Annotated in this window: 33 protein-coding genes, 1 tRNA gene and 13 pseudogenes (2 of these 47 cut by a window edge); 35 read left to right on the top strand and 12 right to left on the bottom strand. The window is 68.6% G+C overall.

What is annotated here, in order from left to right:
* From hflX to OJJOAM_RS15455, 6 genes and pseudogenes are all read left to right on the top strand, one after another.
* Positions 1–340: pseudogene (hflX, locus tag OJJOAM_RS15430) on the top strand (GTPase HflX); its annotated part reaches 894 nt to the left of the window's first position; the annotation flags it as partial.
* A gap of 295 nt (positions 341–635) precedes the next feature.
* On the top strand, positions 636–1,994 hold the full coding sequence (gene hflK, locus OJJOAM_RS15435) for an FtsH protease activity modulator HflK (RefSeq protein WP_422649617.1): 1,359 nt from the start codon (positions 636–638) through the stop codon (positions 1,992–1,994).
* Between the two features lie 13 nt (positions 1,995–2,007).
* Entirely contained in the window at positions 2,008–2,898 is an 891-nt protein-coding gene (hflC, locus tag OJJOAM_RS15440; protein ID WP_422648448.1) for a protease modulator HflC, read from the top strand.
* A 202-nt stretch (positions 2,899–3,100) separates the two neighbouring features.
* Positions 3,101–4,252 carry an ATP phosphoribosyltransferase regulatory subunit gene (locus OJJOAM_RS15445; RefSeq protein ID WP_422648449.1) on the top strand — a complete coding sequence of 384 codons (1,152 nt, stop codon included), beginning with the start codon at positions 3,101–3,103 and terminating at the stop codon, positions 4,250–4,252.
* A 96-nt stretch (positions 4,253–4,348) separates the two neighbouring features.
* Positions 4,349–5,690: pseudogene (locus tag OJJOAM_RS15450) on the top strand (adenylosuccinate synthase).
* Between the two features lie 133 nt (positions 5,691–5,823).
* The gene (locus tag OJJOAM_RS15455; protein ID WP_422648450.1) at positions 5,824–6,387 is read left to right on the top strand and encodes a phosphoribosyltransferase; all 564 of its coding nucleotides are present in this window, start codon (positions 5,824–5,826) and stop codon (positions 6,385–6,387) included.
* Between the two features lie 173 nt (positions 6,388–6,560).
* On the opposite strand, the gene OJJOAM_RS15460 is transcribed toward OJJOAM_RS15455, so the two are convergent.
* From OJJOAM_RS15460 to OJJOAM_RS15475, 4 genes are all read right to left on the bottom strand, one after another.
* On the bottom strand, positions 6,561–7,181 hold the full coding sequence (locus OJJOAM_RS15460) for an NAD(P)-dependent oxidoreductase (protein WP_422648451.1): 621 nt from the start codon (positions 7,179–7,181) through the stop codon (positions 6,561–6,563).
* Positions 7,182–7,289: 108 nt separating this feature from the next.
* Positions 7,290–7,724, bottom strand: a complete 435-nt coding sequence (locus tag OJJOAM_RS15465) for an Rrf2 family transcriptional regulator (RefSeq protein ID WP_422648452.1) — start codon at positions 7,722–7,724, stop codon at positions 7,290–7,292.
* Positions 7,725–7,872: 148 nt separating this feature from the next.
* Positions 7,873–8,304 carry a hypothetical protein gene (locus OJJOAM_RS15470; RefSeq protein ID WP_422648453.1) on the bottom strand — a complete coding sequence of 144 codons (432 nt, stop codon included), beginning with the start codon at positions 8,302–8,304 and terminating at the stop codon, positions 7,873–7,875.
* Positions 8,264–8,350, bottom strand: a tRNA-Leu gene (locus OJJOAM_RS15475). The genes OJJOAM_RS15470 and OJJOAM_RS15475 overlap by 41 nt, the downstream gene beginning before the upstream one ends.
* A 70-nt stretch (positions 8,351–8,420) precedes the next feature.
* Between OJJOAM_RS15475 and rnr the strand changes: the two genes are divergently transcribed.
* The 3 genes from rnr to OJJOAM_RS15490 all read left to right on the top strand — a co-directional run bounded on the left by rnr (position 8,421) and on the right by OJJOAM_RS15490 (position 12,693).
* A complete protein-coding gene (rnr, locus tag OJJOAM_RS15480) occupies positions 8,421–11,066 on the top strand; it encodes a ribonuclease R (RefSeq protein ID WP_422648454.1) in 2,646 nt (881 codons plus the stop codon).
* Between the two features lie 110 nt (positions 11,067–11,176).
* Positions 11,177–11,923 carry a 23S rRNA (guanosine(2251)-2'-O)-methyltransferase RlmB gene (rlmB, locus tag OJJOAM_RS15485; RefSeq protein ID WP_149319151.1) on the top strand — a complete coding sequence of 249 codons (747 nt, stop codon included), beginning with the start codon at positions 11,177–11,179 and terminating at the stop codon, positions 11,921–11,923.
* A gap of 26 nt (positions 11,924–11,949) precedes the next feature.
* Positions 11,950–12,693, top strand: coding sequence for an SIR2 family NAD-dependent protein deacylase (locus OJJOAM_RS15490; protein WP_422648455.1), 744 nt, complete (start codon positions 11,950–11,952; stop codon positions 12,691–12,693).
* A gap of 120 nt (positions 12,694–12,813) precedes the next feature.
* Here the strand turns inward: OJJOAM_RS15490 and tal are convergent.
* Positions 12,814–13,768: pseudogene (gene tal / locus OJJOAM_RS15495) on the bottom strand (transaldolase).
* A 281-nt stretch (positions 13,769–14,049) separates the two neighbouring features.
* On the opposite strand from tal, the gene rpiA reads away from it, so the two are divergent.
* On the top strand, positions 14,050–14,736 hold the full coding sequence (rpiA, locus tag OJJOAM_RS15500) for a ribose-5-phosphate isomerase RpiA (RefSeq protein WP_149319149.1): 687 nt from the start codon (positions 14,050–14,052) through the stop codon (positions 14,734–14,736).
* 124 nt (positions 14,737–14,860) lie between these two features.
* On the opposite strand, the gene OJJOAM_RS15505 is transcribed toward rpiA, so the two are convergent.
* Complete coding sequence (locus OJJOAM_RS15505) at positions 14,861–15,133, bottom strand: oxidative damage protection protein (RefSeq protein WP_174109191.1); 273 nt, start codon at positions 15,131–15,133, stop codon at positions 14,861–14,863.
* Between the two features lie 185 nt (positions 15,134–15,318).
* A pseudogene (gene argA, locus OJJOAM_RS15510) lies at positions 15,319–16,667 on the bottom strand (amino-acid N-acetyltransferase).
* A gap of 192 nt (positions 16,668–16,859) precedes the next feature.
* On the opposite strand from argA, the pseudogene hrpA reads away from it, so the two are divergent.
* From hrpA to OJJOAM_RS15540, 6 genes and pseudogenes are all read left to right on the top strand, one after another.
* Positions 16,860–21,178 (top strand): annotated as a pseudogene (gene hrpA, locus OJJOAM_RS15515) (ATP-dependent RNA helicase HrpA).
* Positions 21,179–21,434: 256 nt separating this feature from the next.
* A pseudogene (locus OJJOAM_RS15520) lies at positions 21,435–22,416 on the top strand (cytochrome D1 domain-containing protein).
* Between the two features lie 118 nt (positions 22,417–22,534).
* Positions 22,535–23,339 (top strand): annotated as a pseudogene (locus tag OJJOAM_RS15525) (polysaccharide deacetylase family protein).
* Positions 23,339–24,313, top strand: coding sequence for a sterol desaturase family protein (locus tag OJJOAM_RS15530; protein WP_422648456.1), 975 nt, complete (start codon positions 23,339–23,341; stop codon positions 24,311–24,313). Before OJJOAM_RS15525 ends, OJJOAM_RS15530 begins: the two are co-directional and overlap by 1 nt.
* Positions 24,314–24,600: 287 nt before the next feature.
* On the top strand, positions 24,601–25,473 hold the full coding sequence (locus tag OJJOAM_RS15535; RefSeq protein ID WP_422648457.1) for an EI24 domain-containing protein: 873 nt from the start codon (positions 24,601–24,603) through the stop codon (positions 25,471–25,473).
* A gap of 14 nt (positions 25,474–25,487) precedes the next feature.
* On the top strand, positions 25,488–26,312 hold the full coding sequence (locus tag OJJOAM_RS15540; RefSeq protein ID WP_422648458.1) for a competence/damage-inducible protein A: 825 nt from the start codon (positions 25,488–25,490) through the stop codon (positions 26,310–26,312).
* A 121-nt stretch (positions 26,313–26,433) separates the two neighbouring features.
* Here the strand turns inward: OJJOAM_RS15540 and OJJOAM_RS15545 are convergent, their stop codons facing one another.
* Entirely contained in the window at positions 26,434–26,898 is a 465-nt protein-coding gene (locus OJJOAM_RS15545; RefSeq protein ID WP_422648459.1) for a rhodanese-like domain-containing protein, read from the bottom strand.
* Positions 26,899–27,431: 533 nt separating this feature from the next.
* Here OJJOAM_RS15545 and OJJOAM_RS15550 point away from each other — a divergent pair.
* The 4 genes and pseudogenes from OJJOAM_RS15550 (at position 27,432) to ntrC (ending at position 32,612) form a co-directional block, all read left to right on the top strand.
* Entirely contained in the window at positions 27,432–28,847 is a 1,416-nt protein-coding gene (locus tag OJJOAM_RS15550) for a 3-hydroxylaminophenol mutase (RefSeq protein WP_422648460.1), read from the top strand.
* 138 nt (positions 28,848–28,985) lie between these two features.
* Positions 28,986–29,621, top strand: a complete 636-nt coding sequence (locus OJJOAM_RS15555; protein WP_422648461.1) for a DUF4124 domain-containing protein — start codon at positions 28,986–28,988, stop codon at positions 29,619–29,621.
* A gap of 10 nt (positions 29,622–29,631) precedes the next feature.
* Positions 29,632–30,809 (top strand): annotated as a pseudogene (gene glnL, locus OJJOAM_RS15560) (nitrogen regulation protein NR(II)).
* A gap of 117 nt (positions 30,810–30,926) precedes the next feature.
* A complete protein-coding gene (ntrC, locus tag OJJOAM_RS15565; protein WP_422648462.1) occupies positions 30,927–32,612 on the top strand; it encodes a nitrogen regulation protein NR(I) in 1,686 nt (561 codons plus the stop codon).
* A 150-nt stretch (positions 32,613–32,762) separates the two neighbouring features.
* Here ntrC and OJJOAM_RS15570 read toward each other — a convergent pair whose 3' ends face one another.
* Both OJJOAM_RS15570 and OJJOAM_RS15575 read right to left on the bottom strand, forming a co-directional pair.
* Positions 32,763–33,464, bottom strand: coding sequence for a fumarylacetoacetate hydrolase family protein (locus tag OJJOAM_RS15570; RefSeq protein ID WP_422648463.1), 702 nt, complete (start codon positions 33,462–33,464; stop codon positions 32,763–32,765).
* Entirely contained in the window at positions 33,457–33,801 is a 345-nt protein-coding gene (locus OJJOAM_RS15575; RefSeq protein ID WP_422648464.1) for a hypothetical protein, read from the bottom strand. The genes OJJOAM_RS15570 and OJJOAM_RS15575 overlap by 8 nt, the downstream gene beginning before the upstream one ends.
* Before the next feature lie 45 nt (positions 33,802–33,846).
* On the opposite strand from OJJOAM_RS15575, the gene OJJOAM_RS15580 reads away from it, so the two are divergent.
* Both OJJOAM_RS15580 and OJJOAM_RS15585 read left to right on the top strand, forming a co-directional pair.
* A complete protein-coding gene (locus OJJOAM_RS15580; protein WP_422648465.1) occupies positions 33,847–34,968 on the top strand; it encodes a Bug family tripartite tricarboxylate transporter substrate binding protein in 1,122 nt (373 codons plus the stop codon).
* Positions 34,969–35,066: 98 nt separating this feature from the next.
* Positions 35,067–36,903 (top strand): annotated as a pseudogene (locus tag OJJOAM_RS15585) (IlvD/Edd family dehydratase).
* A gap of 151 nt (positions 36,904–37,054) precedes the next feature.
* Here OJJOAM_RS15585 and OJJOAM_RS15590 read toward each other — a convergent pair.
* The gene (locus OJJOAM_RS15590) at positions 37,055–37,930 is read right to left on the bottom strand and encodes a LysR family transcriptional regulator (protein WP_422648466.1); all 876 of its coding nucleotides are present in this window, start codon (positions 37,928–37,930) and stop codon (positions 37,055–37,057) included.
* 298 nt (positions 37,931–38,228) lie between these two features.
* Between OJJOAM_RS15590 and OJJOAM_RS15595 the strand changes: the two genes are divergently transcribed.
* The 3 genes and pseudogenes from OJJOAM_RS15595 (at position 38,229) to OJJOAM_RS15605 (ending at position 42,038) form a co-directional block, all read left to right on the top strand.
* Positions 38,229–39,197, top strand: a complete 969-nt coding sequence (locus tag OJJOAM_RS15595; RefSeq protein ID WP_422648467.1) for a dihydrodipicolinate synthase family protein — start codon at positions 38,229–38,231, stop codon at positions 39,195–39,197.
* 295 nt (positions 39,198–39,492) lie between these two features.
* Entirely contained in the window at positions 39,493–40,365 is an 873-nt protein-coding gene (locus OJJOAM_RS15600; protein WP_422648468.1) for a tripartite tricarboxylate transporter substrate binding protein, read from the top strand.
* 128 nt (positions 40,366–40,493) lie between these two features.
* A pseudogene (locus tag OJJOAM_RS15605) lies at positions 40,494–42,038 on the top strand (UxaA family hydrolase).
* 233 nt (positions 42,039–42,271) lie between these two features.
* Here OJJOAM_RS15605 and OJJOAM_RS15610 read toward each other — a convergent pair.
* A complete protein-coding gene (locus OJJOAM_RS15610) occupies positions 42,272–43,099 on the bottom strand; it encodes an HAD-IIB family hydrolase (RefSeq protein WP_422648469.1) in 828 nt (275 codons plus the stop codon).
* 239 nt (positions 43,100–43,338) lie between these two features.
* On the opposite strand from OJJOAM_RS15610, the gene ugpB reads away from it, so the two are divergent.
* From ugpB to OJJOAM_RS15660, 10 genes and pseudogenes are all read left to right on the top strand, one after another.
* Complete coding sequence (gene ugpB, locus OJJOAM_RS15615; protein ID WP_422649618.1) at positions 43,339–44,652, top strand: sn-glycerol-3-phosphate ABC transporter substrate-binding protein UgpB; 1,314 nt, start codon at positions 43,339–43,341, stop codon at positions 44,650–44,652.
* 164 nt (positions 44,653–44,816) lie between these two features.
* Positions 44,817–45,699, top strand: a pseudogene (ugpA, locus tag OJJOAM_RS15620) (sn-glycerol-3-phosphate ABC transporter permease UgpA).
* A gap of 36 nt (positions 45,700–45,735) precedes the next feature.
* A pseudogene (gene ugpE, locus OJJOAM_RS15625) lies at positions 45,736–46,585 on the top strand (sn-glycerol-3-phosphate ABC transporter permease UgpE).
* Between the two features lie 99 nt (positions 46,586–46,684).
* Positions 46,685–47,809, top strand: a complete 1,125-nt coding sequence (locus OJJOAM_RS15630) for a sn-glycerol-3-phosphate import ATP-binding protein UgpC (protein WP_422648470.1) — start codon at positions 46,685–46,687, stop codon at positions 47,807–47,809.
* Positions 47,810–47,936: 127 nt separating this feature from the next.
* Positions 47,937–48,680: a glycerophosphodiester phosphodiesterase gene (gene ugpQ / locus OJJOAM_RS15635; RefSeq protein WP_422649619.1), complete on the top strand. Its 744-nt coding sequence runs from the start codon at positions 47,937–47,939 to the stop codon at positions 48,678–48,680.
* Between the two features lie 402 nt (positions 48,681–49,082).
* Positions 49,083–51,935, top strand: a complete 2,853-nt coding sequence (locus OJJOAM_RS15640) for a 2-oxoglutarate dehydrogenase E1 component (protein ID WP_422648471.1) — start codon at positions 49,083–49,085, stop codon at positions 51,933–51,935.
* Positions 51,936–52,135: 200 nt separating this feature from the next.
* Complete coding sequence (odhB, locus tag OJJOAM_RS15645; RefSeq protein WP_422648472.1) at positions 52,136–53,392, top strand: 2-oxoglutarate dehydrogenase complex dihydrolipoyllysine-residue succinyltransferase; 1,257 nt, start codon at positions 52,136–52,138, stop codon at positions 53,390–53,392.
* Between the two features lie 19 nt (positions 53,393–53,411).
* Positions 53,412–54,848: a dihydrolipoyl dehydrogenase gene (lpdA, locus tag OJJOAM_RS15650; protein WP_422648473.1), complete on the top strand. Its 1,437-nt coding sequence runs from the start codon at positions 53,412–53,414 to the stop codon at positions 54,846–54,848.
* A 210-nt stretch (positions 54,849–55,058) separates the two neighbouring features.
* A complete protein-coding gene (zapE, locus tag OJJOAM_RS15655) occupies positions 55,059–56,156 on the top strand; it encodes a cell division protein ZapE (RefSeq protein ID WP_149319123.1) in 1,098 nt (365 codons plus the stop codon).
* A gap of 228 nt (positions 56,157–56,384) precedes the next feature.
* Positions 56,385–57,671, top strand: a pseudogene (locus OJJOAM_RS15660) (heavy metal translocating P-type ATPase); it runs 1,405 nt beyond the window's last position.

A 57,671-nucleotide genomic window follows, 5' to 3' on the forward strand; every position in this document is an offset into this window, starting at 1 on the left:
GATCGAACAGGTCAATCGGGTGCTGGCCGAGATCGATGCGGCCGACATTCCCCAGATCGTCGTGATGAACAAGATCGACGCGGCGCCCGAACTGCTCGAGCATGGCCCGCGCATCGAGCGCAATGAGGACGGCGTGCCGGTGCGGGTCTTCATCAGCGCGCGCGACGGCATCGGGCTGGACAGCCTGCGCGATGCGATCGTCGAGGCCGCGCGCTGGCTGGCCGAGCGGCCCGCCGTGCCGGAAGCCGCCGATCCGCGGCTGCAGGATCTGCACGAACGCCGCCAGTGGGAGGGCGATGGTGCCGATGGTGCCGACGGTGCCGATGGCGCGGACGGAGGCGACGGCGTCGGGTTTGCCGATCGCAACGCCGAGGCGGATACCGTTGCGCGGGACGCCGATCGCGCTTCGGACGCCGATTCCGGTCCGGCGTCCGACCCGGCTTCCGCTGTCGATTCCGACCCCGATTCCGACCCCGATTCGACCCCCGAAGCACCGGCCCCTCGCCGGCTTCCCGATCGCGGCGCCGACTGATGCGGGCGGCGCCATGCGCCGCCTCCGGCATCAAATGAGCAAAAGTGGCGTCGATGGCTGCTAGAATCCCCCTCGTTACAACTTTCCCGGAACCGTGCCCTACATGCCCCAGTTCTCCCGGACCTCTGATACAAGCCTTGCCCGAGGCGCCCGTCGGCCGAGCAGCTGGCAGCGTCTGCGCGCGATTCTCTCGCTGAACGATCCCCGCTGGGGCCGTGGCGACAAGGACGACGAGGACAAGGATGGGCGCGACGGCAACCGCGACAACGGCCGTCAGAACCAGCGCCCGCAGGACGGTCCGCCGGACCTGGACGAGCTGTGGCGCGACTTCAATCGCCGCCTGAACAGCCTGCTGGGCCGCAAGGACAACGGCGGCGGCAACAACAACCAGAACTTCGGCGGCGGCACCCGTACGCCGGGCAAGGGTTCGGGCATCGGCGCAGGCGTGATCGCGGTCGCGGTGATCGCGATCTGGCTGGCCAGCGGCTTCTTCATGGTGCAGGAAGGCCAGACCGCGGTGGTGCTGCAGTTCGGCAAGTTCAAGTACACCACTGGCCCCGGTATCAACTGGCGCATGCCGTGGCCGATCCAGTCGGCCGAGATCGTCAACCTGTCGGCGGTGCGTTCGGTCGAGGTCGGCCGTTCGACCTCGATCAAGGACAGCAACCTGAAGGACTCGTCGATGCTGACGCAGGACGAGAACATCATCGACGTCCGCTTCACGGTGCAGTACGACATCCAGGACGCGACCGAATTCCTGTTCTTCAACAAGACCGACCGCGGCGGCGACGAGGAGCTGGTGACGCAGGCCGCCGAGACCTCGGTGCGCGAGATCGTCGGCCGCAACAAGATGGATTCGGTGCTGTACGAGAACCGCGAGCAGATCGCGCAGGGCCTGGCCAAGTCGATCCAGGCGATCCTGTCGGCGTACAAGACCGGCATCCGCGTGATCTCGGTGAACGTGCAGAGCGTGCAGCCGCCCGAGCAGGTGCAGGCCGCCTTCGACGACGTCAACAAGGCCAGCCAGGACCGCGAGCGCGCCATCAGCGAAGGCCAGGCCTACGCCAACGACGTGATTCCGCGCGCCCAGGGTACCGCCGCGCGCCTGGCCGAAGAGGCGCAGGCCTACAAGGCCCGCGCGATCGCGCAGGCCGAGGGCGATGCCTCGCGCTTCCGCCAGGTGCAATCCGAGTACGCCAAGGCGCCGCAGGTCACGCGCGACCGCATCTATCTGGAAACGATGCAGCAGATCTACGCCAATACCAGCAAGGTCCTGGTCGATACGAGCCAGGGCAACAATCTCCTCTACCTGCCGCTCGACAAGCTGATGGCGCAGTCGCAGGCCGATCCCCGCGGGGCGGGCGCGGTGCCGCCGCCGGCCACGCCGGCGCCGGTGCCGGACGCCAGCGCCGACACGCGTTCGCGCGAAGCGCTGCGCAATCGCGATCGCGATTCCCGTTGAGGAGAGAACCCAGATGAACCGACTGATTTCCTACGCCATCGGCCTCTTCATCGTGTTGGCGATTGCCTCCTCGATGGTGTTCGTGGTCGACCAGCGGCAATATGCCGTGGTGTTCGCCTTCGGCGAGATCAAGCAGGTGGTGCGCGACCCCGGCCTGCATTTCAAGCTGCCGCCCCCGCTGCAGAACGTGGTCTTCATGGACCGCCGCCTGCAGACCATCGACGTGGCCGCCGGCGAGCGTTTCCTGACCGCCGAGAAGAAAAGCATGATGGTGGACTGGTTCGTCAAATGGCGAATCACCGATCCGCGCAATTTCTTCGTCGCCTTCGGCGGCAACCTGCGCGGCGCGCAGGACCGCATGACGCAGCGGATCGACGCCGCCGCGCGCGAGGAGTTCGGCCGCCGCACCGTCGCCGAAGTGGTGGCGGGCGAGCGCGAGCAGGTCATGCAGAACATCCGCAACAGCATGACCGAGTACGGCAAGACGGTCGGCGTCGAGATCCTCGACGTGCGCCTCAAGCGCGTCGACCTGCTGCCGGCGATCAGCGAATCGGTCTACCGCCGGATGGAAGCCGAGCGCAAGCGCGTCGCCAACGAACTGCGCTCGACCGGCGCGGCCGAGGGCGAGAAGATCCGCGCCGACGCCGACCGCCAGCGCGAGGTGGTGCTGGCCGAGGCCTATCGCGAGGCGCAGAAGATCAAGGGCGAGGGCGATGCCCGCGCTTCGCAGATCTACGCCGAGGCGTTCGGCCGCGATCCGCAGTTCGCGCAGTTCTGGCGCAGCATGGAAGCCTATCGCAACACCTTCCGCGACAAGCGCGACGTGCTGGTGCTGGAGCCGGACTCCGAATTCTTCCGCTACATGCGCTCGTCGGGCGGCGCGCAGACGGCGACCCGGCGCTAGCGAGCGTGCCGGCCTCCGCAGGTGCGATGGCGCGATAGCGCGATCGCGCGACAGTGCGGCAGTCCGCTTTGCCCGAACCCCGGCTTGCCGGGGTTTTGTTCGCCCGCGGGACGGTGCACCATCGATGCCGTCCGCTGACCGATCCTTTTTTGTGCGAGCCGCCCGCGCCCGGCCCGCGACCCACACGAATCAGAGAAGCACCATGTCCAACCACTGGCTCCTGCCCGAGAACATCGCCGACGTGCTGCCGTCGGAGGCCCGCAAGATCGAGGAGCTGCGCCGCCGCATGCTCGATCTGTTCCGCACCTACGGCTACGAGCTGGTGATGCCGCCGCTGCTGGAATACATCGAGTCGCTGCTGACCGGCACCGGCCACGACCTGGACCTGCGCACCTTCAAGCTGGTCGACCAGCTGTCGGGCCGCACCATGGGCCTGCGCGCCGATATCACGCCGCAGGTGGCCCGCATCGACGCCCACTTGCTGAACCGGCCCGGCGTGACGCGGCTGTGCTACGCCGGCAATGTGCTGCACGCCCGCCCGGCGGGCTTTCATGCGACGCGCGAGCCGATCCAGGTCGGCGCCGAGATCTACGGCCATGCCGGCCTGGAGGCCGACGTCGAGATCCAGAACCTGATGCTGGCCGCGCTGCAGTCGGCGGGGCTGGGCGAGGTGCGGCTGGACCTGTGCCATGCCGGCATCGTCGCGGCGCTGCTCGACGGCCTGCCGCCGGCGCGCAGCAACGAGCAGGCCCTGTTCGATGCGCTCGAGAACAAGGACGTGCCGGCCCTGCGCGAACTGACCGCCGGTTTCCCCGAGGTCGAGCGCGACGCGCTGCTGGCGCTGCCCACGCTGTACGGCGGCCCCGAGGTGATCGAGCGGGCCCGGGCGGTGCTGCCCGCCAGCCCGGCCATCGGCCGCGCGCTGGACGAGCTGGCCTTCCTGGCCGCCGAGGTGCGCGGCGCCACGGTCAACATCGACCTTGCCGATCTGCGCGGTTACCACTATCACAGTGGAGTCATGTTCGCGGCCTACGTCGCGGGCCTGCCCAACCACGTTGCCCGCGGCGGCCGCTACGACAAGGTGGGCGAAGCGTTCGGGCGCGCGCGTCCGGCCACCGGCTTTTCGCTGGACTTGCGCGAGGTGGCGGCGCTGTCGCCGGTCGAGGTCCGCGCGCTGGCGATCTTCGCGCCGTGGGACCCGGATCCCGCGCTGCGCACCGCGATCGCGGCGCTGCGCGAGGGCGGCGAGATCGTGATCCAGTCGTTGCCGGGCCACACGCACGAGCTCGACGAGTTCAATTGCGACCGCCAGCTGGTGCGCGACGGCGGCCGCTGGGTGGTGGTGCCGCGCTGAGCGCCGGTTCGCCGGACTGAGCGGTTCTCCCTGCAAAATCGGGGATCGGCCCGCAACAAGAGTAGAATACGTTTTTAACCTTCTGACCAGTTCAACATGTCCGCTTCAGCAGTAAGCCAGGGACGCAACGTCGTCGTGATCGGCACCCAGTGGGGTGACGAAGGCAAAGGAAAAATCGTCGATTGGCTTACCGATCATGCAAAGGGCGTGGTGCGGTTTCAGGGTGGCCACAACGCCGGCCACACCCTGATCATCGGCGGCAAGAAAACGATCCTGCGGCTGATCCCGTCGGGCATCATGCGCGAAGGCACCGTCTGCTACATCGGCAACGGCGTGGTGCTGTCGCCCGAGGCGCTGTTCCGCGAGATCGAGGAACTGGAAGGGGCCGGCCTGCAGGTGCAGAACCGCCTGCGCATCTCCGAAGCGGCCACGCTGATCCTGCCGTACCACGTCGCGATCGATCGCGCGCGCGAGACGCGCCGCGGCGCCGGCAAGATCGGCACCACCGGCCGCGGCATCGGCCCGGCTTACGAGGACAAGGTGGCCCGCCGCGCGCTGCGCGTGCAGGACCTGTTCGATCCGCAGCAATTCGCCGAGCGCCTGCGCGAGAACCTCGACTTCCACAACTTCATGCTGACCCAGTACCTGGGCGCCGAGGCCGTGGACTTCCAGCAGACGCTGGACGAGGCGCTGGCCTATGCGCCGCGCCTGGCGCCGATGGTCGCCGACGTGTCGGCCGAGCTGTACGCGGTCAACGCCGCCGGCCAGAACCTGATGTTCGAGGGCGCGCAGGGCACGCTGCTCGACGTCGATCACGGCACCTATCCGTTCGTGACCTCGAGCAACTGCGTGGCGGGCGCCGCCACGGCAGGCGCCGGCGTCGGTCCGGGCCGCCTGCACTACATCCTCGGCATCACCAAGGCGTATTGCACCCGCGTCGGTTCGGGCCCGTTCCCCAGCGAGCTGTACGACAACGACAATCCGCGCCGCCAGGATCCGGTCGGCGTGCGCCTGGCCAATGTCGGCAAGGAGTTCGGTTCGGTGACCGGCCGTCCGCGCCGCACCGGCTGGCTCGATGCCGCCGCGCTGAAGCGCTCGGTGCAGATCAACGGCGTGTCGGGCCTGTGCATGACCAAGCTGGACGTGCTCGACGGTCTCGACACGATCCGCCTGTGCGTCGGCTACATGCTGGACGGCAAGCAGATCGACATGCTGCCGCGCGGCTCCGACGCCGTGGCGCGCTGCGAGCCGATCTACGAGGACTTCCCCCGGCTGGAACGAATCGACCTTCGGCATCAAGAGCTGGGATGCGCTGCCCGAGGCCGCGCGCCAGTACCTGAAGCGCATCGAGGAAGTGGTCGGCATCCCGATCGACATGATCTCGACCGGTCCGGACCGCGACGAAACCATTCTGCTGCGCCATCCGTATCTGATCTGATTTCGGTGATCTGATCGACCCGAGCCGTGGGATACACCGCGGCCATCGAGTGAAATCCGGCCCGCGCAAGCGGGCCTTACTGTATCCCCCCGCACGGGAAGACCCATAACAAAGCAGCAACGAAGAGCAAGCGATGACCCTGCCTCAGAACGATGACGAGAACCTGTGGATCTCGTGGGACGAATACCACCAGCTGATTGCCCGCCTGTCACTGAACGTGCACGAGTCGGGCTGGCGTTTCGACAAGATCCTGTGCCTGGCGCGCGGCGGCCTGCGCGTCGGCGACCAGATGTCGCGCATCTTCGACGTGCCGCTGGCCATCCTGGCCACCAGCAGCTACCGCGAGGCGGCCGGCACGGTGCAGGGCGATCTCGATATCGCGCAATACATCACGATGACGCGCGGCGAACTGAGCGGCCGCATCCTGCTGGTCGACGATCTGGTCGACTCGGGCCTGACGCTGGAACGCGTCGGCCGCCATCTGCAGGAGCGCTATCCCGCGGTGACCGAGGTCCGTTCGGCGGTGCTGTGGTACAAGGCCTGCTCGAAGGTCAAGCCCGACTACCACGTCAGCTTCCTGCCGACCAATCCGTGGATCCATCAGCCGTTCGAGGAATACGACACGCTGCGTCCGCACAATCTCGCCGCCTGGCTCAAGCGCGGCAAGCGGGCAGCGGGCGAGGGCGGTCAGGGCTGATCGGCGTTCGGACTGCTCCCTGTCCCCGGTCCTCTCCCGCGAGCGGGAGAGGGAGAACACCATAGGCAGAGTCCAGCGTCCCGCCGGTTTTCTCCCCTCTCCCGCGCTCGCGGGAGAGGGGCCGGGGGAGCGGGCAGCGCACCACCTGCGCCCACCCTCCATCCCCCGTCCTCTCAGTACCCCACCGTAAAGCGCTCGCGCGAATGCGCGTGCCGTTCCAGTTCGTCGACCAGCGCGACGGCGAAGTCCTCCATCGAGATCCAGCTCTTGCCGTTGGCGTCGGTCAGCAATTCGTCCTTGCCGACGCGATAGCTGCCGGTGCGCTCGCCCGGTTCGAGCAGCGCGGACGGCGACAGGAAGGTCCAGTCCAGTTCCTGCTCCGCCCGCAGCGCGTTCAGGAAGTCGCGGCCGGCGAGGGCTTCGGCCTTGTAGGCCTCGGGAAACGTCGGCGTGTCGACCAGTTGCACGCCGGGTGCGACATACAGGCTGCCGGCACCGCCGACCACCACCACACGCTTGACGCCCGCCTGGCGGGCCAGCTGCAGCAGCGGCTCGGGACCGGCCTGCGCGAAACGCACCGCGCTGACCAGCGCGTCATGTCCGGCCAGCGCCGGCGCCAGCTTCGCGGTGTTGGCGAGATCGGTGATGTCGGCGTCCAGCCGTTTCAGGCCGGGGCGATCGGCCAGCGTGCCGGCGTGGCGCGCGATGGCGGTCACGGTATGGCCGCGGCGCAGCGCTTCGTCGGCGATGCGGCTGCCGACGCGTCCGGTGGCACCCAGGATGGCGATTTGCATGGTGGAACTCCTTCACAGGTTGGCTTCGCGAGGAAGCAATAAGAAAGACGAAGCGATGCGAGGCCTCCGCATATGAAACCAACGTAGTTACATATACCGGCAAAAAATTCAGCGCCGCCGCGCGCGCGCCGACCGCTCGACGTCGGCCAGCATGCCGGCGATCGTGGTCTGCGCCAGGTTTTCCTCCATCGCGGCCTGCGCCTTGTCGGTGATGCGGGTCAGCGCGCCGGTGATCTCGCGTCCGACCATGCAAGCCGGATTGGGCGCGCCGGCATGCAAGGCGATCAGGCTGTCCGACTCCACCGCGCGAAATACGTCGCGCAGCGTGATGGTGTTTGCGGGCCGCGCCAGCGAGGCGCCGCCGGCGGCGCCCATCGCGGTCGAGACCAGTCCGGCCTGCGCCAGCACGCCGATCAGCCGGCGGATCAGCGCCGGATTGGTGCCGACGCTGCCGGCGATCAGCGAGGACGGCAGCGGCGCGTCGGCGCTGGCCAGCAAGGTCAGGATATGGACGGCAACGGCGAATCGGCTGCTGGTCGACATGGCGGGAAGCGTTGAAGTGAAACTATCGTAGTTACATATGCGCACGCTGTCAACCATGGCGCGGATACGAGGGCCGGGAGTCGGTCGGGTAGGCTGGGAGCACGGCGCGGAAGAAGGCGCGGAAGAAGGTGGGGCAATCAGCATGGGTTCATGCCGCCGCCATGTCAAAGGAATGCCGGAAGCGCCACTGAAGCTGATACACTGCGCCTTGATGTCGAGGTGCGGCGATGACGGTCGCGCCCGGCGCAAGGGGCGGTGCAGTCGCGATCGGTTCGAGCGGTGGTTCGACCGCTGGTTCGACCGGCAGCAGGCGCGCCGCAAGCAGTGAAAGATGGTCGTCGGCCGCGCAAGGTCGGCACATGGTCGGAATTTTTCGGGACGCGATCCCGGGGATCCGGGGCAACCGGCGCACACGGCGCCGAACTGGAGCGCCAATGGCCCGATCAAAGCAGAACGCGCAAGCGATCCGGATGGAAATGCAGATGCAGGCGGGAAAGAAAAAACCCGCAGCGCCGGAAAGCGATGCGGGTTTTTTGATCTGGTGCCCAGGAGAGGACTCGAACCTCCACAGTGTTGCCACCGCTAGGACCTGAACCTAGTGCGTCTACCAATTCCGCCACCTGGGCAGGTGTCGAAACAACCGAAGCGCTCATTATAGCGACGACAATCGATTTGTCAAATCCTCTTTAGAAGAAATTGAATCAGAACAACTATCCGATCCCGAGTCGGGAAGAAATCCTCGGCGTCCTGCGTACCTCCGGTTCGCCGCTGTCGGCCGGCGATATCGCCAAGGCCCTCGCCGTCACGCGCAAGGAGCATGACGGCTTCCAGAAACGGCTGGCCGCGATGGAACGCGACGGCCAGATCGAACTGAACCGCAAGGGCCGCTACGAGCTGGCGCACCAGCCCAACTTCGTGGTCGGCCGCGTGCAGGGACACCGCGACGGCTTCGGCTTCCTGATCCGCGACGACGGCGAGGACGATATCTTCCTGCCCGAGCGCGAGCTGCAGAAGGCGATGCACAACGACCGCGCCCAGGTGCGCGTGATCGGCTACGACCGCCGCGGCCGTCCCGAAGGGCAGATCGTCGAGATCGTCGAGCGCGCCAACCGTTTCGTCATCGGCCGCCTGCTCAGCGAGGGCGGGGTGCTGGTGGTGGCGCCCGAGGACAAGCGCATCAGCCAGGACATCCTGATCCCGCCGCGCGCGCAGGGCAAGGCCAAGGTCGGCCAGGTCGTCAGCGTCGAGATCGTCGAATATCCGGACCGCTATGTGCAGCCGGTCGGCCGCGTGGTCGAGGTGCTGGGCGAGATCGACGACCCCGGCATGGAGATCGAGATCGCGGTGCGCAAGTACGGCGTGCCGCATGCGTTCTCGCCGACCGCGCTGAGCGAGGCCGCCGCGCTGCCCGACGAGGTGCGCGATGCCGACCTCGAGCACCGCATCGACCTGCGCGACGTGCCGCTGGTGACGATCGACGGCGAGGACGCGCGCGACTTCGACGACGCGGTCTACTGCGAGCCGGTCAAGATCGGCCGCGCCAAGGGCTGGCGACTGATCGTCGCGATCGCCGACGTCTCGCACTACGTGCGCCCCGGCACGCCGCTGGACGCCGATGCGCTGGACCGCGCCACCTCGGTCTACTTCCCGCGCCGCGTGATTCCGATGCTGCCGGAGAAGCTGTCGAACGGGCTCTGCTCGCTGAACCCGCTGGTGGACCGTCTGTGCATGGTCTGCGACGCGGTGGTCACCGCCAAGGGCGAGCTGAAGGCCTACCAGTTCTATCCCGCCGTGATGCATTCGGCCGCGCGCCTGACCTACAACGAGGTCTGGGCGGTGCTGTCCAACACGAAGGGTCCGGAGGCCCACAAGCGCGCCGAGCTGGTGCCGCATCTGCAGAACCTGTACGAGCTGTACCAGGTCCTGCTGAAGGCGCGCCGCGAGCGCGGGGCGATCGACTTCGACACCACCGAGACCTATATCGTCTGCAATGCGCAGGGCAAGATCGAGCAGATCCTGCCTCGCACGCGCAACGACGCGCACCGCCTGATCGAGGAATGCATGCTGACCGCCAACGTCTGCGCGGCCGACTTCCTCGAGCGCTTCAAGCACCCGGCGCTGTATCGCGTCCATGCCGGGCCCAGCGAGGAAAAGCTCAAGGCGCTGCGCGAGTTCCTGAAGACCTCGGGCCTGTCGCTGGGCGGCGGCGACAAGCCGCAGGCCTCGGACTATGCCGAGGTCATGGACAAGATCAAGGCGCGTCCCGACGCGCCGCTGCTGCAGACCATGCTGCTGCGCTCGATGCAGCAGGCGGTCTACAGTCCCGACAACATCGGCCACTTCGGCCTGGCCTACGAGGCCTACGCCCACTTCACCAGCCCGATCCGGCGTTACCCGGACCTGCTGGTGCACCGGGCGATCAAGGCGGTGCTGGCCCATACCAAGTACCAGCCCGCCTTCGCGCCGGGCACCGCGCTCAATACCGCGATCTCGCCGAAGGCGCGCCGCATGCAGGCCAAGGACGAGGCCGCGCGCGCCGAGAAGATGGCCGGCCGCGCGCGCCGCAACGAAGCGGTGTGGGACGAGCTGGGGCTGCACTGCTCGGCCAACGAGCGGCGCGCCGACGAGGCCTCGCGCGACGTCGAGGCTTGGCTCAAGTGCTATTTCATGCGCGACAAGCTGGGCAACGAGTTTGCCGGCACGGTCAGCGCGGTGACCTCGTTCGGCATCTTCGTCCAGCTTGACGAGCTGTATGTCGAAGGGCTGGTCCACGTGACCGAACTGGGCAGCGACTACTTCGAGTATGACGAGGCGCGCAACGAGCTGCGCGGGCAGCGCACGGGCATCCGCTACCGGCTGACCGACCGCGTGCGCGTGCAGGTCTCGCGCGTCGACCTCGACGCCCGCAAGATCGACTTCCGCCTGGTGCAGGAGCCGTCGGCCAAGAGCCTGCGCGCGCGCCCGACCACCGAGCCGGCGCCGCATGTGCCTGCCGCGCACGCGCTGCCGGCGCGCAAGAAGGGCCGCCAGCTGGCGGCGCTGCTTGGCGGCACCTCGAAACCGGAGGAGTCGTTCGACGAGACGCTCGACCGCGTGTTCGAGGAGCAGCCGGTGTTCGAGGCGGTGATCACGCCGGTCAAGGCGCGGCCCGAAGGGGGCACCGGCGGTACCGGCAAGCCGTCCAAGCGCGCGGCCAAGCCCAAGCCGGCGGGCGTGGGGCGCAAGGCAAGCGGCAAGACCGCGGCCAAGTCGACCGCCAGGTCGACCACCAAGCGGACCGCCAAGGCCGCCGGCAAGACGGCCCACAAGACCGCGTCGAAGAAGTCCACGCGGACGCGCTGAGGCGGGCCGTGAGCCGGCAATAAGCCGGCGGCAGGCCGATGGCAGGCCTGCGGCAAGCCGGCGCCAGGGCCGCGCCGGCCGGCGGGCCATGGGCGGGTACAATCCCGCCCATGGCCAAACAAAAACTTCTGATCGGCTTTCACGCCGTCACCGCGCGCCTGCGCCAGGACGCGGCCGGCGTCTCCGACGTCTATATCGAGTCCGCCCGGCGCGATCGCCGCATGCAGGACTTCATCCGCCTCGCCGAGGGTCTCGGCGTGCGCCTCCATCCGGTCGATGCCGAGCGCCTGCGCGGCATGGCGGGCACCGACCGCCACCAGGGCGTGGTCGCCCGCGCCGAGGACGTGTCGCTGGCGCTCAATCTCGACGAACTGCTTGACGGCATCGAAGGCACGCCGCTGCTGCTGGTGCTCGACGGCGTCACCGACCCGCACAATCTCGGCGCCTGCCTGCGCGTGGCGGATGGCGCCGGCGCCCATGCGGTGATCGCGCCCAAGGACCGCAGCGTCGGCCTGAACGCGACGGTCGCCAAGGTCGCCAGCGGCGCGGCCGAGACCGTGCCGTATATCACTGTCACCAATCTGGCGCGCACGCTGCGGGAACTGCAGGAGCGCGGCATCTGGGTGGTCGGCACCGCCGACGGCGCCGAGCGCACCGTCTACGACATCGAGCTCAAGGGCCCCACCGCGCTGGTGATGGGCGCCGAAGGCGAGGGCATGCGGCGCCTGACGCGCGAGACCTGCGACGAGCTGGTGTCGATCCCGATGGCCGGCGGCGTCGAAAGCCTGAACGTGTCGGTCGCCAGCGGCGTCTGCCTCTATGAAGCGGTGCGCCAGCGCCGCGCGGCGGCGCGTTGAGCGGACGGTCCGATGAAGGGGGTGCGATGCTGATCGATGCCGCCGGCCTGGCCGACGCGCGGCGGCGCATCGCGGCGGCCAGCGACATCCTGGTGCTGACCGGCGCCGGCATTTCCGCCGAGTCCGGCGTGCCGACCTTCCGCGATGCGCTGACGGGCCTGTGGGCCCGTTTCGATCCCGAGGAACTGGCCACCGAGGACGCCTACCGGCGCCAGCCCGGCCTGGTGTGGGACTGGTACCAGCATCGCCGCACGCTGGTCGCGGCGGCGCAGCCCAATCCCGCCCACCATGCGATCGTCGCGCTGGCCGCGCAGAAGAAGGTCACCCTGGTCACGCAGAACGTCGACGGGCTGCACCAGCGCGCCGGCAGTACCGACGTGATCGAGCTGCACGGCAACCTGTTCGCCAACAAATGGCTCGACGGCTGCGGCCGCTGCGAGGCCGGGCCGGACGACGGCCGCAGCCCGCCGCGCTGCATCCATTGCGGCGCGCTGATGCGGCCCGGTGTGGTGTGGTTCGGCGAGGACCTGCCGCGCGTGGCGCGCTATCGCGCCGAGCATGCGGCGCAGACCTGCGACCTGTGCCTGGTGGTCGGCACCTCGGGGATGGTCTATCCGGCGGCGGGGTTGCCAGGCCTGGCCAAGGACCATGGCGCCGGCGTGATCGTCGTCAATCCGCAGCCATCGGCGCTGGATGCCACCGCGGACCTGGTGCTGTCGGCGCCGGCGGGGCAATGCCTGCCGATGCTGTGGGACCGGGCGGACGGCTGACGCGAGCCCCGGCAAGTCCAGGCCCGCCTGGGGCAAGGCAAAGCGCGCCTGGGGCAAGCCCGGACGCGCGTGGTCAGGTCAAAGGGCGCCGGGGCGAGGCGGCGCCTCGCCCGTCATGCTTCAGGAGAAGGTCTCGGCGATCAGCCGTTCCAGCTTGATCGCATCCGCCGCGAAGGCGCGGATGCCCTCGGCCAGCTTCTCGGTCGCCATCGCATCCTCGTTCAGCTGCCAGCGGAAGGCCGGCTCGTCGCAATGCACGCGCGCGATATGGCCGGCCTGCGCGTCGTCGACCGACAGCTTGCGCTCGACCGGCGCGGTGCTGGCCGCCAGCTGCTCCAGCAGTTCGGGGCTGATGGTCAGCAGGTCGCAGCCGGCCAGCGAGAGGATCTGGTCGGTATTGCGGAAGCTCGCGCCCATCACCTCGGTCTTGTAGCCGAAGCGCTTGTAGTAGTCGTAGATCTGCCGCACCGAATGCACGCCCGGATCCGAGTCGCCGCTGTTGGCATCCGGATTCCACTTGTCGCCGGCCTGCTTGCGGTACCAGTCGAGGATGCGGCCGACGAAGGGCGAGATCAGCTGCGCGCCGGCCTCGGCGCAGGCCACCGCCTGCACCAGCGAGAACAGCAGCGTCATGTTGCAGCGGATGCCCTCGCGCTGCAGCACCTCGGCGGCGCGAATGCCCTCCCAAGTCGAGGCGATCTTGATCAGCACGCGCTCGCGCGGCACGCCGGCGCCCTCGTACAGCGCGATCAGGTGGCGCGCCTTTTCCACGGTCGCCGCGGTATCGAAGGACAGCCGCGCATCGACCTCGGTCGACACCCGGCCCGGCACGATCTTCAGGGATCTCGCCGCCGAAGGCGATCAACAGCGCGTCCATCACGGCATCGACGCCGGCGTCGTGATGATCGCGCACGGCCTTCTCGAGCAGCGGCCGGTACTCCGGCTTCTGCACGGCCTTCAGGATCAGCGACGGATTGGTGGTGGCGTCCTGCGGCGTGTACTGCTTCATCGCCTGGAAGTCGCCGGTATCGGCCACCACGGTGGTGAACTGCTTCAGTTGCGCTAGCTGGTTCATGATGGATTGCGTCGGACGGGAAAGGAATCGGAACGGGGGGCACCGCGTACGGGCCGGGTCATTGCTGCATCGGTGCAGTGCCATATCGGTGCACTGCCATATCGGCGTAGCGTGTCGTATGGGTCCACCTCGGGGACCACGTCGGGTCATTGTACCGGCCCATTGTGCGACCCCTGGCGGCCCGGGCGCAATCCGTTACACTACGCGGTTTCCGCAACCGACTTTTCCGGCTCCGCACCGTACCGCAACGCGGTCCACGGGGGAGCCCAAGGCAGCAGGCAATGACTCAGGATGAACTGAAGGCGCAGGTGGCGCAGGCCGCCGCGGACTATGTCGAGAAGGAAGTCCCCGAAGGGGCGGTGCTCGGTGTCGGCACCGGTTCGACCGCCAACCTGTTCATCGATGCGGTGGCGCGCTTCAAGGACCGCTTCGCCGGCGCGGTGTCGAGCTCGGAGGCTTCGACGCGCCGCCTGCAGCAGCACGGCTTCAAGGTGCTGGACCTGAACGAGGTCGACGAGATTCCGGTCTATGTCGACGGCGCCGACGAGATCGATGCCAGCGGCGCGATGATCAAGGGCGGCGGCGGCGCGCTGACGCGCGAGAAGATCGTCGCCTCGGTGGCGCGCACCTTCGTCTGCATCGCCGACGCCAGCAAGCTGGTCGGCGTGATGGGCCAGTTCCCGCTGCCGGTCGAGGTGATTCCGATGGCGCGCGCCGCGGTCGCGCGCCAGCTGGCGGCGCTGGGCGGCCAGCCGCGCCTGCGCATGACCAAGGAAGGCGGCATCTACAAGACCGACAACGGCAATGTGATCCTGGACGTCAGCGGCCTGGCCATCGGCGATCCGAAGGGCATGGAGCAGGCGATCAACCAGTTGCCGGGTGTGGTGACGGTGGGACTGTTCGCGCTGCGCGGCGCGGATGTGCTGCTGCTGGGCACGGCCGACGGCGTGCGGCGCACGGACTTCTGAGCCGGCGGCGGCGCGAAAGCGCCCGCCCAAACGACAAAGGCGCCGCAAGGCGCCTTTTGTTCTTCCCGCCCCTCTTTCCCGATCGGCGGGGAAAAAGGGGCAGGGGACAGGCCAAGCAGCCGACTCAGCCCTGCGGCGGCACATACCCCGCCGCCTGGTCCGCGCCCTCGCCGAAGAAGTACTTTTCGGTCTGCTTCAGCAGATACTGGCGCGCACGCGTGTCGGCCATGTTCAGGCGGTTCTCGTTGATCAGCATGGTCTGGTGCTTGAGCCAGCCGGCCCAGGCCTCCTTCGACACGTTCTGCCAGATCTTCTTGCCCAGTTCGCCGGGCAGCGGCGGGAAATCGAGGCCCTCGGCCTCCTTGTTCAGCTTGACGCAATGGACCATGCGGGCCATGGGGGACTCCTTCTGTCTTCTGTTCGTGGGATCGCGGCGAGCCGCGCTGTGGGGCGCGCTATGGTGGGCGATGCCGTGGGCGCTCTCGTGCGCAATGCCGTGGGCTTGCCGGCGGCGTTCGTACGGCGGCTATTGTAACGAAGCGGCCGCGTCCGCCGCGGGCCGCCCCTACCGCGCTTGCAGTTTTACAGTTTCTTCATCAGCACCATCGACTTGCGCTGCCAGTTGTACAGCTTGCGCTTGTCCTCGGGCAGGTCGTCGACGCTGGCGCGCACGAAGCCGCGCTTCAGGAACCAGTGCTCGGTGCGGGTCGTCAGCACGAACAGCCGATCGAGGCCGAGGCGCGCGCGCGCCGCTCGATGCGCTTGAGCAGCCGTTCGCCGTCGCCTGTGCCCTGGGCGTCGGGCGAGACCGTCAGGCAGGCCATCTCCGCCATGCCTTCGCGCGGATAGGGATAGAGCGCGGCGCAGCCGAACAGCACGCCATCGTGCTCGATCACCGAGAAATTGCCGATGTCGCGCTCGATCAGGTGGCGCCCGCGCGGCACCAGCGTGCCGTCCTGCTCGAGCGGGGCGATCAGCTGCACGATCGCGCCGACATCGTCCAGCGTGGCCTCGCGCAGGCTCTCCAGGTCGGTGTCCGAAATCATCGTGCCGACGCCGTCGTGCAGGAACAGCTCCAGCAGCACCGAGCCGTCCATGTCGAACGGGATCAGGTGCGCGCGCGGCACGCCGCCCTTGAGCGCCTTGACCAGATGCTGCAGGTAGTAGGCCACGTCGGGCGGCAGGTGGTTGTTCTGCAGACGCTCGACCGCGGTGCGCAGCGACATCTCGGGCATCAGCTTGCCGACCGGGTCGAGCACGCCCGGCACCTCGGTGATGAAGATCAGCTTGTCGGCCTTCAGCGCGGTGGCGGTCGCGCTGGCGACATCCTCCATCGACAGGTTGAAGGCCTGGCCCGTGGGCGAGAAGCCCAGCGGCGACAGCAGCACGATCTTGCCGTGCTGCAGCGACATGCGCACCGAGTCGCCGTCGATCTTGCGAACGAGGCCGGTGTGCTGGTAGTCGGTGCCCTCGACGATGCCGACCGGCCGCGCGGTGACGAAGTTGCCGGACACCACCGACAGCTGCGCCCCGGCCATCGGCGTATTGGGCAGGCCCTGGCTGAAGGCGGCCTCGATATCGAGGCGCAGCTCGCCCGAGGCTTCCTTCGCGCATTCGAGCGCGGCGTTGTCGGTGATGCGCAGGCCGTCGACGAAGCGCGACTCGACCTGGCGCAGCGCCAGCTGTTCCTCGACCTGCGGGCGCGAGCCGTGGACCAGCACGATCTGCATGCCCATCGCGTGCAGCAGCGCGACGTCGTTGACCAGCGCGTTCAGCATGCCGGCCTTGACCAGTTCGCCGCCGAAGGCGATCACGAAGGTCTTGCCGCGGAAGGTATGGATATACGGCGCGACCGCGCGCAGCCAGTCGACGAACTGCTGCCGGTCCGGTCCGGGCGCGGCGCGCTCGGGCGTGGCCGGGGCCTTCGGCAGGCTAGGCACAGCGGGCGTGGTGGCGGGAACGGCCACGGTCGCGGCCGGCGGATCGGCAGAGTGGGCTGCGGAGTCGGCGGCAGGGGCCACGGCGGGGTCGGGCAGGGGGATCGCCGGCCGCGTCGTTGTGCGCGCCGGGCGTTGGGGTCGTGGCGGTTCTGGCGTTCATGGCGCGGATTATAATCCCCGCCAATGTCCGAACAACGCCCCGTCCCACCCGCAGCCCCGCGCCGCAGGCCGTCCCGACCGCAGTCCGCACGCCAGTCCCAGGGTCCATCCCAGGGCTCGTCCCAGGGCCCGACCGAAGACAAGTCCGAACGCTCGCCCGAACGCTCGTCCGAACGCCCGTCCGAACGCCAGCCCGAGCGTCGCTCCGGACGCCAGCCCGAGCGTCGCGCCGACGGCCAGCCCGAGCGTCGCGCCGACGGCCAGCCCGAACGTCGCGCCGACGGTCAGCCCGAGCGTCGCGCCGAAGGCCAGCCCGAACGCCGCTCCGAAAGCCAGCCCGGTCAAGCCGGCCGCCGGCCGCCGCGCCGCGTCGCGCCGGCCAATCCGCTGCCGCCGATCACCTTCCCCGAGGCGCTGCCCGTGTCGGCGCGGCGCGACGAGATCGCGCGCGCGATCGAGCAGCACCAGGTGGTGATCGTCTCGGGCGAGACCGGTTCGGGCAAGACCACCCAGCTGCCGAAGATCTGCCTGTCGATCGGCCGCGGACCGGCACGCGCCGATGCCGCCGAGGCTGCAGATGCCGCAGCGGGCAACGACGCTACCGAGGCCGCCGATGCCCCGGAGGGCGGACGTACCGCCGGCGGCAAGGACGGCCAGGCCAGGCGCGAGGGCGGCCTGATCGGCCACACCCAGCCGCGCCGCATCGCCGCGACCTCGACCGCCAAGCGCATCGCGCAGGAGCTCGGCTCGCCGGTGGGCGAGCACGTCGGCTACCAGGTGCGCTTCAACGACACCATGTCGCCGGGCGCGTCGATCAAGCTGATGACCGACGGCATCCTGCTGGCCGAGACGCAGACCGATCCGCTGCTGCGCGCCTACGACACCATCATCATCGACGAGGCCCACGAGCGCAGCCTCAACATCGATTTCCTGCTGGGCTACCTGAAGGAGATCCTGCCGCGCCGCCCGGACCTGAAGGTGATCATCACCTCGGCGACGATCGACGCGCAGCGTTTCGCCGAACATTTCGGCAGCGGCGGCAAGCCGGCGCCGGTGATCGAAGTCAGCGGGCGGCTGTATCCGGTCGAGATCCGCTATCGGCCGATCGCCGAGGACGGCGGCCGCGGCGACAGGGGTCCGACAAGGCGAGCGACAAGGCGAGCGACAAGGCGAGCGACAAGGCGAGCGACAAGGCCGGCAGGACCGGCGACGGTCCGTTCAAGTCCGCACAGGCGCGCGAGCGCGACCTGTACGACGGCATCGTCGACGCGGTCGACGAGCTGAGCCGCCTCGGCCCGGGCGACGTGCTGGTGTTCCTGCCCGGGGAGCGCGAGATCCGCGAGGCCGCCGAGGCGCTGCGCAAGCACCATCCGCCCCACACCGAGATCCTGCCGCTGTTCGCGCGGCTGTCGGTGCAGGAGCAGGAGCGCGTGTTCAAGCCCTCCAACGCACGCCGCATCGTGCTGGCCACCAACGTCGCCGAGACCTCGCTGACGGTGCCGGGCATCCGCTATGTGGTCGACACGGGCCTGGCGCGCGTCAAGCGCTATTCGTATCGCAACAAGGTCGAGCAGCTGCAGATCGAGCCGATCTCGCAGGCCGCCGCCAACCAGCGCGCCGGCCGCTGCGGACGCGTCGCCGACGGCGTCTGCATCCGCCTCTACGACGAGGCCGATTTCGCCGCGCGCCCGCGCTTTACCGATCCCGAGATCCTGCGTTCGTCGCTGGCCGCGGTGATCCTGCGGATGAAGGCGCTGCGCCTCGGCGCGATCGAATCCTTCCCCTTCATCGAGCCGCCGCTGGGCCGCGCGATCGCCGACGGCTATCAGCTGCTGCAGGAGCTGGGCGCGGTCGACGACGGCAATGCGCTGACCCCGCTCGGGCGCCAGCTGGCGCGCCTGCCGCTGGACCCGCGCGTGGCCCGCATGATCCTGGCCGCGCGCGACCAGCATTGCCTGCGCGAGGTGCTGATCATCGCCAGCGCGTTGTCGGTGCAGGACCCGCGCGACCGTCCGCAGGAAGCGCAGGAGGCCGCCGACCAGGCGCACCGCAAGTTCATGGACGAACGCTCGGAATTCCTCGGCTGGGTCAAGCTGTGGAAGTGGTTCGAGGACGCGGTCGCGCACAAGAAGAGCAACCGCCAGCTGCAGGACCAGTGCCGCGCCAACTTCCTGTCGCACCTGCGGCTGCGCGAATGGCGCGACGTCCATTCGCAGTTGCTGACGACGGTCGCCGAGCAGGGCTGGAAGCTCAACGACAGCGAGCCGACCTACGAGCAGGTCCACAAGGCGCTGCTGACCGGCCTGCTCGGCAATATCGGCCAGAAGCTGGACGAGGCCGACGGCCGCGGGCGCGAGTACCTGGGGGCGCGCGGCATCAAGTTCCATCTGTGGCCCGGCTCGCTGGTGGCGCGCAAGATGGGCCGCTGGCTGGTGGCCGCCGAGCTGGTCGAGACCAGCCGGCTGTTCGCCCGCACGCTGGCCCGCATCGAGCCGGACTGGCTCGAGCAGGTCGGCCGCCATCTGCTCAAGGTCAGCTGGAGCGATCCGCACTGGGAGAAGAAGGCCGGCCAGGTGCTGGCGATGGAGCGCGCCACGCTGTACGGGCTGACGGTCTACCAGCACCGGCGCGTGCACTACGGTCCGATGAACCCGCGGGAGGCGCGCGAACTGTTCATCCGCCGCGCGCTGGTCGAGGGCGAGTTCGATACGCGGCTGCCGTTCTTCGCGCACAACCAGCGCCTGGTCCGGGAAATCGAGAACCTCGAGCACAAGGCGCGCCGGCAGGACGTGCTGGTCGACGACGAGCTGATCTACGCCTTCTACGACCGCCACATCCCGGCCGACATCCATCAGCAGACCAGCTTCGAGCAGTGGTACCAGGCCGAGAGCGCACGCGACCGCAAGCTGCTGTACCTGAACCGCGAAGAGCTGATGCGGCACGAGGCGGCCGGCATCACCACCGACCTGTTCCCGAAGACGCTGAACGTCGCCGGCGTCGACATGGGTTTGAGCTATCACTTCGAGCCCGGCAGCCATCGCGACGGCGTCACGCTGACGGTGCCGCTGTACGCGCTGAACCAGATCCGGCCCGAACGCGCCGACTGGCTGGTGCCGGGCATGATCAAGGAGAAGGTGCACCTGCTGCTCAAGTCGCTGCCGCAGAAGCTGCGCCGCCATTGCGTGCCGCTGCCCGACTACGCCGCGGGCTTCGTCGAGCGCCGGCCGTTCGCCGAGGGCGAACTGATCGACGTGCTGATCGCCGATATCCGCGAGCAGACCGGCACCATGATCCGGCGCGCGGACTTCAAGCTGGAGACGCTGCCGGCCCACCATTTCATGAACTTCAAGGTGGTCGACGAGCATGGCCGCCAGCTGGACATGGGCCGCAACCTGGCCCAGCTGCGCGCCGAACTCGGCGGGCAGGCGCAGCAGTCGTTCCAGAGCCTGGTCGCGCGCGAGGCGCCGGTCGCCGAGGCGGGGCAATACGAAGGGCTGACCGGCTGGACCTTCGGCGAGCTGCCCGAGCTGCTGGAGATCCGCAAGGGCAACCGGACGCTGTTCGGCTACCCGGCGCTGGTCGACCGCGACACTCACTGCGACGTCGAGGTGTTCGACGACCCGCAGGAGGCCGAGCGGCTGCACCACGCCGGGCTGCGGCGGCTGTTCGCGCTGCAGCTGCGCGAGCAGGTCAAGTTCGTGCAGAAGAACATCCCCGGGCTGTCGCAGATGGCGATGCAGTACATGACGCTGGGCACGCAGGACATGCTGCGCGACCAGATCGTGATGCTGGCGCTCGAGCGCGCCTGCATGCAGGCGCCGCTGCCGCGCAACGAGGCGGAGTTCGCCGCGCGCAAGGAGGAGGGCCGCGGGCGGCTTGGGCTGCTGGCGCAGGAGATCGCCCGGCTGGCCGGCACCATCCTGGCCGAATACGCGGCGCTGCCGCGCAAGCTGCTGCAGGCCAAGCCCTTCGCCGCCGCCCATGCCGACATGCAGGCCCAGCTGTCGCAGCTGATGGGCAAGCATTTCCTCGGCGAGACTCCCTACGACAGGCTGGTGCATTTCCCGCGCTATCTGAAGGGCATCGCGATGCGGATCGACAAGCTCAAGGGCGATCCGGGCCGGGATACCCAGCGACAGCAGGAGATGGCGCCGCTGCTGCAGCAGTGGCAGCGCGCGGACAAGCAGCGGCGGCAGGGCAGGGGCGGCGAGGACGCGCGGCTGGAGGAATTCCGCTGGATGCTGGAGGAGCTGCGCATCGCGCTGTTCGCGCAGGAATTGCGAACGCCAGTGCCGATGTCTGTCAAGCGTCTGCAGAAGGTGTGGGAGTCGATGCAACGGTAGGGCGGCCGGGGCACGATTTTGGCGCACCCGGTCATCGAAACGGTGGGGCTCGACGTTAGAATGCGTGGGCCTTGGCGGTCGCATGAGCGGCCGCCTGGACGGCTGGTCCGGCGGGCGCGCTTGCGAGCGAGACTCCGGCCGGACCCCCGCCGTTCCACCCGTTCCGTTTCCTTGCTCGATTCCTGTTCGATTCCTTGTTCGAACCCTTCCGCCGACCGTTCAGAACGGTCCGCCAACCGTTCCGTTCGCCCTGCATATGCCCGCCTTTCGCCGTGTCGTCGCTGCCTGTTTCACCTGGGCCTGTCTTGGCGCGGCGGCGCTTCCAGTCCACGCCGAAGTGGTCGTGGTGCTCAATTCGGGTGATGCAACCGTAACCCTGATCGACCGTGACAGCCAGAAGGTGCTGGAGACCTTCCCGGTCGGCAAGGAGCCCCACCACCTGATCGCCACGCCCGACGACCGCTCGCTGATCGTCGCCAACGCGGTCGGCAACGACCTGGTCTTCCTCGATCCGGTCAGCGGCCGCGTGCAGCAGCGCGTGCCGGACATCGACGACCCGTATCACATCGGCTTCTCGCCGGACCAGAAATGGTTCGTCGTGACCGGCAACCGGCTCGACCGCGTCGACCTGTACCGCTGGGACGGGCGCGCGCTGAAGGCGGCCAGGCAGCTGCCGCTGGGCCGCACCCCCGAGCCATATCGCCTTCACCGCCGACAGCCGCATCGCCTTCGTGACGCTGCAGGACTCGAACGAGGTCGCGGCGATCGACCTGCCGACGCAGACGCTGCTGTGGCGCATGGAGGCCGGCTCGGCCCCGGCCGGCATCTGGCTGACGCCGGACCAGCGCTATCTGCTGGTCGGCATGACCGGCGCCGACTATGTCGCCGTGATCGACTGGCGCGCGCGCGCGGTGGTCAAGCAGATCCAGACCGGCAAGGGCGCGCACAACTTCCGCGCGCTCGGCGACAAGCGCCATCTGCTGCTGACCAACCGCGTCTCCGGCACCATCAGCATCCTGGACCAGCAGACGCTGACCAAGGTCGGCGACATCGCCGGCCTGCCGCCGGGGCCGGACGACATGGAGCTGGCCGCCGACGGCAAGACGCTGTGGGTGACCTTCCGCTGGGCCCGCTCGGTCGGGGTGATCGACGTGCCGAGCCGCAAGCTGGTCAAGACCATCCGCGTCGGCCGCTCGCCGCACGGCATCTATTTCCGCACGCGGGCGCCGCTGTATTGACGAGGGCGGCATGAAGCTCGGCAACCCGTATTCCCCGGCAACCCTGGTGGTTTGCTCGCTTCTCCCACAGGTGGAAGAGGGGCGATCGGTGGGCAGACGCCAGCGGCTGGCGCGCGCCCTGTTTGCCGCGCTGACCACCGCGCTGACAGCCCTGGCTTGCGCCGCCTCGCCATCCGCCCATGCCGCCCCCGACGACTGCCGCGCCGGCACGCTGTACCTGACCTTCGATACCGGCAGCATGAGCCAGGCGCAGCTGATCGCCGACGTGCTGCGCCGCCAGCGCGTGCGCGCGACCTTCTTCCTCGCCAACGAGCCGACCGTGCGCGGCGACCATTCGCTCGATCCGGGCTGGGCGCCGTACTGGAAGGCGCTGGCCGCCGACGGCCACGCGTTCGGCTCGCATACCTTCGACCATGTGTACCTGCGCAGCACGCGCGGCGGCAAGGTCGTGATGCGGCCGCAGTTCGGCCCCAAGGCCGGCCAGGACGTCGCGATGGACCAGGCCGCCTTCTGCGCCGAGCTGGACCGCAGCGCCGCGGCGCTGCAGCGGCTGGCCGGGGTCGGCATGGCGCCGCTGTGGCGCGCGCCGGGCGGCCGCACCGCGCCGCAGACGCTGGCCTGGGCGCGCCAATGCGGCTATCGCCATGTGGGCTGGGCGCAGGCCGGTTTCCTCGGCGACGAGCTCGATTCCGACCGCTATCCGAACACGGCGCTGCTGAACCGGGCGCTGCGCGACCTGCGCGACGGCGATATCGCGATGGCGCATCTGGGCATCTGGTCGCGCCGCGATCCGTGGGCGCCGGCCGTGCTGGAGCCGCTGATCGAGGGCCTGCGCCGCAAGGGCTTCTGCTTCGCCAGCGCTGCGCGAGCATCCGGACTACGGCCAAGCCAAGCCGGCCGCCATCAGGGGAGGGGCCAACTGATGCTGCAGACATTGGACGCCTGGCTCGGCGATCTCGAGGGCGCGCTGTTCCAGCACGTGGTGCTGCCGGTGGTCTACGCGCTGGGCCTCGGCGGCTATGCCGAGGACGCCTTCACCGGCACCGAATGGCTGGTGGTCGGCCTGCTGCAGCTCACGGTGATGGTGGCGCTGCTGTGGCCGCTGGAGCGGCTGCGCCCGGTCGAGCCGGTCACCGATCGCGCCGCGATCCGCACCGACATGGTCTACACGATGATCCACCGGCTCGGCCTGTTCCGGCTGGTGCTGTTCTTCACGCTCGATCCGGTGGTCGACGCGATCGAGGGGCGGCTGCACCTGGCCGGCTGGCAGCGCATCAATGTCGAGGACTGGTGGCCCGGCGTCACCAGCGAGCCGCTGGTCAGCTTCCTGGTCTATCTGCTGCTGTTCGACCTGCTCGGCTACTGGTATCACCGGCTGTCGCATACCGTGCGCTGGTGGTGGTGCCTGCATGCGGTCCACCACAGCCAGCGCCAGATGACGCTGTGGAGCGACAACCGCAACCATCTGCTCGACGACCTGCTGCGCAGCCTGGTGTTCGCGGTGACCGCGCTGGCGATCGGCGTCGAGCCGTCGCAGTTCCTGCTGCTGGTGGCGCTGTCGCAGCTGATGCAGAGCCTGCAGCATGCCAACGTGCGGCTGCATTTCGGCCGCATCGGCGAGCGCCTGCTGGTGTCGCCGCGCTTTCACCGCACCCATCATGCAATCGGCATCGGGCACGAGGCGCACGGGCAGCCGGCGCGGCTGGGCGGCTGCAACTACGGCGTGCTGTTCCCCTGGTGGGACATGCTGTTCGGCACCGCCCGCTTCGTCGACGACTACCTGCCCACCGGCATCCGCGACCAGCTGCCGCCGCCGGCCGGACGCGGGCGCGACTACGGCGCCGGCCTGCTGCAGCAGCAGTGGTACGGCATCAAGCGCTGGTTCCGGCGCGCCTAGGCTGTAGCCGCGGCCGTCTCCCCGCGGAGATCGCCGCCACGGAGTTCGCGGCCGCGAAGGTCGCTGCACGGATGTCGTCTGCGCGGACGATGCCGCTCCGACACGATGCGTTGCCGGCACGTGTGCTAGTCTGTCCCCCCCTGAATCGGCCCCGATGGCGAGCCGTTGCCGCGCCGCCGCGCGCGGCGCGCGCCGCCCGACCTGGACGGTTGACCGGGGCGTCCGACCTGATCGACTGACCCGGTCGACGGACCCGCAGCCGCTCCGTCTCCACCTTCGCATTACGCATGAACGACCTCGTCCGCTCCTTCGTCCGCGCGCTGATCAGCCAGCTGCATCCGCGCATGCTGGCGCTGACCGTGATTCCCTTCGTGCTGGCCACCGTGTTCTGGGGCGGCCTGCTGTATTTCACCTGGGATCCGGTGATGACCGCCGCGCGCGGCTTCCTCGAAAGCTCGATCTTTACCAGCTGGATCTACGGCGCGCTCGACTGGTTCGGCCTGTCGTCGCTGCGCGCGGTGGTGGCGCCGCTGTTCGTGGTCGCGCTGACGATTCCGCTGGCGGTCGCCTCGCTGCTGCTGTTCATCGGCCTGTGGTCGGTGCCTGCCGCGGTGCGCTTCCTCGAGCGCAGCTATCCGGAGCTGGCCAAGAACAAGGGCGGCAGCGTGCTGGGCAGCGTCTGGCATTCGCTGTCGAGCACCGGCGTGTTCCTGCTGCTGGTGCTGATCTCGCTGCCGCTGTGGCTGGTGCCGCCGTTCTTCGCGCTGGTCCCGCCGCTGCTGTGGGGCTGGCTGACCTATCGCGTGATGACCTACGACGCGCTGGCCGACCATGCCAGCGCCGACGAGCGCAAGGCCATCATGCGGCGCCACCGGATGCCGCTGCTGATCATCGGCGTGGTGGTCGGCCTGCTGGGCTCGGCGCCGACGCTGCTGTGGGTGTCCTCGGCGGCGATCATCTTCCTGTTTCCGTTCGTGCTGGCCGGCGCGCTGTGGCTCTACGCGCTGATCTTCATCTTTTCGGCGCTGTGGTTCGGCCATTACTGCCTGCATGCGCTCGGGCAGCTGCGCGCCGAGCGGCAGTCGGTGGCGCCGCCGCCGGCGGGGCCGGACGTCATTGAACTGGCGCCGTCTGACGTGCGCCGCATCGAATCATCCTGAAAAAGAGGGGCATCATGGGTTTCGGCCTGATCGTGATCGGCGACGAGATTCTGTCGGGACGACGCGAGGACAAGCACATGCGGCGCGCGATCGCGCTGCTGGCCGAGCGCGGACTGGCGCTGCAATGGGCCGAGTATGTCGGCGACGAGCGCGAGCGCATCACCGCGACGCTGCGCCGCACGCTGGCGGGCCCGGACGTGGTGTTCTGCACCGGCGGCATCGGCGCCACGCCCGACGACCATACGCGCCAGTGCGCGGCGGCGGCGCTGGGCGTGCCGCTGGAGCTGCATCCCGAGGCGAGGGAGCTGATCGCGCAGCGCATCGCGGAGACGGCGGGCGGCGATCCGGTCAAGGCCGATCTGTCGCTGCCGGAGAACCAGCATCGCTTCAAGATGGGCGAGTTTCCGCGCGGCGCCCGCATCATCCCCAACAGCTACAACCGGATCCCGGGCTTCTCGATCGGCCATCACCATTTCATGCCGGGCTTCCCGGTGATGGCGTGGCCGATGATGGAGTGGGTGCTGGACAACCAGTACTCGCACCTGTTCCACCAGGTGCAGCATGTCGAGCGCGCCTTCCTGGTGTTCGAGGCGCCGGAGTCGACGCTGACGCCGCTGATGGAGCAGGTCGAGACCGCCTTCCCGGGCGTGCGCGTGTTCAGCCTGCCGTCGGTCGGCGACGCGCAGCGCGGCGAGCTGTATGCGCGCCGGCATATCGACCTGGGCGTCAAGGGCGCGCCCGCCCTGGTGGAGGCCGCCTACGCAATGCTGCGCGACGGCGTGCGGGCGATGGGATTCGAGGTGGTGGAGAACGCGGGAGCGGGCGTCAGCGCGGGGTGAGATGGCGTTGCGCCACTGCGCTGCAAGATGCGGTGGGTTTGCTCCCCCTCACCCGCGTGCGGGAGAGGGGGAGAACTCACTGGCCAAGGGTCTGCGCCTTCAGTGCGCCTTCAGTGCGACCTCAGGCCCCGTGCCACGGCAGCCCGCGCACGCACCAGCCCTCGACCGTCTTGCGGTGGTGGTGCTCGTCGCGCGGGCCTTCGAAGCCTTCCAGCACATCGATCGCAAAGCGGTAGCCGGCCTCGGTGGCGACGCGGGCGGCGTGCTTGGAGCGCGCCGCGCTGCGGCACAGGAACAGCACCGGCGCGTCCTGCGGCACCTTCGCCTTCAGTTCCTCGACGAAGCGCGGATTCTGCGCGCCGCCGGGATAGCCCGACCATTCCACATGCAGCGACTGGCGCTCCGGCACATCGGGGCCGCCGACCCAGTCCAGCTCGGCCTGGGTGCGCACGTCGACCAGCACCGCGTTCGGGTCGGCCATCAGCAGATCGTAGGCTTGCTGCGGCGTCAGCGCGCCGTAGTAGGGCAGTTGGTCCTGTTGTTGCCGCGCGTTGGCGGCCTGCAGAAGCGCGTCTCGGGTGGTCATTGCAAGGGACGGTTTGGATCGATGGAAGGGCGTGACGCCGATCGCGGCCACGCCTGCTGCAAAGACCGTTATTCTACTCCGCCGGGCGCGCGGGCCGCGGCCGCAACCGCAGTGGCGGGCCGGCGAGCCGGCTCGAAAACCGGCGCTGGCGCCAGCATGGTGCTGATGGCACCATGTCGGTGCATTCGAGGGCCGCGATGCACCGGATTGGGGTTTGCGGCCGGTGCCGATGCCGCGGGCACCCGCCCCTGCGAACCGCCATCGCAGCGCGTCCGGCATCGGTCCCGGCCTTGCGCCAACGCGGTGCAACGGCGCCTTCCCGCGCCGATGCACAGATTGCGGGAACGGCTCGGCCGCGGCGCGGCGCAGGCGTCACCGCCGCGCCAAATCCGTGCGGACGTTGGCATGCTTTCTGCTAACATGCTTCGTCCTTTTGATGGCCGGTCGCCGCCGGCAGGCGGCAGCGATGCGCCCCCGGCGGCCGGCACGTGAATGGCTCCAACTGAACTCAGCCGAATTACCAGGAGATAGGCATGGCGCAGAGCGTTGCAGATGTGATGAAGCTGGTGAAGGAAAACGACGTCAAGTTCGTCGACTTCCGTTTCACCGACACCAAGGGCAAGGAGCAGCACGTGTCCGTGCCGACCTCGCACTTCGGTGACGACAAGTTCGAGAGCGGCCATGCTTTCGACGGCTCGTCCATCGCTGGCTGGAAGGGTATCGAGGCCTCGGACATGCTGCTGATGCCGGACCCGAACACCGCCCATATCGACCCGTTCTACGAAGAGCCGACGCTGGTGCTGACGTGCGACGTGATCGAGCCGTCGGACGGCAAGGGCTACGACCGCGACCCGCGTTCGATCGCCAAGCGCGCCGAAGCCTATCTGAAGAGCACCGGCCTGGGCGACACCGCCTACTTCGGTCCGGAGCCCGAGTTCTTCATCTTCGACGGCGTGACCTGGAACATCGACATGCAGGGCTGCTTCGTCAAGATCCATTCGGAAGAAGCGCCGTGGTCGTCGGCCCGTGAGTTCGAGCACGGCAACAGCGGCCACCGTCCGGGCAAGAAGGGCGGCTACTTCCCGGTCGCCCCGATCGACACCTTCCAGGACATGCGTTCGGAAATGTGCCTGATCCTGGAATCGCTGGGCATCCCCGTCGAAGTCCACCACCACGAAGTGGCCGGCCAGGGCCAGAACGAGATCGGTACCAAGTTCAGCACGCTGGTGCAGCGCGCCGACTGGACGCAGCTGCAGAAGTACGTGATCCAGAACGTCGCCCACACCTACGGCAAGACCGCGACCTTCATGCCGAAGCCGGTGGTCGGCGACAACGGCTCGGGCATGCACGTGCACCAGTCGATCTGGAAGGACGGCCAGAACCTGTTCGCGGGCAACGGCTACGCCGGCCTGTCGGAGTTCGCGCTGTACTACATCGGCGGCATCATCAAGCACGCCCGCGCGCTGAACGCGATCACCAACCCGGGTACCAACTCGTACAAGCGCCTGGTGCCGGGCTTCGAAGCCCCGGTCAAGCTGGCCTACTCGGCCCGCAACCGCTCGGCCTCGATCCGCATCCCGTACGTGGCGAACCCGAAGGGCCGCCGCATCGAGACCCGCTTCCCGGATCCGCTGATGAACCCGTACCTGGGCTTCGCCGCGCTGATGATGGCCGGCCTGGACGGCGTGCAGAACAAGATCCACCCGGGCGAGGCCGCGGACAAGAACCTGTACGACCTGCCGCCGGAAGAGGATGCAAAGATCCCGACCGTGTGCGCGAGCCTGGATCAGGCCCTCGAGTACCTGGACAAGGACCGCGAGTTCCTGACCCGCGGCGGCGTGTTCAGCAACACGATGATCGACGCCTACATCGAACTGAAGATGGAGGAAGTGACCCGCTTCCGCATGACCACCCATCCGCTCGAGTTCGAGATGTACTACTCGCTGTAAGCGCCGGCTGTCGGCGTTTGCTGTCGGCACAACGTGCTTGTTGCACCAGGAAGGGGCGGCCTCGGCTGTCCCTTTTTGTTTGGCTCGCTAGAATGGGCTTCCTCCGAACTCGATCCCCTGCCGATGCGACGCCCGTCCATGACCGCGACCCTGCCTTCGTCCCGCCTGCCGCACCGCCCCGGTGCCGAACCGGCGCCGCCACCCCGGACCGGTGCATCGGCCGCCCTGTTGCTGGGCATCGCGGCGGGTGTGGCGGCGGCGCTCGGTCCGCTGGGCGCGTCGCCGGCAGCGGCACAGTCCGCGGCGCAGTCCGCGCCGAACGGCTCGGAGATTTACGTCTGCAGCGGCCCGAAGGGTGTGCCCGAATACCGCAACGGCAACGGCGGCAAGGGCTGCAAGCGGCTGGATCTGCCCGAGGTGCTGAGCGTGCCGGTGACCCGGCAGGCGGCACGGGGTGGCGGTGGTGGCGGCGGCGGTGTCAATCCGGCCGCGATCGATGGTGCCGCCGCGGCCAACTTCCCGCGCATCGACGCGGCGACGCAGCGCCGCCGCGACGGCGAACGCCGCGCCGTGCTGGAAGAGGAGCTGCGCAGCGAGCAGGCCAAGCTGGCCGCGCTGCGCGCGCAATTCAACGAGGGCCAGCCCGAGCGGCAGGGCGACGAGCGCAACTACCAGCGCTATCTGGACCGCACCGCCGCGCTGCGGGAAGACATCGCCCGCAGCGAGGCCAATGCGGCCGCGCTGCGGCGCGAGCTGGCCAACCTGAAGGATTGAGGATCGATCGATGCGCCGCCTGATTCGCAGCGTCTCACGCAAGGTCGGCGGCGCCGACCGCGCGCCGGCCGACCAGGACACGGCGCCGGACGGCCAGCCGACGCCGACGATGCCGCCGATGGCGCCCGCGCTGGCCGCGCTCGCCGCGGGGCTGGACATGATGCCGAACCCGGTGCTGCTGGTCGCGCAGCCGGGCATGCGCATCGTCTACGCCAATCCGGCGGCCGAGGACAGCTTCGGCCTCTCGCGCAAGTCGATGCTGGAGCTGTCGCTGTCGGCGCTGTTTGGCCGCGCCGACGAGCTCGACGCGATGATCGATTCGGTGCTGGCGCGCCAGGTCGATGCACGCCGCCAGGACGTTGTCCTGCAACCGCGCTGCGCGAGCCGATGCACGCGCATGTGGTGATCGGCGGTATCGACGCGAGCCCCGGCACCGCGCTGGTCGAGGTGCTGCCCAACGAGCAGAAGGTCCGCAGCGAAAGAGAGGAACGCATCCTCGACCTGACCTCGGCCAACAAGGAACTGATCCGCAATCTGGCCCACGAGATCAAGAACCCGCTGGGCGGCATCCGCGGCGCGGCGCAGCTGCTCGAATTCGAACTGCCCGAGCGCAGCCTGCGCGAATACACCCAGGTCATCATCAAGGAATCGGACCGCCTGCAGACGCTGGTCGACCGGCTGCTCGAGCCGCACCGGCATCCGCATATCGTGCGCGAGCTCAATATCCACGAGGTGCTCGAACGCGTGCGCTCGGTGGTACTGGCCGAATTCCCCAACGGTCTCGAGATCGTGCGCGACTACGACGCGAGCCTGCCCGAGCTGTCCGGCGACATCGAGCAGCTGATCCAGGCCGTCCTCAACATCGTCCATAACGCGGCGCAGGCGCTGGCCGAGCGCATCGCGCGTGGCGATGCGCAGATCGTGCTGCGCACGCGCGTCGCGCGGCAGGTCACGATCGCCAAGCGGCTGTACAAGCTGGCATTGGACTTGCATGTGATCGACAACGGTCCGGGCATTCCCGAGGATATTCGCGAACGCATCTTCTACCCGCTGGTATCGGGCAGGGATGGCGGCAGTGGGCTCGGTCTGACACTGGCGCAGACCTTCGTGCAGCAGCACGAGGGTCTGATCGAATGCGAGAGCCGGCCCGGCTGTACCGATTTCCGCATCCTGCTGCCGCTGCGCTGAACGACCCGGGACGGCCCTGGATCGCTCCGGAAGGGGCTCCCGGCCCATGGCGCCCACGCCGGGCCGACAGCGCAGCGAAGGCGGACCTCCGAAACACCGAGCAGACAAGCGACGCACATGAAGCCGATCTGGATAGTCGACGACGATCAATCTATTCGCTGGGTCCTGGAAAAGGCCCTGGCCCGGGAGAGCCTGCTGTCCCGCAGCTTTACCAACGTGCGCGACGTCCTGTCGGCGCTCGAGGACGACGAGCCCCAGGTCCTGATCTCGGACATCCGCATGCCCGGCGGTTCGGGCCTCGACCTGCTGCAGGCGATCAAGGGCCGCCATCCGGGCCTGCCGGTGATCGTGATGACCGCCTACTCCGATCTGGACAGCGCGGTGGCGGCCTTCCAGGGCGGCGCCTTCGAATACCTGGCCAAGCCCTTCGACGTCGACAAGGCCGTCGAGCTGATCCGCCGCGCGCTGGAAGAAAGCCTGCGCGAGGAGGAGATGGACGACCGCCTGCTCGACGCGCCCGAGATCCTCGGCCAGGCGCCGGCGATGCAGGACGTGTTCCGCGCGATCGGCCGGCTGTCGCAGTCGAACGTGACGGTGCTGATCACCGGCGAGTCCGGCACCGGCAAGGAGCTGGTGGCGCGCGCGCTGCACAAGCACAGCCCGCGCGCCAACGGCCCCTTCATCGCGCTCAATACCGCGGCGATTCCGAAGGACCTGCTCGAGTCCGAACTGTTCGGCCACGAGCGCGGCGCCTTCACCGGCGCGCAGACCATGCGCCGCGGCCGCTTCGAGCAGGCCGAGGGCGGCACGCTGTTCCTCGACGAAATCGGCGACATGCCGTTCGACCTGCAGACGCGGCTGCTGCGCGTGCTGTCGGACGGCAACTTCTATCGCGTGGGCGGCCACAACCCGCTGCGCGCCAATGTGCGCGTGATCGCCGCCACCCACCAGAATCTCGAAACGCGCGTCAAGGAGGGGCTGTTCCGCGAGGACCTGTTCCACCGCCTGAACGTGATCCGGCTGCGGCTGCCGCCGCTGCGCGAACGGCCCGAGGACATCACGCTGCTGGCGCGGCATTTCCTGCAGAAGAGCGCCAAGGAACTGGGCGTCGAGCCGAAGCGGATGTCAGACGAGGCGCTGGCCTATGTCAGCACGCTGCCGTTCCCGGGGAACGTGCGGCAGCTGGAAAACCTGTGCAACTGGCTGACCGTGATGGCGCCCGCGCAGACCATCGAGGTCAAGGACCTGCCGCGCGAGATGATCGGCGGCGCGCCGGAGGGGCAGGCCGGCATGGCCAGCTACGGCGGCGCGCGCGCGGCCGAGCGCGACGCGCAGGGCGGCGATGGGGTCGAGGCGGGCGCCATGGTTGGCGCTTCGGCCGGCGGCATGGCTGGCGGGATGGCTGGCGGGATGGCTGGCGGCATGGCTGGCGGCCTGGCCGGTGCGGGTGGGTTTGCCGCCGACGGCGCGGGCACGCTCGCGGGCGAAGCGGAAGCGCCGGGCTACGGCGGCCGCCTGGCGCCGGCGGGCGGATTTGGCAACGCGGGCACCGCCGGCGTGGCGGGCTCGGCGTCGGCCGCCGCGCCCGCGCCCGGCTGGGAACACCTGCTGGCTGGCGAGGCGCGCGCGATGCTGGAGGCGGGCCAGCCCGAGGTGATGGACCTGCTCACCCGGCGCTTCGAGAAGGCGGTGCTGGAGGCCGCGCTGGGCGTCACGCGCGGCCGCCGCGTCGAGGCCGCGACGCGGCTCGGCATCGGCCGCAACACGATCACGCGCAAGCTGCAGGAGCTGGGCTTCGATTGAGCGTTGCCTGGTGACCCAAGCAAAAGGCCACGGCGCATTGCCGTGGCCTTTTTTGTTTGGCGGCGTTCCCGCGCAGGCGGGAACCGCTGGCTCGCAAACGACGCTGGATTCCCGCCTGCGCGGGAACGACAACGACGTTCGCGTCCGTGTTCAGCCCCGGCGCGCTCCGACCGTGAAGGCGAACTCGCCCAGTCCCGCCACGCCGCCGCGCACCGCGTCGCCCGGCTGCAGCTTGCCGACGCCGGCCGGCGTGCCGGTGAAGATCAGGTCGCCGGGCGCGAGCGCCACGCTCTGCGAGATATAGGCGATGACATCGGCCACCGGCCAGATCATCTCGTTGAGGTCGCCCTGCTGGCGCACCTCGCCGTTGACCTCGAGCCAGATGCGGCCCTGGGACGGATGGCCGACCGCGCTGGCCGGCTGCAGCGGCCCGCACGGACCGGACGCGTCGAAGGCCTTCGACCAGTCCCACGGCCGGCTCATCGACTTGGCGACGTCCTGCAGGTCGCGGCGCGTCAGGTCCACGCCGACGCCATAGCCCCACACATGCTCCAGCGCGCGCTCGACGGCGATGTCGGTGCCGCCCTTGCCGATCGCGACCACCATTTCGATCTCGTGGTGCAGGTTGTCCGTCAGCGGAGGGTAGGGCACGGTCCCTTGCGCGGGCACCACCGCATCGGCCGGCTTGGTGAAGAAGAACGGCGGCTCTCGGTCCGGATCCTTGCCCATCTCGCGCGCATGGGCGGCGTAGTTGCGTCCCACGCAGAACACGCGGCGGATGGGGAAGCGGGCGTTGCTGCCGGCGACGGCCACGCTGGCCTGCTCGACGGGCGGAATCACGAATTCAGTCATGGTGTGATGGAATGAAGAGGGATGCGGGGCGTTCGGCGATATCGGCGTCATCGACGAAATCGACGAAATCGACGAAATCGACGAAATCGACGAAATCGACGAAATCGGAGCCGATTGTACTGAGCAGGACTCGCAATATGAAACGAATCATTTTGGCGCTGAGCATCGAAAACTCCGATGGATGATCAGCGGGTGCGGCGCCTCCAAACCAAAATAATTTTTTGGTTAATCGGTGCGGCAACCGCTTCTTCCGTCCGCCCCCCGTCTCCACACTTGCCGTCACGGCGCGCCGTGCCTGCCTGCGTTCGCACGCGGGGCACCAGGACAGCGCTGGCATAACAAGACCAACGCCAGACCGACGGGCGAGACCCAGGAGACCCCCATGACCACCAAGCCGATCCCCAAGCCGACCGCCGCATCCCGCGCGGTATCCCGCGCCGTATCGCGCCCCACATCGCGCCCCACATCCCGCCCGCTATCCCGCCCGCTATCCCGCCCGCTATCCCGCTCGCTATCCCGCCGAACCTGGCTGCGCGCCGGCCTGCTCGCGCTGGCCGCGCCGCTGTGGGCCGCGCTCGCGCCCGCCGCCCTGGCCGCCTACCCGGACAAGCCGGTGCGCCTCGTGATTCCCTATCCGCCGGGCGGCGCCACCGACGTGATCGGCCGCATCGTCGCCGCCAGGCTCGGCGAGGCGCTGGGCCAGCAGGTCGTGGTGGAGAACCGCGGCGGCGCCGGCGGCAATATCGGCGCCGAGGCGGTGGCCAGGAGCGCGCCGGACGGCTACACGCTGCTGATGGGCGCCCTGACCTCGCATTCGACGATGGCCACGCTGGAGAAAGGGCGGCTGCGCTACGATCTGCTGAAGGACTTCGTGCCGGTAATGGTGGTCGGCTCGGTGCCGCTGGTCGTGGTGGTCAACCCGCAGTTGCCGGTCACCACGCTGCAGCAGCTGATCCAGTACGGCAAGGCCCATCCCGGCAAGCTGAACTACGCGAGCTCGGGCGCCGGCGCGCCGCAGCGCATGGCCGCCGAGATCTTCCGCAAGGAAGCCGGCATCGACATGGTGCACGTGCCGTACAAGGGCAGCGGTCCGGCGATGACCGATCTGGTTGCCGGGCAGGTCAACATGATGGTCGAGACCGTGCCGGCGGCGCAGCCCTTCATCAAGAGCGGGCAGTTGCGGCCGGTCGCGGTGGCGGCGGCCAAACGCATCTCGATGCTGCCCGACGTGCCCGCGGCCGGCGAGAGCGGCATGCCCGCGCTCGACGTCAGCTCGACCTTCGGCGTGCTGGCGCCGGCCGGCACGCCGGCGCCGGTGGTGCAGCGCCTGAACGCTGCGCTGGCGAAGATGCTGGAAATGCCGGCGGTCAAGGCGCAGTTCCTGCAGCAGGGCGTCTACGCCTTGCCCCCGACCTCGCCCGACAAGGCCGCCGAGGGCCTGCGCGACGAAGTGACCCGCTGGCAGAAGGTCATCACCGACGCCGGCATCGTGTCGGATAGTTGAGGCCCGGCGCGGGCCGCCGCGCCACGACATCCGACCCAGCCCAACGCACCCAGGCAACGACGCAAGCAACGACGCAAGCACTGACGAACGCAACGACGATGAGCACGACTCCCAACACTCGGGCAACGCCCAAGGCGCCCGCTACGACCGCTACGCCCGCATCCGGCGATGACAGCCAGCGCGATACCACCGATAGCTCAAGCGCTACCCGGCCCGACACGGGCCTGCGCAAGGGCCTGACCAACTACGGCGATCAGGGCTTCTCGCTGTTCCTGCGCAAGGCCTTCATCAAGGGCTCGGGCTATACCGATGCCGCGCTCGACCGGCCGGTGATCGGCATCGCCGATACCGGCAGTGCCTTCAATCCCTGCCACGGCAACATGCCGCAGCTGATCGAGGCCGTGAAGCGCGGCATCCTGCTGGCCGGGGGGCTGCCGATGCCGTTTCCGACCATCTCGATCCACGAGAGCTTCGCCGCGCCGACCAGCATGGTGCTGCGCAACCTGATGTCGATGGATACCGAGGAAATGATCCGCGCGCAGCCGATGGACGCGGTGGTGCTGATCGGCGGCTGCGACAAGACCGTGCCCGCGCAGCTGATGGGCGCGGCGTCGGCGGGCGTGCCGGCGATCCAGCTGGTGACCGGCGCGATGCTGACCGGCTCGCATCGCGGCGAGCGGGTGGGGGCCTGTACCGATTGCCGCCGCTACTGGGGCAAGTTCCGCGCGGGCGAGATCGACGCGCACGAGACCGCGCAGGTCAACGACCAGCTGGTGGCCAGCGTCGGCACCTGTTCGGTGATGGGCACCGCCAGCACGATGGCCTGCCTGACCGAGGCGATGGGCATGAGCCTGCCCGGCGCCGCCACGCCGCCGGCCGTCACCGCCGACCGCATCCGCATCGCCGAACTGACCGGCACGCGCGCGGTGGCGATGGCGCGCGAGCGGCTGACCATCGACAAGGTGCTGACGCCGGCCGCGTTCGAGAACGCGATGCGCGTGCTGCTGGCGATCGGCGGTTCGACCAACGGCATCGTGCATCTGGCCGCGATCGCGGGGCGCATGGGGCTGGACATCGACATGCAGGCGCTGGACCGCATGGGCCGCGAAACGCCGGTGCTGCTCGACCTGAAGCCCAGCGGCCAGCACTACATGGAGGACTTCCACAAGGCCGGCGGCATGGCCACGCTGCTGCGCGAGCTGCGGCCGCTGCTGCGGCTGGACGCGCTGACCGTGACGGGACGCACGCTGGGCGAGGAGCTCGACGCCGCCGGTCCCGGCTTCGCGCAGGACGTGGTGCGCCCGATCGCCGATCCGATCTATCCGCAGGGCGGCATCGCCGTGCTGGGCGGCAACCTGGCGCCGGGCGGCGCGATCATCAAGCAGTCCGCCGCCGACGCTGCGCTGATGGAGCACGAGGGCCGCGCGGTGGTGTTCGAGAACTCGCAGGACCTGGTCGAGCGCATCGACAGCGACGATCTCGACGTCCATGCCGACGATGTGCTGGTGCTGAAGAACATCGGTCCGAAGGGCGCGCCCGGCATGCCGGAGGCGGGCTATATCCCGATCCCGCGCAAGCTGGCGCGCGCCGGCGTCAAGGACATGGTGCGCATCTCGGATGGGCGCATGAGCGGCACCGCGTTCGGCACCGTGGTGCTGCATGTCACGCCCGAGGCCGCGGTGGGGGGGACCGCTGGCCCATGTGCGCACCGGCGACCGCATTCGCCTGAGCGTCAGCCGCCGCGAGCTGAGCCTGCTGGTGGCGGACGACGAGCTGGAGCGGCGCCGTGCGGCCAATCCGGTGCGCGAGCCCAGCGCGCCGCGCGGCTATCTGAAGCTGTTCCTGCAGACGGTGACGCAGGCCGACCGGGGCGTCGACTTCGACTTCCTGCGCGCCGCCGAAACACGCGGCAAGACGCCGCAAGCGCCTGAGTAGATTGCAGGTCGATAGAAGTCGCCGCGGCTCGGGCGGCGCTGGGCTGCCCTTGGCGTTCCCCTTGGCGCCGCCATGGAGCGCCACCCTTAGCGTCTCGTTAGCGCACCCTTAGCGCACCGTGAGCGCACCGTGAGCGCACCGTTAGCGCCCCTTAGCGCTGCCCGGTCGCGCTCGCCGCATGCTCGAGCAGCGTGCGCGACAGCGCGCCATGCGCGGCGTGCGGCGACCACAGCAGCCCCACCTGCCGCACCGGCGCCCGACCCGGCAGCGGAATGCGCGCGATGCGGATCCCTTCGGGCCAGGGCGGCGTCCAGTCCGGCACCAGCGACACGCCGATGCCCTGGTGCACCATCGTCGCGATCGCGTTCAGCGCGTCGATCTCGAGCCGCTCGTGCGGCACGATGTTGTGCTCGTGCAGATAGCGGTCGGCCACCATGCCGCCCCACATGCCGCGGTCGTAGCGGATGAAGGGCTCGGTGGCGAGCAGCTCGTGCGCGCCGCGGTGGGCCATCGATTCGGGCGCCAGCACGATGAACGGTTCGCGCACCAGCACGTGCCACTCGAATGCCTTCGGGATCGCGAACTGCGGCGCCACGATGATGCCGGCATCGAGATCGCCGCCGACGATGCGGCGATACAGGTGCGACGACGAGCCCGGTTCGACGAAGATCTTCAGCCGCGGATGCGCGGCGTAGACCCGCTTGAGGATCGGCGGCAGCAGCCCCGTCAGCGCCGACGTCGATACGCCCAGCCGCAGCTCGCCCAGCAGGCTGTCGTCGTGCGCCACCGCGTTCAGGTCCCGCACATCGCGCACCACCGCGCGCGCCTTCGGCAGGATGCGCAGCCCGCCCTGGGTCGGCACCACGGTGCGGCCGGCGCGCTGCACCAGCGGCGTATCCAGCGATTCTTCCAGCGCCTTGACGCGCGCCGCGATGGCGGCCGGCGTCAGGCCCAGGCGACGCGCCGCTTCGGCGAACGAGCCGTGCTCGACCACGGCGACGAAACTCTGCAGGTAGCGGATGTCCACGGCGGGGGAGGCCTCTTGTTGTCGTAGGGAGTCGTACGGAGCGCAGCGGGACGCAGCAGGATGCAGCGGGACGCAGCAGGGCGCAGCGGGGCGTAGCGGCGCAGATGTTAGCAAAGCGCGTTCGGGATGCCGTGCTGTTCGGCTGCGTTGCAACCCAAAAAACTTTATCGTTTGAAGCAGCCGTTCGATGCTGTTTTCGCGGGTTGGCGGTTCCTAGAATGGCCCCATTCCTTGATCGCCATTCGTCGAGCCCGATCCATCGGGCCAGCCGCCCAGGCGCCCATCCCCGGAGACAGCCATGACCCAGTCCGCCCGCCCGCGCGGCGTCTTTTCCCCCGTGCTGACGCCGTTCACCGCCGGCTATGCGCCCGACGCGCGGCGTTTCGTGCGGCATTGCCGCTGGCTGATCGAGCAGGGCGTCGGGCTGGCCGTGTTCGGCACCAACTCCGAGGCCAATTCGCTGTCGCTGGACGAGAAGCGCGGCCTGCTGGACCGCCTGCTGGACGCGGGCATTCCGCCGGATCGCCTGATGCCCGGCACCGGCGCCTGCGCGCTGCCGGATGCCATCGCGCTGACCCGCCATGCGGTCGCCGCCGGCTGCGCGGGCGTGCTGATGCTGCCGCCGTTCTACTACAAGGGCGTCAGCGACGATGGCCTGTTCCGCGCGTTTGCCGAGGTCATCGAGGCGGTCGGTGGCACGGCCGGCGAGGCGGCCGACGAGACGGCCCGCAATGCGCGCCTGCGCGTCTACCTGTACCACATCCCCGCGGTCAGCCAGGTGCCACTGGGCCTGGACCTGATCGACCGGCTGCTGACCGCCTATCCCGGCATCGTCGCCGGCATCAAGGACAGCTCCGGCGATCTCGCCAACACGCGTGCCATGATCGAACGCTTCGGCGCGCGCGGCTTCGATGTCTTCGCCGGTACCGAAGCGATCCTGCTGGAGACCATGCGCGCGGGTGGGGCCGGCTGCATCACGGCCACCGGCAACGTCAATCCCGCGCCGATCGTCGACCTGTACGCCAACTGGCAGGCGCCCGATGCCGATGCGCGGCAGGCCGCGCTGAACCGCACGCGCGCGGCCTTCCAGCAGTTCCCGATGATCGCCGCGATGAAGGAGGCGATCGCGGTGCAGAGCGCCGACGCCGGCTGGCGCACGGTGCGGCCGCCGCTGACCGAGCTGCAGGAAGGACAGCGCGCGCTGCTGGGCCAGGCGCTCGATGCGCTGGGCTTCGCGATGCCGGGGGCGGAACGCCTCGCGGCTTGATGGCATCCGCATCTCGGCACCGACCGGGGTACCGAACCGGGCTTCGGTGCGGGCTCCGACGCGGGTATGCCACGGCATGCCAGAAACCCGCACGACAACATACAACGACACCCCAGGAGACGACCATGACCTTCACCAACCAGCCATGCCGGCCATCCCGGCGCATCGCCGGCCTTCGCCACGCCCTGTACGCCCGAGCGGCCGGATTGGCCGCGACGGCCCTGATGTCCCTGATGGCCCTTGCGGCCGGCCCCGCCGCGGCCGCCACCGACGCCTTCCCAGCAAGCCGATCCGCGTGGTGGTCGGCTTCGCGCCCGGCGGCGGCGCGGACATCGTCGCGCGCCAGCTCGGCGCGCAGCTGTCGAAACAGATGGGACAGTCGGTGGTCGTCGAGAACCGGCCCGGCGCGACCGGCACCATCGCCGCGTCGAACGTCGCGCAGTCGCCGGCGGACGGCTATTCGATGATGCTGGCCTCGCAGTCGACCATGGTGATCGCGCCCAGCATGTACGCGAAGCTGCCGTTCGATCCGCTGAAGGACTTCATGCCGGTGACGCAGGTGGTATCGATGCCGCTGGTGATGGTGGTCAATCCATCGGTGCCCGCCACCACGGTCAAGGAGGTGGCCGAGCTGGTGCGCGCCGGCAAGCTGACCAGCTACGCGTCGTCCGGACCCGGCGGCCCGCAGCATATCGCCGGGGAACTGTTCAACACCATGAGCGGCATCAAGCTGACGCACGTGCCTTACAAGGGCGAGTCCGCCGCGCTGACCGATGTGATCGCCGGCAATGTGCCGGTGATGTTCGCCAACGTGCCGGTGGCGGCGCCGTTCATCAAGTCGGGCAAGCTGAAGGCGATCGCGGTCTCCAGCCTGGCCCGCGCCCCGAGCCTGCCACAGGTGCCGACGGTGGCCGAAGCGGGGCTGAAGGATTTCGAGGTGCTGACCTGGTACGGCTTGTTCCTGCCCGCCAGCACGCCGCGCCCGATCGCCGCGCGCATCAGCGACGAGGTCGCGCAGGCGCTGAAGGAGCCGGGCCTCCGCGCCAAGTTCGCCGAGCAGGGCCTGAACATCCTGGGCACCAATCCCGAGCAGTTCGGCAGGTTCATGACGGGCGAAGTCCCGAAATGGGCGGCGGTGGTGAAGGCGTCAAATATCCGGCCGGAATAAGCCCGACTCCGCCTTCGCGCCGAAGCGACGAACGCCGAAACGCCGAAACGCCGAAACGCCGAAACGCCGAACGCGGGTGTCTATCCCAATCCCATTTCTCTGACACGCAACACGGAAACAAGCGCCGTATGGAAGCTCGCCACGACAAGACCCTGCTGGGCCCCTGCATCCGCCTGCATCCCGCCGACAACGTGCTGGTCGCGCGCAAGGATGTCGGCATCGGCGCGCAGGTGCCGGGCCAGCCCTGGACCACGCGCGGCCAGGTGCCGGCCGGCCACAAGATCGCCGCGCGGGCAATCCGCGCCGGCGAGCCGATCGTCAAGTACAACGTCTGCATCGGCTTCGCCGCGACCGACATCGCGCCGGGCAGCTACGTGCATTCGCACAACGTCAGCTTCCAGGAGTACGAGCGCGACTACGCCTATGGCCGCGACTATGTACCGGTGGAGCGCGTGCCGGCGTCGCGCCAGGCGATGTTCGACGGCATCGTGCGGGCCGATGGCCGCGTGGGAACGCGCAACTACGTCGGCATCCTGTCGACCGTCAATTGCTCGGCCACCGTGGTGCGCAAGATCGCCGAGTGGTTCACGCCCGAGCGGCTGGCCGACTATCCGAATGTCGACGGCGTGGTGGCCTTCAGCCATTCGCTCGGCTGCGGCATGGAGATGACCGGCGAGCCGATGGACCTGCTGCGGCGGACCATGGCGGGCTACGCGCGGCACGCCAACCTCGGCGGCGCGCTGATCGTCGGGCTGGGCTGCGAACGCAACCAGCTCAAGGGCCTGCTGGAGACGCAGTCGCTGCAGGATGGCCCTGCTGCGCACCTTCGTGATGCAGGACAGCGGCGGCACGCGCAAGACCATCGAGGCGGGCATCGCGGCGGTGCAGGCGCTGCTGCCCGAGGCCAACCGCGTCGAGCGCCGGCCGGTGCCGGCCAGCCACCTGACGGTCGGCCTGCAGTGCGGCGGCTCGGACGGCTTCTCGTCGATCACCGCCAATCCGGCGCTGGGCGCCGCGGTGGACCTGCTGGTGCGCCACGGCGGCACCGCGATCCTGTCGGAGACGCCGGAGATCTACGGCGTCGAACACACGCTGACGCGGCGCGCGGTCAGCCGCGCGGTCGGCGAGAAGCTGGTCGAGCGGATCCGCTGGTGGAAGGACGAGTATTCGGTCGGACGCGATGTGCAGATCAACGGGCAGGTCAGCCCCGGCAACCAGATGGGCGGGCTGGCCAACATCTTCGGAAGTCGCTGGGCTCGTCGATGAAGGGCGGCACCGGGCCGCTGATGGCGGTCTACCGCTATGCCGAGCCGGTGACCGAACATGGCCTGGTCTTCATGGATACGCCGGGCTACGACCCGGTCTCGGCCACCGGCCAGATCGCCGGCGGCGCCAACCTGATCGCGTTCACCACCGGGCGCGGCTCGATGTTCGGCGCCAAGCCGGTGCCCAGCGTCAAGCTGGCCACCAACTCGCCGATGTACCGCCGGCTGGAGGAGGACATGGACCTGAACTGCGGCACCATCCTCGATGGCGAGAAGACCATCGAGCAGGTCGGCGAGGAGATCTTCCAGCTGATGCTGCGCACCGCGTCGGGGCAGCGCTCGAAGAGCGAGCTGCTGGGGCTGGGCGACAACGAGTTCGTGCCCTGGCATATCGGCATCATGAGTTGATGTCGGGGGCCGGTGTCGGTGTCAGTGTCAGCACCGGCACCGGCACCGGCCCCGCACCTGCACCCGCACCTGCACCCGCACCTGCACCCGCACCTGCACCCGCACCCGCACCTGCACCCGCACCGGGGCCGGCACCGTGCCGGGTCGGGCGGCGGTGGGGTAGTGCGGTAGTGCGGCGGTGCGATCGTGCCGTGGCGCGGTAGTGCGCCGGTGCAGCAGGGGCAGCAGGGCGCCTAGCCGGCGTCCCGCGCCGCCAGCAGCGCGTCCACCATCTCGGCAAAACCCTCGCCGCCGGCGGCCTTGGTCACATAGGCCGGCGGCACCGGCAGCAGCGGCAGGATCTCGCGCACATTGGCCACGCCGACCGACAGCGGGAAGTGGGCGAACATCGCGGCGTCGTTGGCCGAATCGCCGATGAACACCCATTCGTCGCGCTGGGCGTCCAGGTCGGCGCCAAGCAGCTCGGCCGCGCACAGTCGGCTGGTGCTGAGCTTGTCGTGCCGGCCGAACCAGCCGTTGACATGGATCGAGCTGACGGTGGCGGTCATGCCGGCCTGCTGCATCAGCGCGACGATGCGATCCACCGCCGCGGGCGGCAGCGGCGCGACATCCTCGGCGTGGTCGATCGCCAGGTCGGCCGCGTGCCAGTGCTGGTCGGACGCCAGCGCGCAGCCGGGCACCTCCCGCAGGATTTTCTGCGCCAGTTCGTCGATGCGCCGCAGGTTGCGGGCCCGCGTATCGGCGTCGTCGATGAAGCGCGTGACCAGGCGGCCGTCGCGCAGGTGCGAGTAGAACGCGCCGTTCTCGCCGATGATCGCGTCGACCGGCCACAGCCGCGTCAGGATCTCGGCCCAGGCGATGCAGCGCCCGGTGACCGGAATCACCTGCAGGCCCGCGTGCCGCAGGCGTTCGATGGCCAGGTAGGTCTGCGCCGGCAGGCGGCCGGCGGTGGTCAGCGTGCCGTCGATATCGGTCAGCACGCCGCGCACGCGGCGCAGCGCCGCGGCGGGCAGCGCGGCCGGAAAGACGGGGAGGGCGGGGGGGGCTTGGGGGGTCGGCATGGCGGCGCATTGTACCTCGCATGTTGCGTCGCCTAAGCTATGTCACGGCGCTGTCATGTTGCCTTCGCTCCGGGCCGATTGGACTCGAACCCGCGTGGACATTGGTAGAAACGCTCGGTTTCTCGGCGCGCGCTGGCGGAGTAACATCCGCTTGTCACAAAAAATGCATACATTCAGCCGGTTTCCGACTGGATGACGCAATAAACGAGGAGAGCCGTCGATGACCATCCCCCCGCACCATCACCATCAAGCTTGCCGCCGCGGCCGCCGCCGTGGCCGCGCTGTCCGCCACCGGCGCCGCGCACGCCGCCGTCGAAGTCCAATGGTGGCATGCGATGCAGGGCGCGTTGAACGACAAGGTCAACGAGGTTGCCAGCAAGTTCAACGCCAGCCAGACCGAGTACAAGATCGTGCCGGTCAACAAGGGCAACTACGACGAAACGCTGGCGGCCGGCATCGCCGCCTTCCGCGCCGGCGGCGCCCCGGCGATCCTGCAGGTGTTCGAGGTCGGCACCGCGACCATGATGAGCGCCAAGGGCGCGATCAAGCCGGTCTCGACCGTGATGAAGGAAGCCGGCGAGAAGTTCGACCAGAAGGTCTACATCCCGGCGGTGGCGGGCTACTACACGTCCGCCAAGGGCGAGATGCTGTCGTTCCCGTTCAACAGCTCGACCACGGTCTTCTACTACAACAAGGACGCCTTCAAGAAGGCCGGTCTCGATCCCGAGAAGCCGCCCAAGACCTGGCCCGAGGTGATGCAGTACTCGGCCAAGATCAAGGCCTCGGGCGGCAACTGCGCCTACACCACCGACTGGCAGGGCTGGGTCCACCTGGAGAGCTTCTCGGCCTGGCACAACACGCTGTACGCGACCAAGAACAACGGCTTCGGCGGCACCGATACGCGCCTGGTGTTCAACAGCCCGCTGCACGTCAAGCACATCTCGAATCTGCAGGACATGGTCAAGAAGGGCTACTTCAGCTACGGCGGCCGCAAGGCCGAGTCGGGCGCGAAGTTCTTCAACGGCGAATGCGCGATGTTCACCGGCTCGTCGGCGACGCTGGCCAACGTGCGCAAGAACGCCAAGTTCGCCTTCGGCGTGTCGCAGCTGCCGTACTACCCGGACGTGCAGGGCGCCCCGCAGAACACCATCATCGGCGGCGCCTCGCTGTGGGTGATGGCCGGCCGCAAGCCCGAGGAATACAAGGGCGTGGCCAAGTTCTTCACCTTCCTGTCGCGCCCGGAGATCCAGGCCGACTGGCACCAGGCCACCGGCTACCTGCCGGTCACGATGGCGGCGTACGAGCTGACCAGGAAGTCCGGCTTCTACGAGAAGAATCCGGGCGCCGACGTGTCGGTGCAGCAGATGGTCGTCAAGACCACCGACAAGTCGCGCGGCGTGCGGCTGGGCAACATGGTCCAGGTGCGCACCGTGGTCGATGAGGAACTGGAAGCGGTCTGGGCCGGCAAGAAGGAGCCCAAGGAAGCGCTCGATACCGCGGTCAAGCGCGGCAACGAGCTGCTCGAACGCTTCCAGCGCACCGCCAAGGAATAAGCGGCGGCCAGCGGGCGGCGGACCGTTCCGGTTTGCCGCCCGCGATTCGTTCCGGCTTCTGCCGCCGCGCCGCCGTGCCGCCGTACCGATGCGGCGGGCGGCCGGTCCGAGGCAGGTCCAATTTCCCCCCGGGGCGCCGCGCGGCGCTCTTGTCATCGCCACGCATGGAAAAACGCGTCGTCTTCCGTTCGCCCTGGCTGCCGTATCTGCTGGTGCTGCCGCAGATCGCGATCACGCTGATCTTCTTCTTCTGGCCCGCAGGCCAGGCGCTGTACCAGTCGGTGCTGCAGCAGGACGCCTTCGGCATCAGCCTCGAATACGTCGGCGCGGCCAACTTCATGACGCTGTGGAACGACCCGAACTACATCGAGTCGTTCCGCGTGACCGCGATCTTCGCGGTCGGGGGTGGCGCTGCTGGGCATGTCGTTCGCGCTGCTGCTGGCCTATTTCGCCGATCGCGCGCTGCGTGGCGCGGTCGCCTACAAGACGCTGCTGATCTGGCCCTATGCGGTGGCGCCGGCGGTGGCGGGCGTGCTGTGGATGTTCCTGTTCAACCCGACGCTGGGCATCGTCTCGTACGTGCTGCGCCAGATGGGCGTGGACTGGAACTTCCTGCTCAACGGCGACCAGGCCATGCTGCTGGTGATCATCGCCGCGGCGTGGAAGCAGGTCAGCTACAACTTCCTGTTCTTCCTGGCCGGGCTGCAGAGCATTCCGCGCTCGCTGATCGAGGCCGCCGCGATCGACGGCGCCGGACCGTGGCGCCGCTTCTGGTCGATCGTGTTCCCGCTGCTGTCGCCGACCACGTTCTTCCTGATGGTGATCAACGTGGTGTACGCGTTCTTCGACACCTTCGCCATCATCGACGCGGTGACGCACGGCGGGCCGTTCAACTCGACCAACACGCTGGTCTACAAGGTCTATCACGACGGCTTCCGCGGCATGGACATCGGCGGCTCGGCGGCGCAGTCGGTGATCCTGATGGCGATCGTGATCGCGCTGACGGTGGTGCAGTTCCGCTACGTCGAGCGGCGCGTCCAGTATTGAACGTCGACGAATGAAGACCGCAGACAGGTATCCCTCATGGTAGAACGGCGTCCCTTCCTCGATTTCCTGACCCACGTGGTGCTGATCGTCGGCATCCTGATCGTGGCCTTTCCCGTCTATGTGACCTTCGTCGCCTCGACGCTGACCGCGGAGGAGGTGCTCGACGCGCCGATGACGCTGATCCCCCGGACCGCATCTGCTGGAGAACTACCGCACCGTGCTGTTCTCCGGCGTCGGCGTGGCGGCGGCCCCGGTGTCGACCATGCTGATGAACAGCATGATCATGGCGCTGGGCATTTCGCTGGGCAAGATCGCGATCTCGATCATCTCGGCCTTCGCGGTGGTGTACTTCAAGTTCCCGCTGCGCAAGACCTTCTTCTGGATGATCTTCATCACGCTGATGCTGCCGGTCGAGGTGCGCATCCTGCCGACCTACGAGGTGGTGTCGGATCTGGGCATGCTGGACAGCTATGTCGGGCTGACGGTGCCGCTGATCGCGTCGGCCACCGCGACCTTCCTGTTCCGGCAGTTCTTCCTCACCATCCCGGATGAACTGGCCGAGGCCGCGCGCATCGACGGGGCGGGGCCGATGCGGTTCTTCCTCGACGTGCTGCTGCCGTTGTCAAAGACCAGCATCGCGGCGCTGTTCGTGATCCAGTTCATCTACGGCTGGAACCAGTACCTGTGGCCGCTGTTGATCACCACGCAGAAGTCGATGATCCCGGTGGTGGTCGGCGTCACGCAGATGATCTCGCGCTCGGGCGATGCCGCCACCGAGTGGAACCTGGTGATGGCGACCGTGCTGCTGGCGATGATCCCGCCCGCGGTGGTGGTGATCCTGATGCAGAAGTGGTTTGTGAAGGGATTGGTGGAGACCGAGAAGTAGCGGAATCCCGCACTGTGTTCCTCGCCTTTCCCGTACCCGGGGGAGAGGGGAAAGCCTACCGACAAAGATCGGGCAACACCCATCGAACAACAGAAACACATGGCAAAACTGTCGCTCCGAAACGTACAGAAGACCTACGCCGGCAACGTCGCCGCCGTGCATGGCATCGACATGGAGATCGACGATGGCGAGTTCATCGTGATCGTCGGCCCGTCGGGCTGCGGCAAGTCGACGCTGCTGCGGATGGTCGCGGGGCTCGAGACCATCACCGGCGGCGAGGTCCATATCGGCGATCGCGTGGTCAATCGGCTGGAGCCGGCCGAGCGCGATATCGCGATGGTGTTCCAGAACTACGCGCTGTATCCGCACATGACGGTCTACGACAACATGGCGTACGGCCTGAAGATCCGCGGCATGCCGAAGACCGAGATCGAACAGCGCGTGCGCCATGCGGCCGGCATCCTGGAGCTGGCGCCGCTGCTCGAGCGCAAGCCGCGCCAGCTGTCGGGCGGCCAGCGCCAGCGGGTGGCGATGGGACGCGCGATCGTGCGCGAGCCGGCCGTGTTCCTGTTCGACGAGCCGCTGTCCAACCTGGACGCCAAGCTGCGCGTGCAGATGCGGCTGGAACTGAAGGAGCTGCATCGGCGCCTGCGCACCACCAGCCTCTATGTCACGCACGACCAGGTCGAGGCGATGACGCTGGCCGACCGGATGATGGTGCTCAACGGCGGGCGCGTGGAGCAGATCGGCACGCCGCTCGAGGTCTATGCGCGGCCCGCCAGCATCTTCGTCGCGGGCTTCATCGGCTCGCCGCCGATGAACCTGATTCCGGTGGTGCGCAACGAGGCGGGGCAGGGCGCGGGGCCTTCGGGTGTGCCATCCGATGCGCAGATGCGCGTGCTCGGACCGGACGGCCAGCCCTCCGAGGCCACGCTCGGCCATCTGCCGATGGGCCTGCATCTGCCGCAGCAGGCGCTGCTGGGTTTGCGGCCCGAGCATGTGGAGCCGTGCGCCCCGCACGAGGCGATCGCGCAGATCGACGTGCGCGTGGTCGAGGCGCTGGGCGCGGACTCGTTCGCCTACGGCACGCTCGGCGGCCAGCAGGTGGTGGTCCGGCTCGACGGCCATATGCAGGTGCGCGCGGGCGAGAAGCTGCCGGTCACCGCATCGAGCGAGCACCTGCACTTCTTCGACCACGCCAGCGGCAAGCGGATCGAGGCCTGAGATGGTAGCCGAGCGCCAGTCCACCGAGGCCGAAACCGCAGCCGGCCGAACCGCAGCCACCGAAACCGCAGCCGCCGAAACCGCAGTTGCTGACACCGCGGCGGCCGCGACCACAGCCGCCGGCACGCTGCCGCCCTGGCCCTATCCGCGCACGATCGCCCATCGCGGCGCCGGCAAGCTGGCGCCCGAGAACACGCTGGCGGCCTTCCGCCACGGCGCCTCGTTCGGGTATCGGATGTTCGAGTTCGACGTCAAGCTGTCGGCCGACGGCAAGGCGGTGCTGCTGCACGACGCGACGCTGGAGCGCACCACCAGCGGCCGCGGCCGCGCCGACGCGCTGACGCTGGGCGAGCTCGCCCAGCTCGACGCCGGCAGCTGGCACAGCCCGGCCTATGCCGGCGAGCCGATCCCGACGCTAGCGGCGATCGCAGCCTACACGCGCGCCAACGGCCTGCACGTCAATATCGAGATCAAGCCGGTGCCGGGCACCGAGGCCCGCACCGGTGCGGCGGTCGCGCTCGACGCGCTGGCGCTGTGGGCCGGCGCCGCCGTGCCGCCGCTGCTGTCGTCGTTCTCCGAGGCGGCGCTGGAGGCCGCGCGCCGGGTCGCGCCGGACCTGCCGCGCGCGCTGCTGCTCGACACGCTGCCGGCCGACTGGCTGGACCGGCTGGCGCGGCTGGGCTGCGTCGCGCTGGACGCCAATCATCGGGAACTGAATCAAGATGTGATTGAAGCGGCGCACCGGGCCGGTTATCGGGTCGCCTGCTATACCGTCAACGATCCGGACCGTGCCGCGGCGCTGCTGGGGTGGGGCGTCGACGCGGTGATTACCGACGCGGTCGACCGGATCCCCCCGCGCGACGGAACATGAAGCGGTGAAAGCGGTAAAGGCGGAGCGGTAAAAAGCAGAATGAAAGCCGTCTGAAAGAAAGCGACGGCATTTCGCAACAGCCATTCCCCGTTGCGAACGGGGTTTTGGGCGGGGAAAACCGGCAGGGCGCGCAATACCGCGGGAAATCGTTGGATCGGTGTTGCACTACCGGAAAAGAGCGGTGGACGTTTGCACAAACGTGCTATTCTTACGCGCAGTGAAGACTTAGGTCCTTCCCCGCACAACTTGCCCTTCCGGGCTTCTGCGCGCCGGCACCCCAGTGGTGCCGTTTGCTTAGGGGCCTTCAAGAGTTGTTTGCAATCCGCTAACCGGTCAAGCCGTGTCGCGGAAGGTTGATAAACCCGCTTAACTTCGGCATACCCGAAGAATAGTGAGCGCCCCATGATGCAGCAGTATCAGAGCAATTCGTACCTCTTCGGCGGCAACGCGCCGTACGTGGAAGAGCTGTACGAAGCCTACCTCCAGAATCCCGCCTCCGTCCCCGACAACTGGCGCGCGTACTTCGACGCGATGCAGAACGTGCCGGCCGCGAACGGCACCGCCTCCCGAGACATTCCCCACGCACCGATCGTCGCCTCGTTCGCCGAGCGCGCCAAGCAGGGACCGATCCGCACCATCGTCGCCTCGGCCGATGCCGACATGGGCCGCAAGCGCGTCGCCGCGACCCAGCTGATCGCCGCCTACCGCAACATCGGTTCGCACTGGGCCGACCTCGATCCGCTCAAGCGCCAGGAGCGTCCGCCCCTGCCGGATCTGGATCCCGCCTTCTACGGCTTCTCCGAGGCCGACCTCGACATCGTCTTCAATGCCAGCAACACCTATTTCGGCAAGGAGTCGATGAGCCTGCGCGAGCTGCTGCAGAACCTGCGCGAGACGTATTGCAGCAGCATCGGCGCCGAATTCATGTACATCAGCGACCAGGCGCAGAAGCGCTGGTGGCAGGAGCGCCTCGAATCGACGCGCGCCCGTCCGGTGTTCACGGCCGAGAAGAAGAAGCACATCCTCGAGCGCCTGACCGCCGCCGAAGGCCTGGAGCGCTTCCTGCATACCAAGTACGTCGGCCAGAAGCGCTTCTCGCTGGAAGGCGGCGAGAGCTTCATCGCCGCGATGGACGAACTGATCCAGCGCGCCGGCAAGCAGGGCGTGCAGGAAATCGTCATCGGCATGGCCCACCGCGGCCGCCTGAACGTGCTGGTCAACACGCTGGGCAAGATGCCCGCCGACCTGTTCGCCGAATTCGAAGGCAAGCACGTCGACGATCTGCCGGCAGGCGACGTCAAGTACCACAAGGGCTTCTCCAGCGATGTGTCGACCGAAGGCGGCCCGGTCCACCTGTCGCTCGCCTTCAACCCGTCGCACCTGGAAATCGTCAACCCGGTGGTCGAGGGCTCGGCCAAGGCGCGCCAGGAGCGCCGCGGCGAATCCGGCCATCGCGAGGTGCTGCCGGTGCAGGTGCACGGCGACGCGGCCTTCGCCGGCCAGGGCGTCGTGATGGAAACGCTGAACCTGGCCCAGACCCGCGGCTACGGTACCGGCGGCACGATGCACATCGTGATCAACAACCAGATCGGCTTCACCACCTCGGATCCGCGCGACGCCCGTTCGACGCTGTACTGTACCGACGTGGTCAAGATGATCGAAGCGCCGGTGCTGCACGTCAACGGCGACGATCCCGAGGCCGTCGTGTTCGCGATGCAGCTGGCGGTGGACTACCGCATGGAGTTCAAGAAGGATGTCGTCGTCGACATCATCTGCTTCCGCAAGCTGGGCCACAACGAGCAGGACACCCCGGCGGTCACGCAGCCGCTGATGTACAAGAAGATCTCGGCGCACCCGGGCACCCGCAAGGTGTACGCCGACAAGCTGGCGACGCAGAACGTGGTGCCGGCCGACTTCGGCGACGAGCTGGTCAAGGCGTACCGCGCCGCGATGGACGCGGGCAAGCACACGGTCGATCCGGTGCTGTCGAACTTCAAGAACAAGTTCGCCGTCGACTGGATGCCGTTCCTGAACCGCAAGTGGACCGACGCCGCCGACACCGCCGTGCCGGTGACCGAGCTCAAGCGCCTGGCCGAGCGGATCACCACGATCCCCGAACAGTTCAAGCTGCATCCGCTGGTCGAGAAGGTGATCAAGGACCGCGCCAACATGGGCCGCGGCGACCAGCCGCTGGACTGGGGCATGGGCGAGCATCTGGCCTTCGCCTCGCTGGTGGCATCGGGCTATCCGGTGCGCATCACCGGCCAGGACGCCGGCCGCGGCACCTTCACGCACCGCCACGCCGTGCTGCATGACCAGAACCGCGAGCGCTGGGATGCGGGCTCGTACGTGCCGCTGCAGAACGTGTCGGAAGGCCAGGCCCCGTTCACCGTGATCGACTCGGTGCTGTCCGAGGAAGCGGTGCTGGGCTTCGAGTACGGCTACTCGACCGCCGAGCCGAACGCGCTGGTGATCTGGGAAGCCCAGTTCGGCGACTTCGTCAACGGCGCGCAGGTCGTGATCGACCAGTTCATCTCGTCGGGCGAAGTCAAGTGGGGCCGCGCCTCGGGCCTGACGCTGATGCTGCCGCACGGCTACGAAGGCCAGGGCCCGGAACACAGCTCGGCGCGCATCGAGCGCTTCCTGCAGCTGTGCGCGGACCACAATATGCAGGTCTGCCAGCCGACCACACCGGCGCAGATCTTTCACCTGCTGCGCCGCCAGATGATCCGGCTGTTCCGCAAGCCGCTGGTCATCATGACGCCGAAGTCGCTGCTGCGTAACAAGGACGCGGTGTCGCCGCTGTCGGATCTGGCCAAGGGCCATTTCGAGACCGTGATCGGCGAACACGAGGAACTGAACGCCAGCAAGGTCAAGCGCGTGATCATGTGCTCGGGCAAGGTCTATTACGACCTGGTCGCGACGCGCAAGGAGCGGGGCGCCAGCGATGTCGCCATCATCCGCCTCGAGCAGCTCTATCCGTTCCCGCACAAGGCGGTGGCCGCCGAACTGAAGAAGTATCCGAACGCCACCGAGATCGTGTGGTGCCAGGACGAGCCGCAGAACCAGGGCGCCTGGTTCTTCGTCCAGCACTACATCATGGAGAACATGACGGAAGGGCAGAAGCTGGGCTACGCCGGCCGTCCGGCGTCGGCTTCGCCGGCCGTGGGCTACTACGCCAAGCACAACGAGCAACAGAAGGCGCTGCTGGACGCGGCGTTCTCCAAGCTCAAGGGCTTCGTGCTGAGCAAGTAAGCGCCAGTGCGGGCAGGGCGCGCCGTGGGCGGGCCCTGCCGCGCTGCGCTTGCCGCTTTGCTTGCACCTGCGCCCCGCAATCCCCTGATCGCATCGCTTTGAACCGCATCGGACCGCGCCAGTCGCCTCCCTTAGTCACGACTGTGCCGGTTCGCCCCGAATACCGCTGAATACACGCATCTAGCGAGGAAACTCCCACCATGGCCATTGTTGACGTCAAGGTCCCGCAACTGTCCGAATCCGTCGCCGAGGCGACCCTGCTGAACTGGAAGAAGAAGCCCGGTGAAGCGGTCGCGCAGGACGAAATCCTGATCGAAATCGAGACCGACAAGGTCGTGCTCGAAGTGCCGGCACCCTCCGCGGGCGTGCTGTCGCAGATCGTCAAGAACGACGGCGACACCGTGACGGCCGATGAAGTCATCGCCAAGATCGATACGGAAGCCACCGCCGGCGCCGCCGCTCCGGCCGCCGCCGCGCCGGCCCCGGCCGCCGCTGCGCCCGCACCGGCTCCGGCCGCTGCCGCACCGGCCGCCGCGCCCGCCGCCGGCGCCGTGGCGATGCCGTCGGCCGCCAAGCTGATGGCCGAGCAAGGCCTGTCGGCCGGCCAGGTCGCCGGCACCGGCAAGGATGGCCGCATCACCAAGGGCGACGTGCTCGCCGCCGGTTCGGCGCCCGCCGCCAAGGCCGCCCCGGCCCCGGCCGCCAAGCCGGCCCTGCAGCAGGTCTCCGCGCCGGTCGACTTCGCCGCGCTGGGCGATCGTCCGGAAGAGCGCGTGCCGATGAGCCGCCTGCGCGCCCGTATCGCCGAGCGCCTGCTGCAATCGCAACAGACCAACGCCATCCTCACCACCTTCAACGAAGTCAACATGAAGCCGGTGATGGATCTGCGCAACAAGTACAAGGACCGCTTCGAGAAGGAACACGGCGTCAAGCTGGGCTTCATGTCCTTCTTCGTCAAGGCGGCCGTGCATGCGCTGAAGAAGTACCCGATCATCAACGCCTCGGTCGACGGCAACGACATCGTCTACCACGGCTATTTCGACATCGGCATCGCGGTCGGTTCGCCGCGCGGCCTGGTGGTGCCGATCCTGCGCAACGCCGACCAGATGAGCCTGGCCGACATCGAGAAGAAGATCGCCGAGTTCGGCACCAAGGCCCGTGACGGCAAGCTGTCGCTGGACGAGCTGTCGGGCGGTACCTTCTCGATCTCGAACGGCGGCGTGTTCGGCTCGATGCTGTCGACCCCGATCATCAACCCGCCGCAATCGGCGATCCTGGGCGTGCACGCCACCAAGGACCGCGCCGTGGTGGAAGACGGCCAGATCGTGATCCGTCCGATGAACTACCTGGCGATGTCCTACGACCACCGCATCATCGACGGCCGCGAAGCCGTGCTGGGCCTGGTGGCGATGAAGGAAGCGCTGGAAGATCCGGCCCGCCTGCTGCTGGACCTGTAATCGACGCCGAGGAATCCTGATGAGCAAACAATTCGACGTGCTGGTGATCGGCGCCGGCCCCGGCGGCTATATCGCCGCGATCCGCGCCGCCCAGCTGGGCATGAATGTCGCCTGCTGCGAAGACAATCCCTACGACGACCCGAAGGGCGAGCCGCGCCTGGGCGGCACCTGCCTGAACGTGGGGTGCATCCCGTCCAAGGCGATGCTGGCCTCGTCCGAGGAAGTCGAGAACGTGCAGCACCATCTCGGCGACCACGGCATCACGGTCGGCGACGTCAAGGTCGACGTGGCCAAGATGCTCAAGCGCAAGGACGACATCGTCGGCAAGATGACCAAGGGCATCGAGTTCCTGTTCCGCAAGAACAAGATCACGCTGCTCAAGGGCCACGGCAAGTTCGTCGGCAAGGGCGCCGAGGGCTTCCAGGTCGAGATCGCCGGCAAGGCCGGCAGCGAAACGGTGACGGCGAAGCAGGTCATCATCGCCACCGGCTCGAAGGCCCGCCATCTGCCGGGCATCGCGGTCGACAACAAGCTGGTCAACGATAACGAGGGCGCGCTGAAGTTCGCCGAGGTGCCGAAGAAGCTGGGCGTGATCGGCGCCGGCGTGATCGGTCTGGAGCTGGGTTCGGTGTGGCGCCGTCTCGGTGCCGACGTGACCGTGCTCGAGGCGCTGCCGTCGTTCCTCGGTGCCGCCGACGAAGGCGTCGCCAAGGAAGCGCAGAAGCTGCTGACCAAGCAGGGCCTGAAGTTCAGCCTGGGCGTCAAGGTCAACGAGGTGAAGACCGGCGACAACAACGTCACCGTCAGCTACACCGACAAGGACGGCAACGCACAGACGCTGGAAGTCGATCGCCTGATCGTGTCGGTCGGCCGCGTGCCGAACACCGACAACCTGGGTCTGGACGCCGTTGGCCTGGGTACCGACGAGCGCGGCTTCATTCCGGTCGACGACCATTGCGCGACCTCGGTGCCGGGCCTGTGGGCGATCGGCGACGTGGTGCGCGGCCCGATGCTGGCGCACAAGGCCGAGGACGAAGGCGTGGCCGTGGCCGAGCGTATCGCCGGCCAGAAGCCGCACATCGACTACAACTGCATTCCGTGGGTGATCTACACCTACCCGGAAATCGCCTGGGTCGGCAAGACCGAGCAGCAGCTGAAGGCCGAGGGCCGCGAGTACAAGTCGGGCCAGTTCCCGTTCGTGGCCAACGGCCGCGCGCTGGGCATGGGCGCCTCGGACGGCTTCGTCAAGATGCTGGCCGATGCGAAGACCGACGAGATCCTCGGCGTGCACGTGGTCGCCGCCAATGCGTCGGACCTGATCGCCGAAGCCGTGGTGGCGATGGAGTTCAAGGCCGCCAGCGAAGATATCGGCCGGGTGTGCCACCCGCACCCGTCGATGTCCGAGGTGATGCGCGAAGCCGCGCTTGCGGTGGACAAGCGTCAGCTCAATATGTAAGTCCGCTGTTGCCCTCTCCCGCGTGCGGGGAGGGTCGGGGAGAGAGACGGGAAGCCGGCGGGGCGCTCGCCCGCGCCTTGGCGGTCCGACCGCTGCCGGCGGCTCTCTCTCCAACCTCCGCTCCCGCTCGCGGGAGCGGGGAGCCTCGCGGCGCCGCCGTGAGGGCCATGCCCTTCGCGGCGAATCCGCCGTTACCTTTCCTTCCCCCCGATGAACGTCACCGAGTACTACCACCACGAACTGCAGCAGCGCGGCTATCGGTCCGACGAGGCGCAGTTGCGCGCGGTGGCGCGGCTGCAACAGTGCTACGACGAATGGGTCGCCTACAAGCAGCGGCGCAACAATGCGCTGAAGAAGCTGCTGATCCGGCCCGAGGTGCCCAAGGGCGTCTATCTGTGGGGCGGGGTGGGGCGCGGCAAGTCCTTCCTGATGGACAGCTTCTACCACTGCGTGCCGGTGGTCAGGAAGACCCGCCTGCATTTCCACGAGTTCATGCGCGAGGTGCATCGCCAGCTCGAGGAACTGCGCGGCCGGCCCGATCCGCTGGACGAGCTGGCCAAACGGATCGCCCGCAAGTACCGGCTGATCTGTTTCGATGAATTCCATGTCAGCGATGTCGCCGACGCGATGATCCTGCATCGGCTGCTGGAGCAGATGTTCGAGAACGGCGTGCAGTTCGTGATGACGTCGAACTACCGCCCGGACCTGCTGTATCCGGACGGTCTGCATCGCGACCGCATCCTGCCCGCGATCGCGCTGCTCGAGCGCAAGCTCGACGTGCTGAACGTCGATGCCGGCATCGATTACCGCAAGCGCACGCTGGAGCAGGTGCAGGCCTATTACACGCCGCTCGACGCCAAGGCCAGCGCGGCGCTGCGCGATGCCTTCGCGGCGCTGGCCGGCATCGCCGACGAATCGCCGATCCTGCATATCGAGAAGCGCGAGCTGCATGCGCTGCGCAAGGCCAACGGCGTCGTCTGGTTCGACTTCGCCACGCTGTGCGGCGGCCCGCGTTCGCAGAACGACTATCTGGAGCTGGCCGAGCGCTTCCACACGGTGATCCTGTCGGACGTGCCGAAGATGACGCCGCGGATGTCGTCGGAGGCGCGCCGCTTCACCTGGCTGGTCGATGTGTTCTACGACCACAAGGTCAAGCTGCTGATGTCGGCCGAGGTGCCGCCCGACGAGCTCTATGTCGAGGGCCAGATGGCCAACGAATTCCATCGCACGGTGTCGCGCATCATCGAGATGCAGTCGCGCGAGTATCTGGAGGCGCCGCGGCGCACCGGCGTCACGGAACTGGCCTGAGCGGCCTAAGGGCGTGCGGGCCCGGGCGGCCGGCGCGGCAAGAGCCCCCCATGACGACCACAGCGGCCATGGCGGCCATGGCGGCCGGAGCGGCGTGGGCTGCCCGGGCTACCTGAGCGGCTCCTGGCCGCGACGCCTTGCCCAGCGTACCGATTGCGTGCGCCTTGACCGGGATCAAGTCGCCATCCTGGCGCTGTCCCTAGAATCGATCGGACATCCAGGACTACGATGCCGATCGCCTTCGCCCCTTCCTCCCACGTCGAACCATCGGCGTCCGCCACATCGGCGCACGCCGCGGCGGACCGCCCGACCGACGCCGCCTGCTGTTTCCATTGCGGACTGCCCACCGGCGCCGCGCAGCACGCGCTGCGCGCGGAGGTCGGCGGCATGTCGCGCGCGTTCTGCTGCGCCGGCTGCCTGGCGCTGGCACAGGCGCTGGACCAGGCCGGCTTCGCCCATCTCTATGGCGGCGAGTTCCGCTTCGGCAGGCCCCTCGACGGCGCGGCACGGGCCCGGCTCGAGCCGGTCTGGCAGGCCTACGACACCGAGGAGCTGCGCGCGCGCTTCGTGCGGCGGCTCGATGGCGCGACGGAAGCGCGGCCGGAGGAACGACCGCAGCAACGACCGCAGGAACGATTCGAAATCACGCTGGCGCCCGAGAACATCCGCTGCGCCGCCTGCGCCTGGCTGATCGAGCAGAAGCTCGCGCAACTGCCCGGCGTCGAGACCGCGGTCGCCAATCTGGCCACGCGCCGGGTGCTGGTGCGCTGGCGCGGCCGCGCGCTGACCGTCGCCGCTCTGCTGGGCGCGCTGGCCGATATCGGCTACACCGCCTGGCCGTTCGAGTTCTCCGCGGCGGACCGGCAGGACAGCGCGGCCCGGCGCGGCCTGCTGATGCGCCTGGCGGTCGCCATGCTCGGCATGATGCAGGTGATGATGTACGCGTGGCCCGTCTATACGCATGAAGGCACGATCGCGGCGACGCATCTGCGTCTGCTGCAATGGGCCAGCCTGGCGCTGACGCTGCCGGTGATCGTCTACAGCGCCGCGCCGGTCTTTGCGGGCGCGTGGCGCAGCCTGCGCCAGCGTCATGTCGGCATGGACGTGCCGGTCGCGCTGGGGCTGGCCGCGGCGTTCGGCGCCAGCCTGCTCGCCACCGTGCGCGGCACCGGTGAGGTCTACTACGACTCCGTCACGATGTTCGTCGCCTTGTTGCTGCTGGCGCGCTATCTCGAACTGCGCGTGCGCCAGGCCTCGCGCAGCGGCGCGGAGATGCTGGCGCGGCAGTTGCCGGCCACCTGCGAGCAATTGTTCCCCGACGGCACGGTGCGGCGCGTGCCGGTCGCGCGGCTGGCGCCGGGCGACCGCGTGCGCGTGCGCGCCGGCGAGATCGTGCCGGCCGACGGCGAGATCCTCGAGGGCAGCAGCGATCTGGACGAGTCGATGCTGAGCGGCGAAAGCCGGCCGGTGCCGCGTGGACCGGGCCAAGCGGTGCTCGCCGGCTGCTACAACGCC

It is taken from the genome of Cupriavidus sp. H18C1, assembly GCF_049311595.1.
GTDB lineage: Bacteria > Pseudomonadota > Gammaproteobacteria > Burkholderiales > Burkholderiaceae > Cupriavidus > Cupriavidus cauae.

What these genes read in the sequence shown, in the direction of transcription:
- OJJOAM_RS15465 (WP_422648452.1), bottom strand. Translation starts at nt 7,724, where the DNA reads ATGTCGACCAGCAGCCGATTCGCCGTTGCCGTCCATATCCTGACCTTG.
- OJJOAM_RS15490 (WP_422648455.1), top strand. Translation starts at nt 11,950, where the DNA reads ATGCTGATCGATGCCGCCGGCCTGGCCGACGCGCGGCGGCGCATCGCG.
- OJJOAM_RS15550 (WP_422648460.1), top strand. Translation starts at nt 27,432, where the DNA reads ATGGCGCAGAGCGTTGCAGATGTGATGAAGCTGGTGAAGGAAAACGAC.
- zapE (WP_149319123.1), top strand. Translation starts at nt 55,059, where the DNA reads ATGAACGTCACCGAGTACTACCACCACGAACTGCAGCAGCGCGGCTAT.
- OJJOAM_RS15535 (WP_422648457.1), top strand. Translation starts at nt 24,601, where the DNA reads ATGAACGACCTCGTCCGCTCCTTCGTCCGCGCGCTGATCAGCCAGCTG.
- OJJOAM_RS15445 (WP_422648449.1), top strand. Translation starts at nt 3,101, where the DNA reads ATGTCCAACCACTGGCTCCTGCCCGAGAACATCGCCGACGTGCTGCCG.
- rlmB (WP_149319151.1), top strand. Translation starts at nt 11,177, where the DNA reads ATGGCCAAACAAAAACTTCTGATCGGCTTTCACGCCGTCACCGCGCGC.
- OJJOAM_RS15630 (WP_422648470.1), top strand. Translation starts at nt 46,685, where the DNA reads ATGGCAAAACTGTCGCTCCGAAACGTACAGAAGACCTACGCCGGCAAC.
- lpdA (WP_422648473.1), top strand. Translation starts at nt 53,412, where the DNA reads ATGAGCAAACAATTCGACGTGCTGGTGATCGGCGCCGGCCCCGGCGGC.
- OJJOAM_RS15460 (WP_422648451.1), bottom strand. Translation starts at nt 7,181, where the DNA reads ATGCAAATCGCCATCCTGGGTGCCACCGGACGCGTCGGCAGCCGCATC.
- OJJOAM_RS15530 (WP_422648456.1), top strand. Translation starts at nt 23,339, where the DNA reads ATGCTGCAGACATTGGACGCCTGGCTCGGCGATCTCGAGGGCGCGCTG.
- OJJOAM_RS15640 (WP_422648471.1), top strand. Translation starts at nt 49,083, where the DNA reads ATGATGCAGCAGTATCAGAGCAATTCGTACCTCTTCGGCGGCAACGCG.
- rpiA (WP_149319149.1), top strand. Translation starts at nt 14,050, where the DNA reads ATGACTCAGGATGAACTGAAGGCGCAGGTGGCGCAGGCCGCCGCGGAC.
- OJJOAM_RS15455 (WP_422648450.1), top strand. Translation starts at nt 5,824, where the DNA reads ATGACCCTGCCTCAGAACGATGACGAGAACCTGTGGATCTCGTGGGAC.
- OJJOAM_RS15545 (WP_422648459.1), bottom strand. Translation starts at nt 26,898, where the DNA reads ATGACCACCCGAGACGCGCTTCTGCAGGCCGCCAACGCGCGGCAACAA.
- OJJOAM_RS15610 (WP_422648469.1), bottom strand. Translation starts at nt 43,099, where the DNA reads ATGCCGACCCCCCAAGCCCCCCCCGCCCTCCCCGTCTTTCCGGCCGCG.
- OJJOAM_RS15570 (WP_422648463.1), bottom strand. Translation starts at nt 33,464, where the DNA reads ATGACTGAATTCGTGATTCCGCCCGTCGAGCAGGCCAGCGTGGCCGTC.
- OJJOAM_RS15505 (WP_174109191.1), bottom strand. Translation starts at nt 15,133, where the DNA reads ATGGCCCGCATGGTCCATTGCGTCAAGCTGAACAAGGAGGCCGAGGGC.
- OJJOAM_RS15540 (WP_422648458.1), top strand. Translation starts at nt 25,488, where the DNA reads ATGGGTTTCGGCCTGATCGTGATCGGCGACGAGATTCTGTCGGGACGA.
- OJJOAM_RS15575 (WP_422648464.1), bottom strand. Translation starts at nt 33,801, where the DNA reads ATGCCAGCGCTGTCCTGGTGCCCCGCGTGCGAACGCAGGCAGGCACGG.
- OJJOAM_RS15555 (WP_422648461.1), top strand. Translation starts at nt 28,986, where the DNA reads ATGACCGCGACCCTGCCTTCGTCCCGCCTGCCGCACCGCCCCGGTGCC.
- hflK (WP_422649617.1), top strand. Translation starts at nt 636, where the DNA reads ATGCCCCAGTTCTCCCGGACCTCTGATACAAGCCTTGCCCGAGGCGCC.
- odhB (WP_422648472.1), top strand. Translation starts at nt 52,136, where the DNA reads ATGGCCATTGTTGACGTCAAGGTCCCGCAACTGTCCGAATCCGTCGCC.
- OJJOAM_RS15580 (WP_422648465.1), top strand. Translation starts at nt 33,847, where the DNA reads ATGACCACCAAGCCGATCCCCAAGCCGACCGCCGCATCCCGCGCGGTA.
- hflC (WP_422648448.1), top strand. Translation starts at nt 2,008, where the DNA reads ATGAACCGACTGATTTCCTACGCCATCGGCCTCTTCATCGTGTTGGCG.
- OJJOAM_RS15595 (WP_422648467.1), top strand. Translation starts at nt 38,229, where the DNA reads ATGACCCAGTCCGCCCGCCCGCGCGGCGTCTTTTCCCCCGTGCTGACG.
- ntrC (WP_422648462.1), top strand. Translation starts at nt 30,927, where the DNA reads ATGAAGCCGATCTGGATAGTCGACGACGATCAATCTATTCGCTGGGTC.